The sequence below is a fragment of the bacterium genome (genome assembly GCA_016873475.1).
In the GTDB taxonomy this organism is placed as follows: domain Bacteria; phylum Krumholzibacteriota; class Krumholzibacteriia; order JACNKJ01; family JACNKJ01; genus VGXI01.
Genome location: VGXI01000006.1, coordinates 1 through 47,231 on the forward strand (window position 1 = coordinate 1; position 47,231 = coordinate 47,231).

At 71.7% G+C, this 47,231-nt stretch carries 31 protein-coding genes and 6 pseudogenes; 32 read left to right on the forward strand and 5 right to left on the reverse strand.

All coding sequences use genetic code 11. From position 1 onward, the window contains the following. The first annotated feature begins 211 nt into the window (after window positions 1-211). The 6 genes and pseudogenes from FJ251_01285 (at window position 212) to FJ251_01310 (ending at window position 7,408) form a co-directional block, all read left to right on the forward strand. Window positions 212-598 (forward strand): helix-turn-helix transcriptional regulator, encoded by a 387-nt coding sequence (locus FJ251_01285; protein ID MBM4116368.1) that lies wholly within the window; start codon window positions 212-214, stop codon window positions 596-598. Next, entirely contained in the window at window positions 595-1,455 is an 861-nt protein-coding gene (arsM, locus tag FJ251_01290) for an arsenite methyltransferase (protein MBM4116369.1), read from the forward strand. The genes FJ251_01285 and arsM overlap by 4 nt, the downstream gene beginning before the upstream one ends. 2 nt (window positions 1,456-1,457) lie before the next feature. Beyond that, window positions 1,458-1,820, forward strand: a pseudogene (locus FJ251_01295) (RidA family protein). Window positions 1,821-2,375: 555 nt separating this feature from the next. After that, on the forward strand, window positions 2,376-4,505 hold the full coding sequence (locus FJ251_01300) for a S9 family peptidase (protein ID MBM4116370.1): 2,130 nt from the start codon (window positions 2,376-2,378) through the stop codon (window positions 4,503-4,505). An 83-nt stretch (window positions 4,506-4,588) separates the two neighbouring features. Then, window positions 4,589-5,173: a TetR/AcrR family transcriptional regulator gene (locus FJ251_01305; protein MBM4116371.1), complete on the forward strand. Its 585-nt coding sequence runs from the start codon at window positions 4,589-4,591 to the stop codon at window positions 5,171-5,173. Between the two features lie 99 nt (window positions 5,174-5,272). Next, window positions 5,273-7,408 carry a hypothetical protein gene (locus FJ251_01310; GenBank protein MBM4116372.1) on the forward strand — a complete coding sequence of 712 codons (2,136 nt, stop codon included), beginning with the start codon at window positions 5,273-5,275 and terminating at the stop codon, window positions 7,406-7,408. A 37-nt stretch (window positions 7,409-7,445) separates the two neighbouring features. Here the strand turns inward: FJ251_01310 and FJ251_01315 are convergent. Next, window positions 7,446-7,532, reverse strand: a pseudogene (locus FJ251_01315) (extradiol dioxygenase). A gap of 516 nt (window positions 7,533-8,048) precedes the next feature. Continuing rightward, window positions 8,049-8,541: pseudogene (locus FJ251_01320) on the reverse strand (hypothetical protein). 179 nt (window positions 8,542-8,720) lie between these two features. On the opposite strand from FJ251_01320, the gene FJ251_01325 reads away from it, so the two are divergent. From FJ251_01325 to FJ251_01365, 9 genes and pseudogenes are all read left to right on the forward strand, one after another. Next, complete coding sequence (locus tag FJ251_01325; protein MBM4116373.1) at window positions 8,721-9,323, forward strand: sigma-70 family RNA polymerase sigma factor; 603 nt, start codon at window positions 8,721-8,723, stop codon at window positions 9,321-9,323. A 317-nt stretch (window positions 9,324-9,640) separates the two neighbouring features. Then, window positions 9,641-12,781, forward strand: a complete 3,141-nt coding sequence (locus FJ251_01330; protein MBM4116374.1) for a CHAT domain-containing protein — start codon at window positions 9,641-9,643, stop codon at window positions 12,779-12,781. 54 nt (window positions 12,782-12,835) lie between these two features. Then, window positions 12,836-13,732, forward strand: a pseudogene (locus FJ251_01335) (hypothetical protein). Beyond that, complete coding sequence (locus FJ251_01340; GenBank protein MBM4116375.1) at window positions 13,719-16,991, forward strand: T9SS type A sorting domain-containing protein; 3,273 nt, start codon at window positions 13,719-13,721, stop codon at window positions 16,989-16,991. The pseudogene FJ251_01335 and the gene FJ251_01340 overlap by 14 nt, the downstream one beginning before the upstream one ends. Before the next feature lie 340 nt (window positions 16,992-17,331). Further along, the gene (gene mfd, locus FJ251_01345; protein ID MBM4116376.1) at window positions 17,332-20,769 is read left to right on the forward strand and encodes a transcription-repair coupling factor; all 3,438 of its coding nucleotides are present in this window, start codon (window positions 17,332-17,334) and stop codon (window positions 20,767-20,769) included. Between the two features lie 104 nt (window positions 20,770-20,873). After that, complete coding sequence (locus FJ251_01350) at window positions 20,874-22,625, forward strand: hypothetical protein (protein ID MBM4116377.1); 1,752 nt, start codon at window positions 20,874-20,876, stop codon at window positions 22,623-22,625. A gap of 1 nt (window position 22,626) precedes the next feature. Then, complete coding sequence (locus FJ251_01355; GenBank protein MBM4116378.1) at window positions 22,627-23,553, forward strand: hypothetical protein; 927 nt, start codon at window positions 22,627-22,629, stop codon at window positions 23,551-23,553. Between the two features lie 2 nt (window positions 23,554-23,555). Further along, window positions 23,556-24,917: a hypothetical protein gene (locus tag FJ251_01360; protein ID MBM4116379.1), complete on the forward strand. Its 1,362-nt coding sequence runs from the start codon at window positions 23,556-23,558 to the stop codon at window positions 24,915-24,917. After that, a complete protein-coding gene (locus FJ251_01365) occupies window positions 24,914-25,183 on the forward strand; it encodes an RNA-binding S4 domain-containing protein (GenBank protein MBM4116380.1) in 270 nt (89 codons plus the stop codon). The genes FJ251_01360 and FJ251_01365 overlap by 4 nt, the downstream gene beginning before the upstream one ends. An 82-nt stretch (window positions 25,184-25,265) precedes the next feature. Here FJ251_01365 and FJ251_01370 read toward each other — a convergent pair. Together FJ251_01370 and FJ251_01375 are read right to left on the reverse strand one after the other, a co-directional pair. Then, a pseudogene (locus tag FJ251_01370) lies at window positions 25,266-25,496 on the reverse strand (hypothetical protein). A gap of 236 nt (window positions 25,497-25,732) precedes the next feature. Beyond that, a pseudogene (locus tag FJ251_01375) lies at window positions 25,733-27,226 on the reverse strand (cation:proton antiporter). A 219-nt stretch (window positions 27,227-27,445) separates the two neighbouring features. Between FJ251_01375 and FJ251_01380 the strand changes: the two are divergent. From FJ251_01380 to FJ251_01460, 17 genes are all read left to right on the forward strand, one after another. Then, window positions 27,446-28,546: a hypothetical protein gene (locus FJ251_01380; protein MBM4116381.1), complete on the forward strand. Its 1,101-nt coding sequence runs from the start codon at window positions 27,446-27,448 to the stop codon at window positions 28,544-28,546. Between the two features lie 260 nt (window positions 28,547-28,806). After that, window positions 28,807-29,340, forward strand: coding sequence for a hypothetical protein (locus tag FJ251_01385; GenBank protein ID MBM4116382.1), 534 nt, complete (start codon window positions 28,807-28,809; stop codon window positions 29,338-29,340). 42 nt (window positions 29,341-29,382) lie between these two features. Beyond that, complete coding sequence (locus FJ251_01390) at window positions 29,383-30,519, forward strand: hypothetical protein (protein ID MBM4116383.1); 1,137 nt, start codon at window positions 29,383-29,385, stop codon at window positions 30,517-30,519. After that, window positions 29,961-31,298 carry a TatD family deoxyribonuclease gene (locus tag FJ251_01395; GenBank protein MBM4116384.1) on the forward strand — a complete coding sequence of 446 codons (1,338 nt, stop codon included), beginning with the start codon at window positions 29,961-29,963 and terminating at the stop codon, window positions 31,296-31,298. The genes FJ251_01390 and FJ251_01395 overlap by 559 nt, the downstream gene beginning before the upstream one ends. A gap of 3 nt (window positions 31,299-31,301) precedes the next feature. After that, a complete protein-coding gene (gene rsmA, locus FJ251_01400) occupies window positions 31,302-32,138 on the forward strand; it encodes a ribosomal RNA small subunit methyltransferase A (GenBank protein ID MBM4116385.1) in 837 nt (278 codons plus the stop codon). A 5-nt stretch (window positions 32,139-32,143) separates the two neighbouring features. After that, window positions 32,144-34,201 (forward strand): hypothetical protein, encoded by a 2,058-nt coding sequence (locus FJ251_01405; GenBank protein MBM4116386.1) that lies wholly within the window; start codon window positions 32,144-32,146, stop codon window positions 34,199-34,201. A gap of 32 nt (window positions 34,202-34,233) precedes the next feature. Continuing rightward, entirely contained in the window at window positions 34,234-34,818 is a 585-nt protein-coding gene (locus FJ251_01410; protein MBM4116387.1) for a hypothetical protein, read from the forward strand. A 51-nt stretch (window positions 34,819-34,869) separates the two neighbouring features. Continuing rightward, a complete protein-coding gene (locus FJ251_01415) occupies window positions 34,870-35,547 on the forward strand; it encodes a hypothetical protein (protein ID MBM4116388.1) in 678 nt (225 codons plus the stop codon). A gap of 38 nt (window positions 35,548-35,585) precedes the next feature. Continuing rightward, complete coding sequence (locus FJ251_01420; GenBank protein ID MBM4116389.1) at window positions 35,586-36,893, forward strand: divergent polysaccharide deacetylase family protein; 1,308 nt, start codon at window positions 35,586-35,588, stop codon at window positions 36,891-36,893. 68 nt (window positions 36,894-36,961) lie between these two features. Next, entirely contained in the window at window positions 36,962-38,017 is a 1,056-nt protein-coding gene (locus FJ251_01425) for a hypothetical protein (GenBank protein MBM4116390.1), read from the forward strand. Window positions 38,018-38,101: 84 nt separating this feature from the next. Further along, window positions 38,102-39,763, forward strand: coding sequence for a protein translocase subunit SecD (gene secD / locus FJ251_01430; protein ID MBM4116391.1), 1,662 nt, complete (start codon window positions 38,102-38,104; stop codon window positions 39,761-39,763). Between the two features lie 23 nt (window positions 39,764-39,786). Continuing rightward, entirely contained in the window at window positions 39,787-40,719 is a 933-nt protein-coding gene (secF, locus tag FJ251_01435) for a protein translocase subunit SecF (GenBank protein MBM4116392.1), read from the forward strand. 95 nt (window positions 40,720-40,814) lie between these two features. Further along, entirely contained in the window at window positions 40,815-41,348 is a 534-nt protein-coding gene (locus FJ251_01440) for a hypothetical protein (protein MBM4116393.1), read from the forward strand. Beyond that, window positions 41,339-45,574 carry a HAMP domain-containing protein gene (locus tag FJ251_01445; GenBank protein MBM4116394.1) on the forward strand — a complete coding sequence of 1,412 codons (4,236 nt, stop codon included), beginning with the start codon at window positions 41,339-41,341 and terminating at the stop codon, window positions 45,572-45,574. The genes FJ251_01440 and FJ251_01445 overlap by 10 nt, the downstream gene beginning before the upstream one ends. 72 nt (window positions 45,575-45,646) lie before the next feature. Further along, entirely contained in the window at window positions 45,647-46,018 is a 372-nt protein-coding gene (locus tag FJ251_01450; protein MBM4116395.1) for a phage holin family protein, read from the forward strand. Window positions 46,019-46,053: 35 nt separating this feature from the next. Further along, window positions 46,054-46,479 (forward strand): hypothetical protein, encoded by a 426-nt coding sequence (locus FJ251_01455; protein MBM4116396.1) that lies wholly within the window; start codon window positions 46,054-46,056, stop codon window positions 46,477-46,479. A gap of 53 nt (window positions 46,480-46,532) precedes the next feature. Continuing rightward, window positions 46,533-46,712: a hypothetical protein gene (locus FJ251_01460; protein MBM4116397.1), complete on the forward strand. Its 180-nt coding sequence runs from the start codon at window positions 46,533-46,535 to the stop codon at window positions 46,710-46,712. Window positions 46,713-46,792: 80 nt separating this feature from the next. Here the strand turns inward: FJ251_01460 and FJ251_01465 are convergent, their stop codons facing one another. After that, window positions 46,793-47,038, reverse strand: a complete 246-nt coding sequence (locus FJ251_01465) for a hypothetical protein (GenBank protein ID MBM4116398.1) — start codon at window positions 47,036-47,038, stop codon at window positions 46,793-46,795. Window positions 47,039-47,231: the final 193 nt, after the last annotated feature.

A 47,231-nucleotide genomic window follows, 5' to 3' on the forward strand; every position in this document is an offset into this window, starting at 1 on the left:
CCGACCGCGACTCCACCGACTACAAGCAGGGCTGGGCGGCCTTCCTCTGCCTGCTCAAGCTCTACATCGAGCGCGGCCTGCGCTGGGACTAGCCCGCCCCCGGGGGCGAGTGGCGCCAGAAACGAAACACTGACAATCGCTTGCAGTTCTTGGTGGGCTTCTGCGCCGGCCCCTTGACGGCGCTCTCCCTTCGATCTATATTTGCACAGCTATGCAAGCGAATTTGGAACCTCGCGACACCCTGGACGGCCTGCTCAGCCCGGCACTCTTCAAGGCGCTCGGCGACCCGAACCGTCTCGCCCTGCTGCTGCGCCTCGCCGCGGCCGGCGGGCCGGCCACGGTGAGCGCGCTGCGCGGCTGCTGCGAGCGGGACCTCTCCGTGGTCTCGCGGCACCTCGCGCGCCTGCGCGAGGCGGGCATCGTCGTCGCCGAGCGCCGCGGCCGCGAAGTGCACTACCAGCTCACCAGCGACCTGGCGAGCACCCTGCGCGCCATCGCCGACGCCCTCGACGCCTGCTGTCCGCCCGCCGCCTGCGCGCCGGGAGCCTGCTGCCCGCCGGGCACCTGCGGTATGGACCCCAAAGAAGGAGAGACATGAGCACTCACGACTCCACCCGCGAGCGCATTTCCCGGGACTACGCCGCCGCCATCAAGCAGGGGGGCTCCTGCTGCGGCGACAAGGCCGTGGCGCCCACGGTGGCCGCCCTGGCTGGCTACAGTGCCGAGGACGTCGCCGGCCTGCCGGGCGACATCCTCGCCAGCAGCTTCGGCTGCGGCAACCCCCTGGCCTTCAGCGAGGTGGCCCCCGGCGAGACCGTGCTGGACCTGGGCAGCGGCGCCGGGCTCGACCTCATCCTCGCCGCGCGCAAGGTGGGGCCGACGGGCCGCGTGATCGGCGTCGACATGACCGAGGCCATGCTCGAGGCTGCCCGCGCGAACATCGCCGCCGCAGGCCTGACCAATGTCGAGCTGCGCAAGGGGCTGGTCGAAGCGCTCCCCGTGGCTGACGCCTCCGTGGACTGGGTCATCTCCAACTGCGTGATCAACCTGTCGCCCGAGAAGGAGCGCGTCTTCGCGGAGATCGCGCGGGTCTTGCGGCCCGGCGGCCGCCTGCGCGTGAGCGACATCGTCGCCGAGGATCTGCCCGCGGCCCTGCGCGAGAACGCGCAGGTGAGGAGCGCCTGCCTGGGCGGCGCAATCAGCGAGCCCGAGTACTGCGCGGGCCTGCGTGCGGCGGGACTCGTGGACGTGGAGGTGCCCGAGAGGCTCGTCTACGAGGCGAGCCAGCTCGCGGACATGGTCTGCGAGCTGGGCGAGGAAGGCGCGCCGGCGACCGGCTGCGGCTGCGGCTGCGAGGGCGGCGGTGGCCTGGATCGCAAGGCCGCGGGCCGCGTGGCCGAGGCCCTGGCGGGCAAGGTCTGGAGCGCACGCTTCAGCGCGCGGAAACCGGAGTAGCCGTGCGGCGCGAGAACTTCGGCAGCGGCGCGCCCTGGGAGGCGGTCGTCGGTTACTCGCGCGTGGTGCGCGCCGGCCGGCGGCTCTACGTGACGGGCACCGTGGGCGAAGGCGCGGACGCCTACGCCCAGGCGAAGAGCGCGCTCGAGAGAATCGCCGCCGCGCTGGCGCGAGCGGGCGGCAGCCTGGCCGATGTGGTGCGCACGCGCATCTTCGTCACCGACATCGCGCGGGACTGGGAGGCCGTGGGCCGCGCGCACCGCGAGGCGCTCGGCGACGTGATGCCGGCCACGAGCATGGTGCAGGTGGCCGCGCTCATCGAGCCGCGCTATCTGGTGGAGATCGAGGCCGACGCCGAGCTCGGGCTCCTGCCGGCCGCCGCGGCGACGATCGAGCCTGCAGCCTACAACGACGCCGCCGTGGCAGCGCTGCTCACCGCTGCGGGCCTGCCCGTGCCCGGCCCCGAAGACGCCCCCGTGCAGATGCGCGTGCTCCGCGAGGCCGACCGCGTGCTCGCCTGCGCGGGCACCGAGCGCCACGGCGAGGCGGCGCTGCTGCGCTCGGTGGCCGTCGCCGCCGAAGCCCGCGGGCGGGGGCTGGGCCGCGCGCTCGTGGCGGCGGTGCTCGCGGAGCTGGAGGCGCAGGGGGCGCGGGAGGTCTACCTGCTCACGCTCAGCGCCGCAGGCTTCTTCGCGCGGCTGGGCTTTGTGCCGGTCGCGCGGGGTGAGGTGCCGGCGCCCGTGCTCGCCGCGCGGGAGTTCTCCATCCACTGCTGCGACCGCGCCCAGGTGATGCGGCGGCCGCTCTGAAGCCGGCGCGCAACGCCCTGCCCTTGACTTCGTAGGCGTGCTAGACTGCGGTGCCCGCCCTCGGCGGGTCGATCCGCGGCTTCCCCCCGCCCCGATTCCAGGAGGAACTCCATGCGCGCACAACGCGCCCGACTCGCGCTCGCGCTGCTCGCCGTCGCCGCCCTCGCGACCACGGCCAGCGCCCTGAGCTATCCGCCTTCGCGCACCGTCGACCAGGTCGACGACTATCACGGCACGAAAGTCGCCGATCCCTACCGCTGGCTCGAGGACATCGGCAGCGACGAGGTGAAGGCCTGGGTGGAGGCCCAGAACGCTCTCACCTTCGGCCAGCTCGAGAGAATCGACGGCCGCGACCGCCTCCTCGCCCGCTTCAAGCAGCTCAGCAACTACCCGCGCTACTCGATGCCCTACAAAAAGGCCGGGCGGTATTTCTACGCCAAGAACGACGGCCTTCAAAACCAATGGGTGCACTACTGGTCGGAGAGCCTGGACGGCACGCCCAAGGTGCTCTTCGACCCCAACACCTGGAGCGCGGATGCCACCATCGCGCTGGCGGGCATGGACGTCAGCGAAGACGGCAAGCGCGTCGTCTTCGGCAAGAGCGCCAGCGGCAGCGACTGGTCCGAGTGGCAGGTGATGGACATCGCCAGCGGCAAGGTCCGCAAGGACCTCATCAAGTGGAGCAAGGGCGGCGCGCAGTGGGACGCGGCCGGCGCCGGCTTCTACTACGAGCGCTTCCCCGAGCCCAAGCCCGGCGAGGAGACCCTCGCCACGGCCGAGAACGGCGCCATCTGGTACCACAAGCTGGGCGACCCGCAGAGCAAGGACAAGCTGATCTTCTCGCTGCCCGAGCACCCGGACTGGCTGGTCGGCCTCGCCCTCAACGAGGAGCGCGACCTCGGCCTGCTCTACGCGACGCCCCGCGGCGCCATGCACAGCAAGATCTACCTGCTCGACGTGAAGAAGCCCGGCGCCAAGCCCACGCTCCTCATCGACGACCACGAGAACGAGTACAGCTTCATCAACAACGAGGGCGACCGGCTCTGGTTCAGCACCACGAAGGACTCGCCGCGGGGCCGCATCATCGTCATCGACCGCAAGCGCCCCGAGGAAAGCGCCTGGCAGACCGTGATCCCCGAGGGCCGCTTCGCGCTGCAGTGGGCGAGCTACACGGGCGGGGAGCTTTTCGTCTCCTACCTCAAGGACGCGCGCACGCAGATCCTGCGCTACACGCTGGAGGGCAGGCGCCTCGGCGAGGTGGCGCTGCCGGGCCGCGGCACCGCTTACGGCTTCGGCGGCCGCAAGACCGACACCGAGACCTTCTTCAGCTACGTCGACTTCGTCACCCCGACGACGATGTTCCGCTACGACATCGCCAGCGGCGCGATCAAGCCCTACCGGAAGTACGAGGTGCCGATCGACACCAGCCAGTACGAGTCCAAGCAGGTCTTCTGCCGCAGCGTGGACGGCGCGGCGATCCCCATCTTCCTCGTCTACAAGAAGGGCCTCGAACTCGACGGCACGAACCCGACCGTGCTCTACGGCTACGGCGGCTTCTCCGGCTCCCAGCAGCCCTTCTTCTCGACGACCCAGACGGCCTGGTACGACATGGGCGGCATCTGGGCCACCGCCTGCATCCGCGGCGGCGGCGAGTACGGCGAGGAGTGGCACCTCGCCGGTTCGCGCGAGGGGCGCCTGCTCAGCTTCCAGGACATGATCGCCTGCGCCGAGTGGCTCATCGACGAGGGCTACACGCAGCCCGCGCGGCTCGCCCTGATGGGCGGTAGCCAGGGCGGCATGATGGTGGGGGCGGTCGTCAACGCGCGGCCGAATCTCTTCGGCGTCTCGCTGCCGATGGTCGGCGTCATGGACATGCTGCGCTTCAACCAGTGGGGCTTCGGCGCCTACTGGGAGGGCGACTACGGCAGCCCGCAGGACCCCGAGATGTTCCCCGTGCTCCACAGCTACTCGCCCTACCACAACCTGAAGAAGGGCGTGCGCTACCCGGCCACCCTGATCACCACGGCCGACACGGACGACCGCGTGATGCCGGCCCACAGCTTCAAGTACGCGGCGGCCATCCAGGCAGCCCAGGCCCCGGACAGCCCGCCGGTACTGCTGCGGGTGGAGACCCGGGCCGGCCACGGGGGCGGCAAGCCCCTCGACAAGGCCCTGGCCGAGTATGCGGACATGTACGCCTTCACCGCGAATGCCATGGGCATCGCCGTTCCTCGCTGGTAATGGAGCCATGCAAGTGATTTGTCGACAGGAGCTCTTGACTTTGTCAGGTTGTTCGGTAAAATGAGCGATAACTCACTGAGCGCATGCTCAGTCTGGCGGTCGCTTTGCCGAGCAGGAGGGACGAGAGAAGGGCCCGCAGCCGCGAGGCCATCCTGTCGACCGCCCGCGAGTTGATCGCCGCGGGGGGCCTGGCGGCCACGAGCACCCAGAAGGTGGCTCTGGCCGCCGGGCTCTCCCACGGCGCGCTCTTCGTCCACTTCCCCCGCCGGGAAGACCTGCTTGCCGCTCTTGTCGGCGGTCTTGCCGCCCACTTCGAAGCCGGGCTGGGTCCGCCCCCTTCCAGCCTCGCGACCGAGCTGGCCCTGCAGCTGGAGCGCCTGGCGGCCCAGGAGAAGCTCTACGCCCGCCTGCTCGCCGAGGAGACGGCGCTGCCCGCCTCGGCCCGCGAGTCCCTGCGCGCCCTGGAGCGCGTCCTCAGTGCCCGGGTCGCCGCCGCCTTCGCCGCGGACCGGCCGCGCCTGGGCCTGCGCCCCCTCTCGCCGCGACTCGTCGCCGCGGCCTGGCTGGCCATGCTGCAGCGCGCGCTACTGCGCGGCGAGACCGGTGCCGCCCTGCCCGAGTGGGGCGGGGAGATCCGTCGCTTCCTGCTCGAACTCGTCGCCGCCTAGGCTGGCGGCCGCCGCGCCAGGCGAGCGCGCCGCGGGCACCCGGTCGGCGTTGCCGCGTAGCTGCCTGCCTGCTAGCTTCCCGCTACCCCTCTTCGGACGGTGCCCGTGGGCTTCCTCAACGCCGTGCTGCTCTTCGGCCTCCTGGGCAGCCTCGTGCCGCTCGTCATCCACCTGCTCGAGCGGCGGCGCCTGCCCACCCTGCAGGTGCCGAGCCTGCGCTTCCTGCGCGAGCTGAACCGCCGGCAGATGCGCCGCCTCGAGTTGCGGCGGCTGCTGATTCTCATCGTGCGCATGCTGCTCGTCGCGCTCATCGCCTTCGCGCTCGCCAGGCCCACGCTCACGGGGCCCATTGCCGCCATCTTCCCCGAGGACGCGCCGCGCGCCATCGCACTGCTCATCGACAACAGCGCCAGCATGCAGCTCGAGACCGAGCGCGGCAGCCTCGCACAGCTCGCCCGCACGCGGGCGCGGGACCTGCTCGCCGACCTCGCGCCCAAGGACGAAGTGCTCGTCTATGCCCTGGAAGCCGAGCCGCGCGACCTCGGCGGCGGCCCGCTGAGCCCGGCTCTCGCGGCGGCCCTGCTCGAGGAGTGGCCGCAGGCCGACGGCGGCGCCGCGCTGCGCGCCGGCCTCGCCCGCGCGATGGTCGATCTCGCCCAGCGCCCCCAGCCCCAGCGCGAGCTCTACCTGCTCAGCGACTTCGCGGGCGCCACCCTCGCCGCCGACAGCACGACCCTGCCGCCCGCGGGCGAGCTGCGCCTCTTCGCCCTGCCGCTCTCGCAGAGCCCGCCCCCCAATGCCGGCCTCGTCGGCCTGCGCCTGCCCGTGCGGCCCCTGCTGCCGGGCCAGCCCTTCGAGTTGGGAGTGGCCGCGCGGACGACGGGCGCGCAGCGCGGCGAGGCCTATCCGGTCGAGCTGGAGCTGGCCGGCGAGCACCGCGGCGGCTTCAGCGTCGAACCCGCAACGGCCGGCGAGCTCCAGTGGCGCAGTCTCGCCGTCACGCTGCCGGCCGGCGGCGAGCGCGGCGTGACGGGCCTCTGGCGCAAGCAGCGCGACCGCTTCGCTCCCGACGACGCCCTGCCCTTCACGCTGAGCGTGGCCGCGCGCCTGCGCGTGCTGCTCGTCGCCTCGCCGAGTGCGGCCGGCGAGCGCGGCGCCCGGCTCTCGCCGGCCGATCACCTGGCGCGCGCCCTCGATCCCTACCGGGGACAGCGGCCGGAGGCGATCGCGCTGGATCTCGAGCAGCGTGGCGTCTCGGCCCTCGCCAGCGACTTGCTCGCGGACCGTCATCTCGTCGTGCTCAGCGGCGGCGACGGCCTCGACGCGACTCGCGGCCAGCTCCTCGCCGACTTCGTCGACGCGGGCGGGGGGCTCGTCGTCGCGCCCAGCGCCGCCGGCGCCGGCGACCTCGCCCGCTACCTGCTGCCGCGCCTCGGCGGTCCGGCCGAGCTGGAGGCGGCTCAGGGCGGCCGCGAGACGCTCGCTCAGCTCGAACCGGAGCATCCGCTCTTCGCCGATTTCTCGGCCGAACACCGGCGCGTTCTGGCCGAGCAGCCCCTCTGGACGAGCTTCCGCACGCGCCCGGGCGAGCGCGAGATCCTCGCGCGCTTCGCCTCCGGCGGCCCGGCGCTGCTCGGCTGGGAGCACGGTCGCGGCCGCGTCCGCTTTCTCCTCTTCGAGGTCGGGCCCGAGGGGGGCGAGCTGCCCTACTCCTCGATGTTCCTGCCCCTGCTGCAGGAGCTGGCCCAGGAAGCGGCCGGTGCCGGGCAACCGCAGCTCGTCGAGGCCGGGCAGGCCCTGAGCTGGCCGCTCGCGGGCACCTCCGCTGGAACCGACCCCGGGCAGGCTGCGCAGGGCCTCGAGCTGATCGGCCCCGACGGCAAAGCGCAGCCGCTGCAGCTCGACGAGACCAGCTTCCCGCCCCGCGTGCGCGCCCTCGCGCGGCAGGCCGGGATCTACCGCCTGCAGACGCGTGGCGAAACGGCGGCGCGCACCCTCGGCCTCGCCGCCGTGAGCGCGCCTCCCGCCGAAGGCCTGCTCGCGCCGCTGCCGGTCGACAGCATCCCGATCCGTCTCGGCCTCCCCGGATTGCAGGTCGTCGATGCCGGCCAGCCGCTAGCGACGGCGCTGCACGCCGGTCGCTACGGCAAGGAGCTGGCGCGCAGCCTCCTCATCCTCGCGGCCCTCCTCCTCGCCCTGGAGCTGTGGCTCGCCCAGCGGGCAGAGGCCAGCTGAGGGCTTGACGCGCCTGCGGCTGCCTGCCACGCTGGCCGCATGACGCCGGCCCGCCTCTACCTCTTCTCCCTCCTGGCGCTGGTCCTGGCTGGCATCCTCCTCTTCGGTGGCCGGGACAGCATCGCCACCAACAGCGTCGCCGCCGTGGCGGTCATCCTCGCGCTGGTTGCCTATTTGCTCGGGATCTACCTCGCCCGGGTCGGCCGCCGCGGCGAGGAGGCCCTCAGCGCCCTGCGCTCGCGCATCGCCAGCGTCAGCGAGGAGGCGATCGGCGCCGAGTACCGGACCTACCACCTCGGAGGACTGGACGAGCTGGCCGCCGGCGATCTGCTCGTGCTCTACGCCACCCGCGACGGCTGGCTGCTCGTCCCCCTGCTGGACGAGCTGGCCTGGTTCAAGGTGCCGGGGGACGGCGTCGGGCCCGTGAGTCTGGAGCGCGAAGGGGGGCTCCACCTGCGGGCGGAGCTGAAGAGCGACAACGGGCGCGCGCTGAACCTGCGCCTGGCCTCGACCCTCGCCGATCCGCGCAGCGAGGACTCCGCCGCGCTGCGGGACCTCGAGACCCTGCAGAGCGCCCTGCGCGGCCGCGCCGCGAGCGCCTAGGGACGACCTGCGCCCAGGCTGCCCGCTCCCGGCCTGCTCATCCTACTGGTACTCCCGGCCCAGGATCACGCTGACGATGATCGCGCCCACGGCCAGCGGCGCCGCGAAGCGGATCGCGAAGCGCCAGGCGCCGTAGCTGGCCATTCGCCCGTGCCCCTGCGATGTAGCGCGGGGTCCAGCCCGCGACCACGCTGTAATTAGGAGAGGATCACGAAACCCGTGATGACGCCGAGCACGCCAACGCCCGGCCAGAGACCGGCGCTCCGCTTGCCCGCCGAGAGCGCGCGGAAGCTGCCCACCGGGTCCTTCTCGGCGCGGCGGCCCATGAGGATCTCGGCGACCATGATCGGCGCGCCGACCAGGATGACGGCCGCGAGGTAGATCAGCACGAAGGCGCCGCCGTGGTTCTCCATTGCGATGTAGGGGAACTTCCAGGGATTGCCCAGACCGACGGCGCTGCCCGCCGCCGCCAGGGTGAAGCCCAGGCGGCCCGTCCACTGGCCGCGCTGGCCGCTCGCCGGCTTGCTCATCCGCATCCTCCCGCGTCGTGGCTGGCGCGACCCTAGCGAGGCCGGCGGCGCAGGGTCAAGCAGGGCCTCGCGGCCCCGCGGCCGGCGGCTCCGCTCCCCCGGCTGGCGGCGATTCCGGACGATTTGCTATTCTTTAGCCGGCGGTCGGCCGTCCGGCCTGTGATTTCCCGGGAGGCGAGGTGTCTCTGGCAGCGGAGAGGCGTGCAACAGCGGGGCTCAGCGACGAGCAGCTCTGGGCGCTGACCCAGGGCGAGCCCTCGCCGCTGGCGCGCCGGGCGGCCACCGCTCTGCTCGGTCGCTACCAGGAGCGCGTCTATCGCTGGTGCTACGGGCGGGTTGGCGAACACGAACTGGCCAGGGATCTCGCGCAGGACGTGCTCGTCAACGCCTACCGCGGCCTCGCCGGTTTCGACGGCCGCGCGCGCTTCTCCACCTGGCTCTTCGCGATCGCCAGGAACCGGTGTTTGAATGCGCTCCGGAGCCCGGCGCTCTTTGAGGAGGGCCTCGATCTCGATGCCCTGCCCGCTGCCCAGGGTGGTCAGGACGACGAGTTCTCCGGGCGCGAGGAGGAGGAGCGCCTCCTGGCGCTCATCCGCTCGGCGCTGCCGCCGCTGGACCAGCAGGTGCTGTGGCTGCGCTGCGTCGAGAAGATGCCGGTGGACGGCATCACGCGCCTGCTGGCGATCGAGGAAGCCAGCGGAGCGCGGGCAGTCCTGCAGCGCGCCCGGCGCCGCCTCCGCGCGGCGCTGGCGGCCGAGGAAGGAGACGAGGTCCGTGGTTGACCGCTGCCCATTGCCCGAACTGCTCCCCGAGCTGGCCGAACTACCGGCGACGGACCCGCGGCGCCGGCACCTGGACGCTTGCCCCGCCTGCCAGGCGCGCCTGGCCGACTACCGCGATTTCATGGCCGGGGCGGCGCCCTGTCCGCCCCGGGAGCTGAAGCCGGCGCTCGCCGCACTGGACGCCGGGCTGCGCGCGGCAATCGCGGAGAGCGAGGGGGCGGCAGCGAGGCCGCGGGTTCGCCGGCTGTCTCTCGAGCATCCGGCGGCACGGCTGGGCCTCGCCCTCGCCGCGGTCCTGTTGCTACTGGTCGCGCTGAATGCGCTGCCGCGAGGCACGCGAGAGCGGGAGATCCGGCTGCGCGTCGACGAGGAGCTGCCGGATGCCGGCCAGGGGCTGCGCCTGCGTCCGGCGCGCCTGCTGGCGGACGGCGGCCTCGCGCTCGCCTGGGAGCCGGTGGCGGGCGCGGACGCTTACTCGGTGCGGCTGCTGGCACCGGATCTCTCGCTGCTGGCCGAGCGCTCGAGCGGGGGCGCCACGGAGCTGCGCCTGGAGGCTCGCGAGCTGCGCGCACTGCTGGCCGGTGCGCGCATCCTGGTCTGGCAGGTCCAGGCGCGCGCGGGTGGGGATCCGCTCGTCCAGTCGTCGCCGGCGACCTTCGCCCTGCCCGCGGCGCCCTGAGCCCGGCATGCGTTTTCGCGCCCGGCATGTCGTCCCGCTCGCCGTCCTCTTCGCGCTGCTCGCGGCCCCGCCGGCGCGGCCCGCGCCGGTTGGCGCGACCGGAGCGGCGGCGTGGCCCGCGCTGGCGCGGCTGGACTCGCTGCGCCTCGCCTGGCGCGGTGCCGAGGCGCTCGCCCTCATCGACACCCTCCTGCCCGCCGCGCGCGCAGCGCGCGACAGCGCCCGGCTCGCGGGACTGCTCGTCCGCCAGGGCGAGCTGCTGACGTCGCTGGGCAGCGCGGGCCTCGCCGAGGCGCCGCTGCGCGAAGCGCTCGCGCTGGGCGCGGCGCGAGGGGACACGCGCACCCGGCTCAACGCGCTGCGCTGGCTCGGTCTCGCGCTCGAGGGCCAGGGCCGCGCCGCCGAGGCGACGCAGCGCTACCTCGAGCTGCAGAACCTGGCCGCGGCCGCCGGTGACGCCAGGCACCAGGGCTGGGCGCAGGTGGGGCTGGCCTGGCAGGACTACCAGGCCGGCCAGAGCGCGCGCAGCGCCGAGCGCTACCGCCAGGCGATCGCGCACTTCGCCGCCACCGACGAGCGCCGCGGCGAGATCTGGGCCTGGAACGGTCTCGGCGGCGCGCTCGCCAGTCTCGGCGACTATCGCGCGGCGATGGACTGCTACCGGCGCGCGGCCGCGGGTGCGCGCGCCGGCGGCGATCCGACGGTCGAAGCGATGGCACTCAACAACCTGGGCGGCCTCGCCTTCGACCTCGGCGATCCCGGCGATGCGATCGGGCACTTCGACCGCGCCCGCCAGATCGAGATCGCTGAGCACTACCCCAAGGGCGCCTTCCTGCCCGCGCTCAACATCAGCCGTTGCGAGCAAGAGCTGGGGCGGCTCGCGGCGGCATCAGCGCTCCTCGACTCCCTGCTCGGCGCGAGTCGCGCCGGCGGCTGGCCCGATCTGGAAGCCCGGGCCCAACTCGGCCGCGCCGAGCTGGCGATGCGCCGCGCGCGCCCGCGCCAGGCGGCGGGGATCTACCGCGAGGTGCTGGCCATGGGCGCGCGCCTGCCCGAGCGCAGTGCGCTGGACGCCCGTCTCGGCCTCGCCCGCGCCCTGGCCCGCTGCGAGGGCGATGCGGCCGCGCTCGCCGCGCTCTCCTTCGGCGATGCGCCGCTCGAGGACCGCCAGCTCGCAACGGCGATCGCTGCTGAGACCGGTCGCCGGCTGCTTGCGCTCGGCCGGCCGGCAGAGGCGCTGCCGCGCTACCGCGCCGCCGCCGCCGAGGCCGCCCAGCTGGGCCTGGGCGGCCTGCGCGTGCAGGCGCTGGCCGGCCTCGCCGCTGCACAGCGCGCGCTGGGGCACGCCGACAGCGCCCTCGTTCTCCTGCGCGAGGGCGCACGGATCTGGGAAGCCGAACGCAGCCTGCCGCGCGACCCCGAGTGGCGTGAGCAGCGCGGGGCGGCCGGTCATCTCCTCTACAGCGAACTTGCGCTCGCCCTGCTCGCGCCGCGCGCCGGCCTCAAGGAGGCTGCGCGCACGCGCCCCGCCTTCGACCAGCTCCAGCGCTTCAAGGCGCGCACGCTGCAGGAGCGCATGCTCGGGCCTGGCGCCCCCGCGGGCGAGTCCGCCTGGGCAACGGCCAACCTGGATCGATTGCAGCGCGAGACCCTGCGCGACGGCGAATTGCTGCTCGACCTCTATCTCGGCCCGGAGCGCTCGCTGCTCTTCGCGGTGACGCGCGCGCACTGCTACGCCCTGTTGTTGCCGGCCGAGGAACTGATCAGCGGCCGCCTGCGCGCATTGCATGGTCTGCTCGCCGCGCCGCCGGACCGGGCCGCACCGGCCGCCGCGCGAGAGGCCGAGCAGGCGGTGATCGCGGCGGCGGCCGCCGCCCTGCGCGGCCAGCTCTTCGGGGGGATCGAGGACCTCCTGGTGGCGAGCCGGCGCGTGGTGCTCGTCCCCGACGGCGTGCTCAACCTGTTCGCTCCCGCCCTGCTCGACCTTGCCGGGGGCCGGGAGTGGATCCGCGTCCCCGCCGCCGCCGTGCTCGTCGGACTGCGCGCGGGCGGTGGGGCACCGGCGCCACTGCGGCCGCTGCGCGCGCTCGCCCTTGCGGGCGACGGTGAGCGCGTCGCCCTGCCGGGCGCACGCCGCGAAGCCGCGGCCCTGGCGCGGGGTTATCGGGGCGTCGAGCGCTTGCTCCTGCCGGGGGCGGTCGGCGGCGACATCTCCCTCGAGCGCCTGCGCGGCTACGACCTGCTGCACATCGCCGCCCACGCCGAGCTGAACGACCAGAGCCCCTGGCAGTCCGCGCTGCTGCTCGGCGGCAAGCGGCTCAGCGCGGCCGAGATCGCCCGCGGCCGGCTCGACGCGCGCCTCGCCGTGCTGGCGGCCTGCGCCTCGGCGGACGGCCGCCGGCTCTCGGGCGAGGGCGTCCTCGGCCTGGCGAGCGCCTTCCTCGGCGCCGGCGCGCCGGCCGTGATCGCGACACTCTGGCCCGTCGACGATGCGGCGACCGCCGCGCTGATGGAGCGCTTCTACGCCGAGCTGGCCGCCGGGCGGAGCGCGGCCGCCGCCCTGGCCGGCGCCCAGGCGGCCCTGCGCACCAGGGAGTCCACCGCCCATCCCTTCTTCTGGGCCGGCGTCGTGCTGGTGGGGGACGGGGAGGCCGGTCTGCCCCTGCGCCAGCGGCCCTTCCTCGCCCGTCACGGCCTCCGCCTCCTGGCCGGCCTGGCCGGGCTTCTCCTGCTCTCGGTCGCCCTGCGGCCCGCCCGAAAAATGCGCGCCTCCTTGTGATCCCCGCACGCCTCCCGGTTCTCAGAAGCCGACCACTTCGCCGGGAGGCCGACCATGCCGCGCACCGCCGTCCGCAGCACTTCCATCCTTCGCCTTGCCGCCGCGCTCACCCTCCTCGCTGTCGCCCTCGGCCTGCCGCTCCGCACGGCGGCGCCGCCCCGCGCAGGCGCGCCGGCCGCCGCGCTGCCGGCCGGCATCGATGCGGGCTGGTGGGACGCCGTGCGCCAGGACCTGAGCGCGCGCGAATACGCCTTCGACTTCACGCCAGCGGGCGGCCTCGCCGCCCCCAACCGCGCGCAGGGCCTGCGCCTCGACTTCACGGCGGCGGGCTTGAAGGTCGAGCCGCGCCGCGGCAGCGCCGCGGACTGGAACTGGACCTGGCGCACGGCCGCCTGGGGCCGCCCCGGCGCGCTGCAGGCTCTGCCCGCCGTGGCGCCGCAGGCCGAGGTGCAGCGGGTGGAGTACGCCTACGCCGGCCTGCGCGAGTGGTACGAGAACCGCGAGGCGGGGCTCGAGCAGGGCTTCACCGTCGGCGCGCCGCCCGCCGGCGAGGGTCCGCTCGCGGTGCTGGGCGCGCTGGACGGCACCCTGAGCGCACGCCGTGCGGGCGAGGGCCTGGTCTTCGTCGACGCGCAGGGACGCGAGCGCCTGCGCTATGGCGAGCTGGCGGCCTGGGACGCGACCGGTCGCGACCTGCCCTGCCGGCTCGAAATCGCGGACGGCGGCCTGCGGCTGCTCGTCGACGACATGGGTGCGCAGTATCCGGTGGTCATCGATCCCCTGCTCACCACGCCCGACTGGGAGGTGCACGGCGCCATCGCCAACGCCGCGATGGGCTATCGCGTGGCGACGGCGGGCGACGTCAACGGCGATGGCTACAGCGACGTGATCGCCGGCTCGCCGGACTACACGACGAACGGCGTCACCCATTACGGCCGTGCCTGGGTGTTCCTCGGCGGCGCCGGCGGGCGACGTCAACGGCGATGGCTACAGCGACGTGATCGCCGGCTCGCCGGACTACACGACGAACGGCGTCACCCATTACGGCCGTGCCTGGGTGTTCCTCGGCGGCGCCGGCGGCCTCGCGGCCACGCCGCACTGGGAAGTCACGACCACTCAGGACGACTGCCGCTTCGGCTACAGCGTGGCGACGGCTGGGGACGTCAACGGCGACGGCTACGACGACGTGCTCGTCGGCGCGCCCGACTACACGCTGAGCAGCCAGGAGAACGGCTGCGCCTTTCTCTACCTCGGATCGGCGAGCGGCCTCGACACCAGCGCCGACTGGCGCGAGGACGGCAGCAACACCTACGTCTCCTTCGGCTACAGCGTGTCGACGGCGGGCGACGTCAACGGCGACGGCTACGACGACATCATCATCGGCGATCCCTACTTCGGCACCACGGGGCGCGCGACGATCTACCTGGGCGGCGCCTCCGGCCCCGACCACACCTACGATTGGTTCGTGAACCTGACCGGCCGCACCGGCCACTGCGTGGCGGGCGCGGGCGACGTCAACGGCGACGGCTATGCGGACGTGATCGTCGGCTCGCCCTGGCGCTCGAACGGGCTGGGCGCGGAGGGTGCGTTCTACGTCTTCCACGGCGGATCCGGCGGGCCGGACACCACCGCGGATCGCACGGTCTTCGGGGACGAGGTCGCGCAGTACCTGGGCTACTGCGTGGCGCGCGCCGGGGACACCAACGGCGACGGCTACGGCGACGTGCTCGTGGGCGGCGTGGCGCTGGACGGCTTCTACGCCACGACCTCGAAAGTGCAGCTCTACACGGGCGGCGCGAGCGGCGTGGGCGCCACGCCGGTCTGGGAGAAGGAGCAGGCCGACGACCTGCAGCCGCTGGGCTACGACCTCGCCACGGCGGGAGACGTGAACGGCGACGGCCTGGCCGACGTGCTCGTCGGCTGCCGGCAGAGCGATCTCGGCGGCGCCGACGCGGGCACGGCCTGGCTCTACTTCGGCTCGCTCCAGGGCCTGGCGACCACCGCGGCCTGGACCGTGGACGGCGAGGCGGCCGGCGACCTGCTCGGCCCCGTCGGCACGGCGGGCGACGTGGACGGCGATGGCTTCAGCGACATCCTGCTCGGCGCCACCGGCAGCGACGTCGGCCACGCCGCCGCCGGTGGACTCTACTGCTACTCGGGCGCCGGCGACCTGCCCAAGACGACGAGCGGCTGGTACGCCCAGGGCGACCAGGTCGATGGCACCTTCGCCTACCGCCTGGCCTGCGCGGGCGACGTCAACGGCGACGGCTACGACGACCTCTGGGTCGGCGCGCCCTGGTACGACAACGGCCAGGTCGACGAAGGCGCCGTCTTCCTCTACTTGGGCGGCCAGCTCGGCCTGGCCTACGCGCCGGGCTGGTGGGCCGAGGGCGATCAGACGGATTGCCACTTCGGCTTCGGGCTCGACAGCGCGGGCGATGTGAACGGGGACGGCCTCGCGGACGTCATCGTCGGCGCTTCCTGGTACGACGGCAGCGCCGGCTCCAGTGGCGCTGCCTTCCTCTGGTACGGCACGGCGGGCGGTGCCCCCTCCGGCAATCCCGCGAATGCGGACTGGAGCGCCATCGGCGCCCAGGCCGGGGCAATGCTGGGCGCCGGCGTCTGCGGGGCCGGCGACGTCAACGGCGACGGCTACGGCGACGTGGTGATCGGCGCGCCCTTCTACGACAATCCGACGACCAACGAAGGCGCGGTCTGGGGCTACTACGGCGGTCCGACCGGGCTGCCGGCCGCGCACGACTGGTTCCACGACACGGGCAGCGCGGAATCCGGCTACGGGCTGCGTCTGGCCTCCGCCGGCGACATGAACGGCGACGGCTACAGCGATCTGCTCGTGGCCGCGCCGCTGTACAACCACGGCAGCACGGACGAGGGCCTGATCTTCGTCTACATCGGCGGCGAGGACGGGCTGCAGACCGGCGCACCCTGGTGGTTCGCCGAGAGCAACGAGGCGGACGCCGAGCTCGGCCTGTCCATCGCCTGCGCCGGGGACGTCAACGCCGACGGCTACAGCGACATCATCGCCGGCGCGCCCTACATGGACTCACCGGCCACGGACGTCGGCCACGCGCTGGTCTGGCTGGGCGCGGCCACGGCGCCGCCGACCGGCACGCCGGCCAACGCCGAGCTGAACGTCGGCATCAGCGACAGCTATGCGCACCTCGGCAGCGCGGTGGGCGGCGCCGGCGACGTCGACGGCGACGGCTACAGCGACGTGATCATCGGCGCCCCGCACTACACGACGGCTGCCGGCACCGCCGCCGGCCTCGCCTTCATCTACCGCGGCGGCCCGGACGGCATCGTCCACGGCGCGGCGCCCTGGTTGATCGACGGCATCCAGGAAGAGAGCTGGTTCGGCAACGCCACCTGCAGCGGAGACTTCAACGGCGACGGCTTCAGCGACGTCGTCGTCGGCGCGGAGCAGTACAGCAACGGTCAGAACCAGGAGGGCCTCGCCTTCCTCTTCTATGGCAACGGCGGCCGCGGCCTCGCCCGCACGCCGCGCCAGTGGAAGACGGACACCGTGACCCGTCTTGCGCCCCTGGGCCGCAGCGACGCCCTCGACGCCGTCGCCCTCAGCGCGCGGGGTCGCACGCCGGGCGGCCGCGGCACAGTGCGCTTCGTGGCCGAGGTCGAGCCGCTGGGCACGGACTTCGACGGCGCGGGCACGGTGGCCGGCAATTGGACCGACACCGGCGCTCCCGCGGCGGGTGCGGGCAGCGCGGTCGCGCTCGCGCCGGCGCTCGCCGGCGGCCTCGCCGACGACACGGCGCAGCACTGGCGCCTGCGCCTCGAGACCGGCGATCCTTACTTCCCGCGCACGCCCTGGCTCAGCCTGTCCGCGAACGCGATCACGATGACGGACTTCCGCACGCGCGGCGCAGGCACGGGGGCGGGCGAGACGCCGCCGGCGAGCCTGCTGGCGCTGGAGAGCTACCCGAATCCCTTCAATCCCGCGACCACGCTGAGTTACACGCTGCCCGCCGCCGGACATGTGCAGCTGGATGTCTACGACGCTGCCGGACGCCACCTGCGGCAGCTCGTCTCGACGACACAGGCGGCCGGCCCTCACACGGCGGTGTGGAACGGGTGTGATGGGGAGGGCCGGCCCCTGGTTTCCGGGCTCTACTTCGCCCGCCTGCAGGCGGCGGGTGCCGCAGAGAGCCGGAAGCTCGTGCTCGTGAAATGAGGCGCTAGCGCGACAGGGACGCCGCGCGGCGTTCTCGACCCGGGTCGCCCCCCTGCGGCCCGGGTTTTCATTGCGCCCCTGCGGGTCCCGCCGACCGCCGCTTCACAGGCGTTCGGCAGAACCCGCAGGGGCGCTTCCCTGGCAGCGCGCGAGCCGGACGGGCACGCGCGCGCCGTCGGCACAGGGCGCGCGACCCGGACGAGCGCTCGCTCGCGCGATTGACCACGGAACGCGGCATTGCTACTTTGCGCGCGGCGCCGGCAGCGGCGCCCCCCAACCCAGCGAAAGCCCCCCGGTTGCGGCCGGCCGGGGCTAGGTCTGCTTGCCGCAAGGAGCCCCCATGGCCCTCGTCGACGAGCTGCCCTCCCTGGCCGGCGCCGGAGCCGCGCTGCGCGCCGCCCTGGCGGCGGGGCCGCTGCGCCGCGTGCTCGCCGGCCTCACGGGCTCGAGCCTGCCGCTCCTGCTCGCGCGCCTGGAGCGCGAGTTGCCGCCGGACGGCAGGCCCTGGGTGATCCTGACCGCGCAGAGCGCGGAGGCCGAAGGCATCGCCGAGGACCTGCGCACCTGCGGCGCCCAGGGCGTCGCGCACCTGCCCGAGCTGGAGGTGCTGCCCTTCGACCGCCACGGTGCGGACCGCAATCTCGTCGCGCGGCGGCTGGAGGTGCTCGATGCCCTGGAGCGCAGCCGCGTGCGCTTCCTCTGCACGAGCGTGGGCGCCTGGCTGACCAAGGTGCTGCCGCCGGCCCTGCTCGCCGAGCGGCGCTTCACGCTCCAGCCGGGCATGGAGATCGACCTGGAGACTCTCGCCGAGCAACTCGCCGCGCTCGGTTATCGCCGTGTCGGGCTCGTGAGCGAACCGGGCGACTTCGCGGTCAGGGGCGGCATCGTCGACCTCTTCGCCCCGAGTCCGGACAGCGAGGAGCCGGTGCGCCTCGAGCTGGCCGGCGACACGCTCGAGAGCCTGCGCGGCTTCGATCCGGCGACACAGGTTTCCACGCGCGCGCTCGCGGAGACGAGGGTCCTGCCCTGCGGGCCTGTGCTGCTGGCCGAGAGCGACCGCCTGCGCGCCGTGCGCGAGCTGCAGAAGCTCTACCCGGCCGAGTCGGTGCTGGTCGAGGATCTGGCCGCCAGTTTCCTCGCGGGCCTGCCCTTCGAGGGCATCGACCGTTACAGCGCCTACTTCGTGCCCGAGGTGCCGCTGGACCACTACCTCGCCGGCGGCTATCGGCCCCTGATCGTGGACGCGGAGGCCGTCCTCTCGCGCTGGACACAGCTCGCAGCCGAGGTCGAGAGCCGGCGCGCGAAGGCGGGGGCCAATGACGAGCTGCCGCCGGCCGCGAGCGCGGCCTACCTGGACGCCGCGGCGCTGCAGGCCCTGCTCGACGGCCCCGAGCTGCTCTGCGTGGAGGACGAGCTGGCCGAGGCGATGGCCAGCCCGCGCGCGCCGGTGGTCAAGTTCACGAGCAAGAGCCAGCCCTCCTTCGGCAGCAGCGTCAAGGCCCTGCGCGAGGACCTCGGCGCCCTGGCCGCAGCGGGCTACCGGATCAGCGTCTACTGCGACAACCAGGGCCAGGCCGATCGCCTGGCCGAGATCCTCGCCGAGCACGAGGAGTCCCTGCACCTGCCCGTCGGCGATCTCCAGCACGGGTTCCTGCTGCCGGACGAGAAGCTCGCCGTCTACACCGACCACGAGATCTTCGATCGCTACAAGCGCATCCGGCGTCGGCGCCGGCTCTATCGCGGCACGCCCGTGCGCGATCGCGCCTCCTTGCGGCCGGGCGACTACGTCGTGCACATCGAGCACGGCATTGCCCGCTACCAGGGGATGAAGAAGCTGACCGTGCTCGGCGAAGAGCGGGAGGTGCTTCACCTCAGCTACGCCGAGGAGCAGCAGCTCTACGTCCCGATCGAGCAGATCCACCTCGTCGAGAAGTACAGCAATCAGGAAGACGGCACGCCGCGCCTGAACCGCCTGGGCGAGAAGGCCTGGCTGCGCACGCGGAAGCGGGCCGAGAAGGCCGTGCGCGAGATGGCCACCGACCTGCTCGCGCTCTACGCGCGCCGCCAGGCCAGCCCCGGCTTCGCCTGCGGGTCGGACACGCCGTGGCAGAATGAGTTGGAGGCGAGCTTCCTCTACCAGGACACGCCCGACCAGGCGCGGGCGGCCGCCGAGACCAAGGCCGACATGGAGCGCGCGCGGCCGATGGACCGCCTCGTCTGCGGCGACGTCGGCTTCGGCAAGACGGAGGTCGCCATCCGCGCCGCCTTCAAGGCCGCGCAGGCGGGCAAGCAGGTGGCGGTGCTCGTGCCGACCACCATCCTCGCTCAGCAGCATCTGCAGACCTTCACCGAGCGCCTGCGGGAGTACCCACTGCGCATCGAGATGGTCAGCCGCTTCCGCAGCAGCGCGCAGATCAAGGAGACCCTGAAACGGCTGGCGGCGGGCGAGCTCGACGTCGTCATCGGCACGCACCGCCTGCTCTCGGCGGACGTCGCCTTCAAGGACCTCGGCCTGCTCGTCATCGACGAAGAGCACCGTTTCGGGGTGGCGCACAAGGAGAAGCTCAAGCGGGCGCGCGCAGCCGTGGACGTGCTCACGCTGACGGCGACGCCGATCCCGCGCACCTTGCACATGGCCCTCGGCGGGATTCGCGACGTCTCGCTGATCCGGACACCGCCGCTGGACCGCCTGCCCGTGCACACCGAGATCGCCGCCTTCGACGACGAGATCATGAAGGAGGCCATCCTGCGGGAGATGGACCGCGGCGGGCAGGTCTACTTCGTCCACAACCGCGTGGAGACGATCGACGCGATGGCGACCTACCTCGGCGAACTGCTGCCGGACCTGCGCATCGCCGTTGGCCACGGCCAGATGAGCGAGCACCAGCTCGAACGCGTGATGGTGGACTTCATCGAGGGCGAGTACGACGTGCTCGTGAGCACGCTGATCATCGAGTCGGGCCTGGACATCCCGCGCGTGAACACGATCCTCATCAACCGCGCGGATCGCTTCGGGCTCGCGCAGCTCCACCAGCTGCGGGGGCGTGTCGGCCGCAGCCGTCAACGCGCCTACTGCCTGCTGATGATCCCGCGCGACCGCGACATCAGCGAGGACAGCCGCCGGCGCCTGGAAGCGCTCGTCGAACACGACGAGCTGGGCGCCGGCTACAGGCTGGCCCTGCGCGATCTCGAGATCCGCGGCGCCGGCAACATGCTCGGGGCCGAGCAGCACGGGCACCTCGCCGCGATCGGCTTCGACCTCTACCTGCGCCTCGTCGCCCAGGCCGTGCGCGAGCTCCGCGAGGGCAAGAGCTACGTGCAGGACGTGCGCGTGGAATCCCGCCTGGATGCCCGCCTGCCCGACGACTACGTCCCCGACGCCGAGCAGAAGATGCTCCTCTACCAGAGGATGGGCCACATCGATCGGCTCGAGGAGGCCGCGACGCTGCGGCGGGAGATCCGCGACCGCTTCGGAGCGCTGCCGGGCTCGGTGGAGAACCTCTTCCTGCTCCTCGAGATCAAAGTGCTCGCGATGGCGGCCGGGGTTGCACGCGTGGAGCTGGGCGAGCGCACGCGGCTCGAGCTGCAGCCGGGCGCCGGTCTTGCGCCGGCCGGCGCGGCGGACTTGGCGCGGAACTTCGGACGCGATATACTCTTCATGGGCAAGGACCCTCTGGTCCTGGAGCTGCGCGCCGGTCCCGGCGAGCGTTTCGAGTCCGTGCGAATCCTGTTGAAGTCGATGGAGGGCTGTGCTACTCCCTTAGCTTCTAATGCCTGATAACAACGGGCTTTAGCCGGTCGCGCGCGGCGCGCCGGCGGCGGTGGGCGCCTTCGGCGCCGCCGAGTCGCCCTCAGCTTTTCCGATTCCAAGCGAGGTGAACGATGGCCATGGCGACGCTGCGGGCGGCCTGCGCCCTAGGCTTGCTCCTGACGGTGCTGCTCGGCGGTTGCGGCGGCAAGAAACCAGACAGCGTGGTGGCGACCGTCAACGGCGTGCCCATCACCGTGGGCTATCTCGAGGCGAAGTGGGCGAAGCTCGCCGCCACCAACAAGAGCTTCGTCCCGACGGCGACGAACAAGGACTCCCTGCAGACGGCCGTGCTCGACGTCATCATCAACAAGGAGCTGATGGTGGACAAGGCCAAGCAGGAGAAGATGGTCGAGGATGCCGTCTACAAGGAGGCCTACGAGAACCAGCTGAACTACCGCCTGATCGAGCTGCTGAAGAACAAGGAGGTCGTGGACAAGCTGCCGGAATTCACCGAGGACGACCTGCTCGCCCACTACAAGTACGTAGGCCTGACGGTCAACGCCCGCCACATCGACATGGACACCGAGGAGGCGGCCAAGAAGGTCGTCGGCGAGCTGCGCAAGGGCGAGATCAGCTTCGCCGACGCCGTGGCCAAGTACTCGACCGCCCAGGATAAGGACCGCGGCGGCGATCTCGGCCAGGTCAAGTTCGGCTCGAACATCAAGCCGGTGGAGGACGCCCTCTTCAACATGAAGGAAGGCGAGATCACGGATCCCATCGCCACTCCGTACGGCTGGAGCATCTTCATCGTCGACAAGAGCAAGGAGACGAAGGCCGACGAGTACGCATCCGTGCGCGAAAGCATCAAGCATCGCCTCGAAATGCGGGCCCTGCGCGAGCTGGGCGGCAAACACGCCGAGAACGTGCTCAAGAAGTACGGCTTCAAGTTCCACTGGGATACTGCCGAGGCGATCCTGGCGCGCATGCCGGAAGACATGACACCCGAGCAGGCATCCCAGTCCCGCACGACGACCGCGGAGAAGCCCATCCTCAAGTTCGCGCCGGATGAGCTGGGGATGAAGCTCTACGAGCTGGAGGGCAAGACGTACACGCTGAAGGAGTTCTCCGACGAGTACGATCGCCTGCATCCCTTCGCCCGACCGCAGAAGGGAAACCGCCTGCAGGGCATCTACAACTACGTGCAGAAGGAAGTCGTCGGCATCGTGATGCCGAAGGAGGCGCGCTCGATCGGTCTCGACCAGGATCCGGACCTGATCGTGGCGATGAAGGAGTTCGAGGAGCAGTCCTGCATCGGCGCCGTGCGGCGAGTCTTCATCGAGCGCGACCTGAGCCTCGATTCGACCGAGGTGCGCAAGTTCTACACCGACAACCCACGCTACTACACGCTCAAGCCGCAGCTGCGCTGCAAGCAGCTCATCACGCAGGACGAGGCGAAGATCCAGGAGGCCCAGCGCCGCCTGCAGGCCGGCGAGAGCTTCGACGCCGTGGGCAAGGACATCTCGATCGTTTTCACGCGGCAGTGGATCACCGACTGGTTCACGCCGGACTCGATCGCCAACCCGGAGAACGAAGCGATCCGGCAGATCGCCCGCCTCAAGGCGCCGGGCGAGATGACGCCGCCCTTCAACTACCAGGGCTACTGGGGGATCATGCAGATCTTCGAGACCCGCGGGGAGCGTCTGATGCCCTTCGAAGAGGCGCGGGGCCGCGTCGAGCAGGACGCGCGCGAGGTGAAGGCCAGCGCCAAGCTGGACTCGCTGCTCGTCGTCTGGCGCGGCGAGGCCGACGTCGAGATCAACAAGCGCCTGCTCACGAAGGCGGAGAAGGGACCCGATCCCAATCCCAACCGGGAACGCTTCTAGCATGCCGCGCGTCCGCGCGCTGACGATCCTGCTCGCGCTCGGGGCCGCGCTGGCGCTCCCGGGCTGCGGCGGTGAGCGGGAGACGCCACCGGTCGGCCGTCAGGCCGGCGACGTGGGCACGGTCGCGGGCGAGCGTCTCGACTACCTCGTGCGCGTCGGCAACTCCGCCCTCAGCGAGGACGGTTTCTTCGCCAGCCTGCCGGAGGAGTTCCGCACGCTGTTGAGTGCGGAGGAGAAGCGCGCCTACCTCGACCGCTGGGTGGACACCGAACTGCTCTACCTCGCCGCGCTCGATCGCGGCCTGCTCGAGAACGCCGAGCTCGAGCGGCGCCTGGAGCAGCAGCGCCGCGAGTTCATCGCCAACCAGCTGCTGCAGGCCGTCCTCGCCGAGCGAGTCCAGGTGAGTGAGGGCGAGATCGCCGACTACTACGCCGCGCATCTCGAGGAGTACGGCTCCGAGTACCGCTACCGCGAGCTCGTCGTCGCCAGCCAGGCCGAGGCCGCGGACCTCCATCGTCGGCTGCTCGCCAATCCGGCCGGATTCGCGCGCCTGGCCGAGCAGCACTCGCTGGCCGGGACGGCGCGCCAGGGGGGCGAGCTGGACTGGCTGGCGAAGGGCACGATGCCGCCCGAGGTGGAAGAGCGCCTCGTCAAGCTGGCGCCGCAGGAGATCTCGCAGCCCTTCGAGACGGCCTGGGGTTGGACGATCATCCAGCTGCGTGAGCGCCGGAGCAGCGGCCGGACGGTCGCCCTCCCGGAGGTGCGCGAGGAGATCCTCCGCCGCCTGACGATGGAGCGTCGCCGCGCGGTCTATGCGGAGTTCCTGGAGGAAGTTCAGCAGAGCTACGCCGTCCGCTACCATCCCGACCTCGATCTGCGTCTGCGCAGCGACGAGTTCCGGCCGGGCGGACGCGCACAGGAGGAGTAGGCATGATGCGCAGCGCTCGGCACTGGGTGGCGATCGCCTGCGGTTTCCTCGCGGCAGCCGCAGCAGCGCTCGCGCAGCCGGCGCCAGCCGACACGCCGGTGATGCTCGAGCAGATCGTCGCCGCGGTCGACGACGAGGTCGTCCTGCTCAGCGAGATCGTGGCCGACCTTCAGTTCCACGCGCTCCAGGCCGGCGGCATGCCGCCGGCCGCGGAGCAGCGGACGCTGCTCGAACAGGCTCGGGAAGCCCGGATCCAGGAGAAGCTGCTGGTCGCCAAGGCGCGCCGTGACCAGATCCAGATCGGCGACGAGGAGTTGGAGCAGGCGCTGGACAACCATATCGCGAACCTCCGCAAGCAGGCGGGCAGCGAAAGCCGCTTCCAGGCCGAGCTGGCGCGAGAGGGGTTCAGCGAGCGCGACCTGCGCAAGACCCTGCGCGAGCCGCTGCGCGAGCAGATGCTCGCGCAGCGGGTCGTCGAGCGCGTCGCCCTCGAGCAGGCGGTCAGCGCCGAGGAATTGCGCCGCTACTACGATGAGAGCCGCGACGACCCTGCGCGCATCCCCCTGCGCCCCCGCGCCGTGGAGCTGTCGCACCTCGTGGTGATCCCGCAGGCGGCGCCGGAGCAAGAGGCGGCGCTGCGCGCCAGGCTCGGCGAGGCGCAGCGGCGGCTGGCGGCCGGCGAGGAGTTCGCCGTCGTGGCGACCGCGCTCTCCGAGGATCCGGCCGCGGCCCGCGGCGGCGACCTCGGCTGGTGGGCGCTCAAGGACATCGCGCTGCCCGAGCTGGCGCTCGCCCTCGCCGAGCTGGCGCCCGGGCAGACCGCCGAGGAAGTGCGCAGCGAGCGCGGGTACCACATCCTCAAGATGGAGGAGCGCGACGGCCAGCGCGTGCGCTTCCGCCAGATCTTCTTCGCGCTGCCGCTCAGCGAGGCCGACCGCCAGGCGGCTCGCGATCGCGCGCGCGAGGCCTGGCAGAAGCTCCAGGCCGGCGCGGACTGGCAGGCCGTCGTCGGGGAGTACAGCGACGACGCGCCGACCCGCGATCAGGGTGGCCGTCTGCCGCGCATCCCCGAGGAGCAGCTCGACGATCGCTACCGCACTGTCGTCGAGGCCCTGGAGCCGGGCGAGTACTCCGGGGTCTTCCCTGGCCGTCACGGGTACCAGATTCTGCGCCTGGAGACCCGCGACGCGGCCAGGCCCTACGCGTTCGAGGAGGTGGCCGATCGCCTGCGCGCCGAGCTCGTCGGTCGCAAGCGCAACGAGGCGATCGAGCAGTATCTGGCCACGCTCGAGAAGGAGATCGTCGTCAGCCGCGCCGAACTGCCGCCGGTGGAGGAGATCGCCGGACTCACGGAGGCGGAGTGAGGCTGGACGTCTGGCTGCACAGGGTCTGCCTGCTCAAGAGTCGCAATCAGGCCAAGCAGGGCTGCCAGAGCGGGCACATCCTTCTCGATGGCCAACCGGTGAAGGAGAGCCGGGAACTGCGCGGCGACGAGGAGCTGACACTGCGCTTTCCGCGTCGCGAACTGCGCGTGCGCGTGCTCGCGATCCCGACCGGGAATCTCGCCAAACGCGATGCCGCCGCCTGTTACGCCCTCCTCGAGGAGCGCGCGCTGCGCGACGAGATCTAGCCCCCGCTGGCGCCGGCGCAGCCGCGGGTTGCCCCGCGGCCGCCGCCCTCAGATGCTGTCTGCGTACTTGAGGCCGCGCGGCTCACCGCGCAGGATCGGCAGCTCGCCGGAACTGTCCAGCGAGCGGGGTGCAGAGGGCTCGGCGCCGCCGCGGCCACCTTCGCTCTCGCCGCCGCCCCGCCGCCGCCGGCGAGGCCGGCGACGGCGCTCGCTGGGCTCGCGGCCGGCATCGGCCCCCGCGGCTTCGCCGGGCGCTTCCGCGCTGCGGCGGCGCCCGCCGCTCCGGCCACCGCCGCGGCGCGCGCCCCGGCCTTCCCCACGCCCTTCCCCACCGCGCTTCTCACCGCGGCCCTCGCTGCTGCGATCCTCGCCGCCGCGGCCCCGGCCGCCGCGCCCGTCCCGCCGGCCGCGCTCGCCTTCGCCGCGGCCCTCCTCGCGACCGTCCTCGCGCGCCCGCTGGCGGTAGTACTCCTTCCTCCGCTCGCGCCGCTCGCTGGCGATGCGGCGCATCTCCTCCTCGGTGGCGCCCTCGTAGCCGTGGCTGCGGTTCAGCGACCACTTGAGCAGGGGCGGCGTTACGAGGGTGGTCAGGATCACCATGATGACGACCGCGCCGTAGGTCGCCTCGCTGACGATCGGCCGGCCGCCGGCCGTGAGACCGAGGCCGATGCTCGCGAAGATGAGTCCCACCTCCCCCCGCGGGATCATGCCGAGCCCCACCGAGAGGCGATCCAGCCCGCGCTCGACGACACCGAGCCCGCAGATCTGCTTGCCGATGATCCCGGCGAGGGTCAGGGCGCCCGCGAGCCCGAGCAGCTCGGGCCGCGCGAAGTAGGCGAGGTCCACCTTGTAACCCATGTGCACGAAGAAGATCGGGACGAAGAAGCCGAGCAGCGGCTGGAGCAGCTCCTCGAGACCGTGCTGCTCGCGCTGCTTGAGCTCGCTGTAGTGTAGCTCGTCGAGGATGAGGCCGGCCGCAAAGGCGCCCACGATCGTCGCCAGACCGATCTTGCCCGCGACGATGCTGAGGCCGAACAGCAACAGCAGGCTGGTCGGCAGGAGCAGATGACCGCCCCTCAGCCGGGCCGCCAGCCAGAACAGCCGGGGCGACAGCCACTGGCCCGCGACGAGCGCGACGACCAGGAAGAGCAGCGCCTTGCCGACGATCAGGCTGATCGCCGCCGCGCCGATCCCGGCGCTGCCGGTCTCGGCAGCGACGATGATCCCCGACACGACCGCCAGGATCACGAGCCCGACGATGTCGTCGATCACGGCGGCGCCCAGGATGATCCGGCTCTCGCGCAGGCCCGTCTTGCCGAGGTCCGTGAGCACGCGTGCGGTGATGCCGACGCTGGTGGCCGTGAGGATGGCCCCGAGAAAGACGTGCACGTAGCCCGACTGCTCGGGCAGTAGCCACTTGCCGACGCCCCAGCCGAGCGCGAAAGGCGCGGCGACGCCGAGCAGCGCGACCAGCAGGCTCGAGGTGCCCACGCTCAGCATCTGGCGAAGGTTGCTCTCCAGGCCGACCGCGAAGAGCAGCAGAATGACGCCGATCTCACCCAGAATCTCGATGACGCGTTCGACGGGCAGACCGCCGAAGAGTGGTGCCGCGAAGAGGGACTCGACTCCCTTGAACCCGACGAGGGCCAGGTTGCCGAGCAGGACGCCGGCCAGCAGTTCACCCAGCACGCTGGGCTGGCCAAGTCTCTCCAGGAGGGCGCCGCCGAGCTTGGCGGCGACGATCACGAGGAGCAGGACGGCGAGGACGGGCAGGACCGGACTCGCATGGCCGCCGCCTCCCCCGCCGTGAGCAGGGCTCCCCAGAGCGTCCTGACTGACAGCCGGCGCGCCCGAAGCCCCATGGCCTGCCAGGGCCTCGCCGGTGCTCTCCGCAGACGGCACCAGCGCGACAAGCCCATGATTATCCGCAGTTTGCGCGGATAGCGCGGCCTGTGGCTGGATGGCATCCAGCACACACGAGCCGGCCGCAGCGAGCGCGATCGCGAGGATCAGCGCCCGGCTGCCCAGGCAGAGTGTCCGCATGCCGTCTCCTTTGTCGGAACGGTCTAGGCCGGGCCCGTGGGCCTAAACCCTTTTCGGGTTTTCAGTTGCATTCTCGGGCCTCAGGCACAGCGTAAGCGCGACCCCGGGAGGCGTCAAGGAATGTCGCAAGGGCGCTTGAAACCGCGTTCCGCGGCCTGCCGTAGTGCCCGCAAGCTAGACCCAGCCTCCCGGATCTCGGTTCTGCAAGGGAGTGATGCCATGCGTACGAACACCGGCACCCTCGTGATCGCTCTCGGCCTCCTGACCTGCGCGGCCCTCGCTCGCGCCGAATCCGACTACAGCAAGGACATCGTCCGCCGCTTCGACGAGGGCAGCGTGAGCCACCTGCGCCTCGAGAACCTGGCCGGCCGTCTCCTGCTCGAGCGCGCGGACGGGAAGGCCCTCGAGCTGCGGGCGACCGTGCGCGCGGACGCCTTTGGTGACCTCGAGGCCCGCGACGTCGCGCAGCTGCTCGACCTGCGCATCGAGCGGGAGGGCGAGGGGATCCTCATCAAGGCCTCTTACCCGCTGGCGCGCTACGATCGCTATCGCTACGGCGACGCCGATGGCGGCTTCTTCTCCGGCACCACCCAGACCCGCGTCGACGGCCAGAAGGTGCGCATCAGCATGGGGCGCAAAGGTGATGGGCTGCCGCTGTGGGTGGACTTCCAGCTGCGGGTGCCGGCGGAGGTCGACTGCGACCTGCGGCATCTCGTCGGCAGCGTCAAGGCGCAGGCGCTGCGCGGCGACCTGCGCGTCGACTGCGCGAGCGCCGAGATCGCCATTGCCCGACACGAGGGGGCCGTCCTCGTCGACAGCGGGAGCGGGGACATCCGGGTGGAGGGCCAGCGCGGGACCCTGCGCCTGGACACGGGCAGCGGCGACATCAAGGTGGAGGACCTCGAGGGCGACTTCGCTGCGGACACGGGCAGCGGCGACATCGTCCTCAAGCGGGGCCGCGGCGAGCGCCTCGACGCTGACACGGGCAGCGGCGACGTCCTGCTCAGTGACGCCAGCTACCCGCAGCTCGCCATCGACACGGGTAGCGGCGACGTGCGCGTCGGCTCCATCCTGGGCGCGCTCCGGCGCTGGAAGGTGGACACGGGCAGCGGCGATGTCATCTTCCAGCTCCCCGGCGCGGGGAGTTCCTTCCGCCTGGAGGTCGACACGGCCAGCGGCGAAGTGGAGTGCACCTTCCCGAGCCGGGATCTTCGCCTCGAGCGGGGGCGCATCCGCGGGCTGACCGTGGGCGACGGCGCCGGCCTCATCATCGTGGACACGGGCAGCGGCGACGTCTCCCTGGTGGAGACGCACCCCTAGAGCCCGCCGCCCAGCGGCGCTCCGGTTCCTTTCCGACGCGGCGCTCCGGCGCCGCGTCTGCTTTCGAGGGGAGCTGGGGAAGGCGCCGCGAAGTCCGCGCTTGACAGGATCCCAACCGTCTCTAAGCTATTGTCCGACGGCTTGCAGGATGTTGGAGTCAAGATCCACTTTCGGCCGCCGGGAGAGGCCCGGCCGGCTGCGTGGGCTACGCTGCTGAAAAGGGCAGTCCCAGCATGCTTACGGCAAGCGAGTCGTCCGGCTTGGACGCGCGTCCGGCCCTTATCGAGGTGCGCGGCGAGGTCATCCTCGCCATCCTGGAGAGCACCCGCAGCCTCGGCGACGAGGCGCTGCGCATTCTCGGCCGCCACGGCATCACCGACATCGGCCAGGGCCGCTGGTACCCACTCTCGCGCCTGCTCGCGGCGCTCGGCGAGTTCGAGGCGACGATGACCGACACCACCCTCTACACGATCGGCCACAAGATCCACCGCAATGCGGTCCTGCCAGTGGAGTACGGGGACTTCCTGGAAGCCCTGGCCGGCATCGATGAGGCCTATCACCTGAATCACCAGGGCGGCGACATCGGTCACTACCGCTTCGAGCGGACGGGGCCGCGCCAGGCGCGGATCATCTCGACGAGCCTCTATCCCTGCGAGTTCGACCGCGGCGTCGTGCACGGCTTTGCCGGTCGCGGGCGGCCGGCCGAGTTCCAGCGACTCGGCGCGCGCCACGATCCGGAGGCGCCCTGCCGGCGGCTCGGCGGCGCGAGCTGCACCTACTGGATCGACTGGTAGGCCGCGTTGCGGGGCCCGACGCCCCGTGCTAGTCTGACCGCCATGGCCTGCGCCCTGCATTTCCCCGGCAATCCGCGCCTGCGCGCCCAGCTCGAACAGGCGCTGGCCTCCGGTCGCCTCGCCGGCAGCTACCTCTTCGAGGGAGCGGCGGGCGCCGGCCAAGAGCAGGCGGCCATCGAGGTGGCCGCCGCCGTCATCGCCGGCGACACCGATCTCGAGAACCCCGCGGCGCGCCGCGTGCGCCGCTACGCCCACCCCGATCTGCACTACGTGCTGCCGGTGCTGAAGCCGGGAAGCAAGTCCTGGAACGACATGAAGCCGGAGGAGATCTTCGAGCTGTTTCGCGAGGAGCAGGCGCGCAAGACCGAGGATCCCTACGCGCAGCCCGACTACAGCCGGCAACCGGTGATTCCGAAGAAGGCGCTGCGGGAGCTGCTCGGCATTCTCTGCACGAAGCCCTATGAAGGGCGCAGCAAGGCGCTGATCATCCGCGACGCCGACATCATCGATGGCGATGCCCAGGACACCCTGCTCAAGACCCTCGAGGAGCCGCCGCCGGGCCGCGTGATCATCCTCATCAGCGCCCGCCCGGAAGCGCTGCGCCCGACGATTCTCAGCCGCTGCCAGCGCCTGCCCTTCGACCCGCTGTCCCGGGAGGAGGTCCTCGCCATCCTCGCGCAGCGCGGGTTCAGCAGCCCGCGCGCGCAGTTGCTCGCCACCCTGGCCGACGGCAACATCGAGCGCGCGATTCAGCTCGCGGCCGCCGAACCCGAGGCGGCCGGCGAGGAGAACCCGCTGCTCGCCCGCCGCGAAGCCTGGCTCGAGCTGCTCGAGATCTGCGAACTCGGCAGCGAGCTGGACATGCTCGACGCCCTGCAGGCCTACGTCCGCGGGGGTGGCGAGAACGTCACCCGCGAGCGCGCCGAGTTCCTGGCCCTCGCAGTGAGCTGGTACCACGAGCTGCTCCGGCAGGCGGTGGGCGAGGCGCCGCGCTTGCACGTCGACCAGGGTGCTCGGCTCGCGCGCCAGGCCGGATTGGCGAGCGAGGCGCTCGTCGAGCGCATCCAGCGCTGCGACAAGGCCAGGGCGCAGTTGCTCGGCTACGCGAACGCGCAGCTCACTCTGCTCGCGCTCTTCTTCGGCTTTCGCCAGGGCCGCCTCGCTCGCCGGCCGGCCTGAGCTCACGCGAGGACGCCGCCGTGATCGACAGTCACGCCCATCTTCACCTGGCGGACTTCGACAGCGATCGGGACGAGGTGCTCGCTCGCCTGCGCGCGGCGGGGGTGCGCAAGGTGCTCGAGGTGGGCATCGACCGGCAGGGGGCGGAGCGATCGCTCGCCCTGACCGAGCGCACACCCGAGCTCCGCGTGGCCGTGGGTTGCCACCCCCACGAGGCGGCGAGCTGGAACGCGGAGTTCGCCGCGGCGATCCGCGACTGGGCGGGGCACCCGCGGGTGCTGGCGCTGGGGGAGTTGGGCCTGGATCACTACCGCAACTACGCGCCACGGCCCGTGCAGGCGGAGGTCTTCCGGGCGCAGCTCCGGCTCGCGCACGAGTTGGACATGCCCGTCGTCTTCCACGTGCGGGCCGCCGAGCTGGAGTTTCTGCGAGTGTTGAATGACGAGGGCGACCCCCGCCGCGCGGTCCTGCACGCCTTCAGCCACGGCGCCGACTTCGCCCGCGCCTGCCTGGCGCGCGGCTTCTGGCTGGGCATCGGCGGCATCCTCACCTACCCGCGCAGCACGCTGCCGGCGATCCTCGCCGCCGTTCCGATCGAGCGGGTGCTCCTGGAAACGGACTGCCCCTGGCTCTCGCCCGTTCCGGAGCGCGGCCGGCGCAACGAGCCCGCGCACCTCGTGCACGTCCTCGCGCGCCTGGCCGAGATCTACGGCCTCGCGCCGGCGGCGCTCGAGGCGCGCCTGGACGCCAACTTCGCGGCCTTCAGCGGCGAGGACTGAGGGATGACTCCCGCCGACGAGGAGGGCAGCCGGCCGCTGCGGCCCCGCAAGGCCCTCGGGCAGAACTTCCTGCGCGATCCGAACCTGATCCGCAAGATCGTCGCCGCCGTGGACCCGCAGCCCGGGGAGCTCATCCTCGAGTACGGCTGCGGCACGGGCGCGCTGACGCGGCCGCTGGTGGCCAGCGGCGCGCGCGTCGTCGGCGTCGAGGTGGACCGCGAACTGCTTGCGCGCCTGGCCGCGGATCCCGCCCTCGCCGGGCTCCTGCTGCGCGACGAGGGGCTCGAGCATCTGCCGCCCGCCGCCGTCGCCGCCGCCTACGGCGCCGCGCGCCTGAAGCTCGTGGGCAATCTGCCCTACCAGCTCAGCTCGACGGCGCTCTTCGCGGCCGTCGAGGACTGGCACTGCCTGGAGCGTGTGGTCTTCATGCTCCAGCGCGAGGTCGCGGAGCGCGTTCTCGAAGGACCGGGCAGCCGCCGCTACGGCATCCTGCCGGCCCTGCTCCAGGCCCGCTTCAGTGTCGAGAAGGTGCTGGATGCCGGGCCGCGCGCCTTCTTTCCGCCGCCGGAGGTGAAGAGCCGCGTGCTGCGCCTGACGCCCCTGCCTCGGCCTCAGGTCGCCGCCGCGGCCTGGCCGGCCTACCGCGAGCTGGTGAAGACGCTCTTCCGGGAACGGCGCAAGCAGCTCGGCAGCCTGCTCAGAAAGTACTACGCCGTCGACGAGGGCTTTCTGGTAGAACTGGAGCGCGGGGAGGGCCTCGGCCCGAGCCGCCGCCCCGAAACCCTCAGCATCGAGGAGCTGGTCCGGCTGGCCGGACGCTTGCGCCCGGTCCCGTCCTGACGATGATGAGCACCCGCCGCCTGCCCCATCTCCTGGCCGCCCTGCTGGCGCTCGCCGCCCTCGCCGCGGCCTGGCCCGGGCGCGCCCAGACCGGGGCGGGGGATGCCGCGGGGGGCGCCGTACCCGCCGACAGCCTGCGCGCGGCCATTCTGGCCGCTGCCGAGGCCGCCGGGCAGGTCCTCAGCGAGGCCCAGGTCGACAGTATCCTCGCGGCGAACAGCGGCAATCCCCCAGCCCAGCCGCCGGGAGGGCAGCCGGCGGAGATCCCCCTCGGCCTGCACCCCAGCTTCAAGAGCAGCACTGAGGCCCTGGACAGCCGGGTCGACGTTAAGAACGAACTGCGGATCAGCGCCGGCTTCCCCAGCACCTGGACGGTCGGCGGGCGGATCCTCTACGACCGGACGCTGCCGCGTGAGCTGAGCCGCGAGAGCCTGCGCACGGGCTTCGAGCTGAATACCGGCCGGCGCCTGCTCGGGGCGATCCCGCTGCTCGTGACCGCCGGACGCAACTACACGCTCGACGAGCAGAACAAGGGCGAGGCGACCTACCGCCGCGACGTCAGCGAGAGCGAGCGCGTGGGCGTGACGGCGAGCGGCCGCCGCCAGCTGGCATCCTGGCTGGCGGCCAGCCTGAGCAGCGGCGCCGGCGCCTCCGCGGCCGAGTCCCGCAACAACCAGAGCCTGGACCGCACGAGCCAGGACGTGAACCAGCAGCTCGCCGGCTACCTCGATCTGCAGCCGCTGCGCGGCCTCAGCCTCTCGACCGGCTACTCGGGTTCGGGCGTGCTCTCGGATGCCGAGCTGAACCGGATCAGCGACCAGATCCGCAGCACCCAGGACTCGCTCCAGCTTCGCCTCGAGTACAAGCCGAGCGCGAAGCTGAAGGTGGGCGTCGTGGGCGGGCGGCTCGAGAAGCTGACCGAGTCGCTGGACTTCGAGCGCAACGAGTACAACCTGGTCGAGGACAGCACGCGGGTCATCATCGACGAGACGCGCGAGACCGGTATCGGCGGGCGCGTCACCTTCGACCTGGCGCCCTGGGAGCGCCTCAGTTTCGCCGGCAGCATCAAGTCGCAGCGGGACGAGCGCCGGGTCAAGATCGGCGACAACAAGGACAAGGACGGCGAGCAGAGCGAATTTCAGCTCCAGACGAAGATCAAACCCTGGTCCGGCGCGAGCACCGACATCAGCTACAAGGAGAGCGAGATCCGCAGCGCGGACTTCACGGCGGACAAGCGGCAGCTCAACCAGGAGTTCTTCGTCAAGGGCGCGCAGGCCCTGAGCAAGACCTTCACGCTCGCGGGCGAGGCTTTCTTCCTGCTGACGCAGGAGCTCTACGTCGACGGCAAGCAGGACCGCGACAAGGCGCAGACGCGCCTGTCCGCGGTGGTCAGCGGACAGGCCACGCCCTGGCTGACGGCGAGCAGCACCGTCCAGTGGTTCCAGAACCAGGACGTGCTGATTCCCGCCGCCAACTCCATCGCCAGCAAGGACAAGAACTCCCTCGCCTGGAAGGGCGACCTCGACTACAGCTTCCGCGGCAAGTACAAGGTCTCGCAGCGCTGCGAGGTGAGCGTCATCGAGGAGGACTTCTACTTCACCAAGGACAAGAACTCGCTCAGCCGCGACTACCTGCTGCTCACCGGCTGCCTGATCCCGATCGCCGGCAAGCTGGCCCTCGACTTCGAGCACGAGTTCCGCAAGCGGGAGTCGGGCAGCTACCTGCCGGACCCGACCGAGCCCGGCAGCCCCAAGACCTTCTTCCGCGACTCGCGGACCAAGACCGAGATCCTCCGCCTGGGCGTGAGCTATGGTTTCCGGGAGTACCTCCGCGTGACCTGTGAGGAGGAGATCGGCCGCGACGTGGACTTCGACTACCGGGACCTGAGCCAGGAGATTTCCACGTACGGGACCTTGAATTTCGGGCTCAGCTTCACCCAGAAGTTCGGCCGGGGCGGCAGCATCGACGCCAAGCTGGCGCACCGGTCCCGCTTCGGCAGCTTCGTCCGGGAAAACCAGCGCAGCCTATGGCTTCCGACCCTAACGATCGGCTATACTTTCTGATGTGGTGCACAGCGCATGAGACGGCCCGCAGCGTGGGAGCCAGACGCCGCGTCCTGGCGCTCTTGAGTTGCATCGGCATGATCCTCGCATTCCTCGCCGGAGGCGGCTGTGTCTTCACGCCGCGCAGCCCGGAGACGCCCATCGACTCGGACGTGGAGTGGCTACCGCCGTTCGAGCCGGAGAACGTGCTGGCCAACATGGAGTCGGCCGTCGAGGGCCGCTATCTGACGAACTACAAGGACAGCCTGGGCGAGGAGTTCGTCTTCACGCCCTCGCCGCTGGACGTCGTGGAAGCGCCGCCCAGCTATTTCGACGGCTTCGGCAAGACGCGGGAACTCGCGGCTCTCGAGAAGCTGTTCACGCAGGTTACCAACCTGACGGTGAACTGGAACTACGGCGAGGAAGACATCACCGTCAGCGGCACGGAGGCCACCTTCACGCTGGAGAACTACGAGCTGGTTGTGACCTATGCCAATGGCGACGTCGTCAGCTACGCGGGCTACGCGGTGCTGACCCTGCTCAAGGCGGGCAGCCAGTGGCGCCTGGTGGAATGGGATGAATCGCCGAGTGCTTCGAACCTGTCCTGGGGGCGCCTGCGCGCCAACCTCGATGTCTGACGACCGCAAAGGCCTCTTTCAACCGATGGACCGCACCAGGAGACGAATCCGATGACGATGCGCAGCAAGAGCCTACCCCTGCTGCCTCTGCTCCTGAGCCTGCTGCTGGCAAGCGGCTGCCTCTTCAATACTCCGCCGGAACCGCCGCCGCCGCAGCCGCCGCCCAGCTACAAGCCCTACTACGACGCCGATCCCGTGACGGCGATGAACAACCTGGTCTACAACTTCGTGACCGCCTGGGAGCGCATGCACCTGGCCGAGTACCGCGACAGCATCCTCTACCAGGGCACGGAAGCGGCCACGGATGGCGAGATCTACGCAGCCTTCAAGTTCTACTACGACCGCAGCATCGATCCCTATCTGCCGGAGCTGGACCTCTACGACCGCGAGATCCAGCGGGCCACGAACATGTTCGGCGGGCAGCCGGGCAACAGCGTGCCGGGCATCAGGTCCATCAGTCTCGATCTGATGCCGAACGGGCAGTGGGCGAATCCGACCGATGTCACCGTCGATGGCGACAGCTATCCTCCCGGCACCAAGTGGCGCGCCCTCGAGACGGACATGTTGATCACGCTGAAATCGAACATCGGCAGTACGGACATCAACCAGTGGCTGGTGGAGGATCGCCTGATCTTCCACCTCATCCCGACCCGGGTCGAGAACACCGGTGCCCCCGGCACCTACCACACCCGCTACAAGCTCTGGAAGTGGCGGGACGTCATCCAGTAGCGTCCCGACCACCGCGCTTCTGACCGCGCCCCTCGCGCTTGACAGTGCGGGGGGCGCTTTCTAGTGTAGGCCGCCTGCCGCGGCGCCGCGCCGCGGCCAGTCCAGCGCCTCGCAAACCCCAGGTGCCCGTGCCCCGCAAACGCAGCCGCCCCCAGGTCCGCCGCCGCACGCTGGCCGCGCTCTTCATCCCGCTCAGCGCGCTGATCGTGCTGGTGGCGGTCGGCCTGCTCGCGCGCGAGCGCCTCAGCGAGCTGTGGTTCCGGGCCGCGGAGCCCGCGCTGAGCCCGCCGCGGCGCGGCCTGCGGCCGGCCGCCGAGCTGGAGGAGGCGATCGTCCTCGGCGCGCGCGAGCTGGGCGTGCCGCGCGGGCGCATCGGCCGCCGTCCCGGGCCCGATGGCTTCCCGCGCTTCGAGTTCCGCTGCCCCGACGCCCTGCACCCGATCACGGCCAATCGCTGGCTGAGCCGCATCTTCGCGGACACCGGCATCGAGATCCTCGACTGCAGCGAGGACGGCCCGCTGCCGCGCCCCCGCCTGGAGTACAAGCTCGCCGCCGGCGCCCGGCGCGAGGCGCGCGCCACGCTCACCCTGCTGCCGCCGACGGGCGAGCCGCCGCTCGCGGCGGCGCACCCGCGGCTCGCGATCCTCGTCGACGATCTCGGCAACAACTACGATCGCGTCACGCGCGGCCTCCTCGCCCTCGAGCAGCCCCTGACCGCCTCCATCCTGCCCGGGCTCAACTACAGCAAGCGCGTCGAGAAGGAGGCCCGCCGCCGCGGCCACGCCATCTTTCTCCACCTGCCGATGGAGCCGGCCGAGTATCCGGACAAGGATCCCGGCGACCTCGCCGTGCTGACCAGCATGAGCAGCGACTCGATCGTGGAGCTCCTCGTGGACATCCAGCGCGATTTCGCGCGCCTGGACGGCTTCAACAACCACATGGGCAGCAAGGCCGCCGCCGACGAGCGCGTCGTCGGCGCGGTGCTCGACTGGGCGGCGCGGGACCGCCTGCTGGTCGTCGACTCCTACACGGCTCCCGACAGCCGCATCTACGCGCTGGCCCGCAAGCGCGAGCTGCCCGTCCTGCGCGCGGACCTCTTCCTCGACGGCGCCGAGGAGGACGAGCTGGGGATCATGAGCAACCTGGCCGAGGCGACCGAGCTGGCCCGCAAGCGGGGCTGGGCCCTGGTCATCTGTCACCCGCGGCCGGAGACCCTGGCCGCGCTGACCGCCATGTTGCCCCGCCTCACCGACTACGGCCTGCGCTTCGTCACCGTGCCGCAGCTCTTCGCGGGCCTGTCCGGAAGCGACCCGGCCCCCGCCCCGCGGCAGCCCGGCCCGGGTTGATTTCCGCCGCCGGCTCTGCTATCTTCCTGACTTTCCGGCAGATCTGCCGCTCTCCGTCCAGGAGTCCCATGCGCTGCTCGCCCCTCTTCGCCCGTCGCGCCCTGATCGCGATCCTCCTTGCTGTGCCCGTCCTGCCGGCGCCGTCCGTGGCGCAGGTCGAAAGCTCCGGGCCCAAGGGCTCCGGCGTTCAGGTCGTCCCCAAAGAGGAGATGCTGCGGCCGAAGGAGGAGCTGAAGGTCTTCCCCTACCAGCTCGTCGATTATACCCGCGAGGCGCACGAGACCCGCATCCAGAACGCGCCGGTGATCGCCGTGGGGAAGGTGGAGTCCTACGAGGAGATCGCGGGCACCGAGAAGAACCGCAACTGGTCGATCTGGCTGCGCGTGGAGACGCTGCTGCGCACCGATCGCATGGGCCAGGAGCAGTCCGACCGCCTCTACTTCCGGCTGCTGCCTCCGCTGCCGCCGCACCAGCCGATCAAGGTCGGCGACCGCTGCCTCGTGCTGCTCGACCGCGACCTGCGCTACGACAATGCGCTCATCCTGCCCACGGAGATGAACTACTACCCGGTCTCCGCCGAGGGTGTGGTCAGCAAGTTCTGGAAGGACGCGCCGACGCGCGAGGCGCCGACCATTCGCGAGCAGGCTCTCTCCGCCTTCCTCGAGGAGATCCGCGCGCTCCTGCGCGCCGTCAGCCTCGAGGAGCAGGCGCGCGCCTGCGGCCTCGTGCTGACCGGCACCGTCACGGACAGCCGGCAGGGCGAGGAAGGCGCCAACGACTTCTACTTCGTGCAGGTCAAGCCCGAGAAGGTGTTCAAGGGTCAGCCCGAGGGCGACACCGTCACCTTCATCCAGCGGGGCAATCCCTACCGCTGGGCCGTCCAGGCCATGAACCGCGCGGCCTTCAAGAAGGGCGACCGCGTGCTCTGCTTCGGGAACAAGGACCCGACATTCTCCAAGCCGGGTGCCTGGAATCGCAAGGGAGAGCCGCTGTACGTCTTCCCCTACGAGAAGAACTCCTCGCTCTTCCTCGCCGGCGACACCGCCTGGCGGAGCGGCTTCCAGCCCATCCCCCTCGACGAGCTCTACGCGCAGCTCACGCGCTGGACCAAGGCCGCCCAGTAGCCGAGTCCCCGCGACCTGCGCTGCGCCGATGAAATCCCGCGTTCCCATTCCGGAGCGGGCCCCGGCCCGCTCCCGAGGTGAGGCATGTCTCGAAACCAGAAGATCAAGTTCTACAGCACCTTCGTCGTGCTGGCGCTGAGCCTCTGGCTCCTCTGGCCGAGCTTCTCCTTCTTCTCCAAGAGCAAGGCGGAGCTCAACAGCCTGCGCGTCAACGACGGCAAGGCCTACAATAAACTCCTCGACAAGTCGCTCAGCCTGGGGCTGGACCTCCAGGGCGGCACCTACCTGGTGCTCGAGGTCGACCTCGAGGGTGTCCCTGACGAGAAGCGCGCCGACACGGTGAACCAGGCGATCAAGGTGATCCGCAACCGCGTCGACCAGTTCGGCGTCTCCGAGCCGAGCATCACCAAGCAGGGCGACAGCCGCATCGTGGTCGAGCTGCCGGGCCTGCCGGACGTGGAGCGCGCCACCCGCCTGCTCAACACGACGGCCCTGCTCGAGCTGAAACTCGTCGCCCAGCAGGGGGAGACCTTCTCGGCTCTGCAGAAGCTCGACCAGGTGATCGCGAGCCGCGCGGCGATGCCCGGCGCCCCGGCCGCGGCACCCGCGCCGGTGGCGAGCGCGCCGGCCAGCGGTGACAGTGCCATCTCCTTCCTCGCCGAGACGACGACGCCCAGCGCGGCGGCGCCGGCCGAGGGCGAAGGCCTGCTCACCCTCATGCGCGGCTACGAGGGCGGCGGCATCTTCATCTACAAGGACGACATGGCGAAGGTGAAGGCCTACCTCGACGATCCCCTGGTCGCGGCGGCGGTGCCGCCCGGCTACGAGTTCATCTGGGGCGCCAAGGATATCGCCGACGCCAGCGGCCGGACGGCGCGCTTCCTCTACTACTGCTCGAGCCGCGTCGAGCTGGACGGCAAGAGCCTCACCGGCGCCGTGGCCGAGCCCGACAACGACCGGCCGGGCTTCCACCGCGTCGCCTTCACGCTCGACCGCGCCGGCGCCAACACCTTCGCGCGCACGACCGAGCGCAACGTCGGTCGCCAGCTGGCGACGATCCTCGACGACCAGGTCTTCCTGGCGCCGGTGATCGAGTCCCGCATCGGCGGCGGCTCGGGCGTCATCACCGGCCGCTTCACGGCCGATGAGGCGGCGGACAACGCGATCCTCCTGCGCGCAGGCGCCCTGCCGGCCACCATGCGCATCGAGGAGGAGCGCTCCGTCGGCCCGAGCCTGGGCCGCGACTCGATCACGATGGGCTTCCGCGCCGCGCTGATCGGCTTCATCGGCATCCTCATCTTCGTGCTGGTCATCTACCGCGGCAGCGGCCTGATCGCCATCGGGGCGCTCATCCTCAACCTGATCATCCTGCTCGCGGCGATGGCCTACCTGCACGCGACGCTGACCCTGCCGGGCATCGCGGGCATCATCCTCAGCATCGGCATGGCGGGGGACTCGCACGTGCTCATCTACGAGCGCATCCGCGAGGAACTGCGTGGCGGCAGCAAGGTGCGGCCGGCGATCGCGGCCGGCTTCGACCGCGCCTTCACGACCATCTTCGACTCGAACCTGACGACGCTGATCACGGCGCTCGTGCTCTACATCTTCGGCATCGGCCCGATCAAGGGCTTCGCTGTCACGCTCACGATCGGCATCATCGTGAGCATGTACACCGCGCTGCTGGTGAGCCGGTCCATCTTCGACCTCCTCACCTACAAGCGCCCGATGCAGTCCCTGAGCATCTGAGCGACGGAAAGACGAGGCATACCATGCTGGAACTACTCAAGGACACGAACTACCAGATCATCCCGCGGCGCTGGATCCTGATCTCGATCTCGGCCGTCGTCATCCTGGCCGGGCTGATCAGCCTGGTCGTCAGGGGCGGTCCGAACTACGGCATCGATTTCCAGGGCGGCTACAAGTTCATCGTCAAGTTCTCGGGCCCGGCCGAGCTGGCGCGCGTGCGCGAGGTCGTCAACGGCCTCGGCTACTCGCACAGCCAGGTCCAGGACTTCGGCAGCGAGCACGAGGTGGTGATCGTCCTGCCCTTGGAAGAGGAGATCGCCGCGACGGGCGGCACGGATCCCGTCCAGGCCCGTCTCGGCGAGGCCCTGCGGGCGAACTTCCCGGTGGCGGAGATCAGCCAGGAGAAGGTCGGGCCGAAGATCGGCAGCGAGCTGCGCACGCAGGCGCTCTGGTCGATCTTCTACTCGCTGCTCGGCCTGATCGTCTACATCACCTGGCGCTTCGAGTTCAGGTTCTCGATCGCCGCCATCGTCGCGCTGATCCACAACGTGATCATCATGATCGGCTTCTTCAGCCTCCTGAACAAGCAGATCGACCTCACGGTGCTCGGCGCCTTGCTCACCCTGGTCGGCTACTCGATCAACGACACGATCGTCGTGTTCGACCGCATCCGCGAGAACCTGCGCTCGCATCGGCGCGGCCAGTCCTACGCCGAGCTGGTGAACGCCAGCATCAACCAGACGCTCAGCCGCACGATCGTCACCGGCGGCTCGGTGCTGATCGTGGTGGCGATGCTCTTCCTGTTCGGCGGGGCGGTGATCCACGACTTCGCGTTCACGCTCTTCGTGGGCACGCTCGTGGGCACCTACAGCTCGATCTTCATCGCGAGCCCGATCCTCGTCGAGTGGCAGGCCGCCAGTCAGCGGCGGCGCGAGCGCCGTCTGGCCACGGCCTAGCCGCGCGCAGCGAGCCGCTCGTCTCCCTGGAGGGGGCGCCGCGAGGCGCCCCCTTTTTGCTGGCGCCGCCTGAGCCTGCTCCTTAGGATCGCGCCATGCGCCTGCGCCGCCTCCTGCCGCTCTGCGCGCCGCCGCTCGCCCTCGCGGTCCTCCTCGCGGCGATGGCGGGGGCGGTCACGCCCCCGGCGGCGCCGCCGAGGGCCGGCGCCGGCGAGGCGGGGCCGCGGCGCAGCGAGCTCTGGCGGCACAGCCTTGCCGGGGCCGAGGGCCTCGCGCCCGCCGTCGAGGGGCTGGCCGCCGCGCTGGTGGCGGGGAACGCGCGCGCGATCGTCGCCCAGAGCGGACCCGGGCGCCTGCGCTTGCAATCGCGCGGGCTCGGCCTGCCGCCGACCCTCTGCGGTCCCGCCCAGGCTCGCGTCCTGCTGCATAGCCAGCTCCAGCCGGCCGGGCGCGCCGAACTGCGCCTCGGCCCCGCGGCGCTGGACGGCACGGGTGAGCGAGCGCGCGTGGCCTTCGACCTCCTCGGCGGCGAGCTGGGGTCCGGCTCGCCGGCGCAGCGCCGTTTCATCGCCGTCTACCGGCGGGAGGCTCCGGCGGCCTGGCGGCTGGAGGCACTGCGGTGCCCTTGAGCCGCCGGCACTGGGGCCGAGCGCTGCTCGTCACCTTGCTGCTGGCGGGGCGGAGCGCCGCTGCTCAGACAGAGGCCTGGACCCGCCACAGCGAGAGCGCCCTGGCCGCCGCCGGCGAGGCGCTGACCGCGCAGATCGATCTCGCTCTGGCAGGCCTGGCCAAGCGCGGCGAGCGCCTGAGCCAGGCCGCGCCGGCGGCGTTGCCGGACGCGGCGAGCGCCTTCGCCTTCCTCGAGCGCAGTCTCGGGCCGGCGCCGACGCTGGCCGGCCTACCGCTCGGCGTGCAGCTGCTGCGCGGCGACGAGCCGCTGGCCTGGCTCGGCCATCCGATTCCCCCGGACGAGGAGCGGGCGACCGCGGGGCCGGCGCTCGGCAGCTTCGGGGTCTACCGCTTCCTCAGCCTGCGCGGGCCACTGGGCGGGACTGGGCTCGACTGGCTGCTCGACCTGCCCCTCGCGCCACGCCTGCCCGGCGGCGGCGGCGGTCTGCCGACGCTGCTGGCGGCGCCGGCGGGGCTCGACCTGCGCGTCCTGCCGCCGGAGTCGCCGCCGGCGAGCGCGCCCGGCGCGCCGGGCTGGCGCAGCGGGCCGAGCGAGTCGCCCGGCAGCCTGCAGGGGCCGCTCCAGCGCTGGACGCTCAGCGCGGGCGGCCGCGAGCTGCTCGAGATCCAGTTGCAGGCGCCCGCTGCCCCGAGCTTCGCGCGCGCCACGGCGGCGGCGCGGCGCGCTTGGCTGGGCCTCGTCGCGGCCTTGCTCATCGTCGCCGTGGGGCTGATCCTGCGCTGGCGGGGTCGACGCCTGCGCCCGGGCGGTCTCGACCTGCCGCTGCGCGCGCTCTTCCTCAGCCTCTGGGTGCTGGCGCTGCGGCTCGTCCTGCGCTGGGGAGAGCTGCCCGCCCTCTGGCTCGGAGGACGCTTCTGGAGCGCGCGCGACTTCGCCCTCGACGTCCCCGGCGGCGTCTTCGCAAGCCCGGGCGAGTTCCTGATCAGCGCCCTGGCCGCACTGCTGCTGCTCGTTCTCGTGCTCCGGCCCTACCTGCGGCCCGAGGCGGAGCGCGAGGGCGACGAGCCCGCGCGCACGAGCGCCGACGGCGCCGGTCCTCTCGCCCAGGCCTTCGCCCTGCTCGCGCCGCTGGCCGGCGTGCTCGCGGCCTGGCGCTTCGCGGCCTGGGTCTACGCGAACACGGCCCCGGCGCTGCTCGGCGCCGAGGGCCTGAGCAGCCTCCGGCTCGTCGGCTTCGACGTCGCCCTCTTCCTCGCCGAGGTTTTCCTGCTCTGCCTGTTCCTCGTGCCGGCCCACTTCGCCTGGCGGCGCCTGCCGGAGCGCCGGCTGCTGCGGCTGGGCGGCGGTCTGCTGCTCGTGCTCGCCGTCGGGGCCCTGGCGGGCCTCGCCGTCGCGCTCACCCTCGCGCTCATCCTGCCGGTCGCCTGGGGCTTTCGCCGGGCCGCCGCACGCCTGACGGGCCTGCTCGCGCACGCCGTTCTCGTCATCCTGGCCGCCACGCTCCTGATCGAAGGCGCGCAGGAGACCGCGCGCCGCGAACTGCGCGCCGATCTCGCCGTTCGCGGCGCCGGCGCGGCGGCGGGGCGCGAGTCCCTCTGGCTTCCGCAGCAGGTCGAGGAGACCCTGCTCGGTCTGGGGCGCGAGCCCGGACTGCGGCGCGATCTCCCGCGGGGGCGCGGCGGCGATGCCTGGCTCGCCCTCGCCGCCTGGCAGAGCGCGGACCTCGATGCGCTCGGCGAGCGCGGTGCCCTCGAGCTCTACGACGCGCGCGGCCGCCTGCGCAGCCGCTATCAGCGGGGCATCGAGCTGGCCGAGCCGCCGCGGAGGCCGTCGCTTTCCGGCGAGCGCGCCGACCTCTCGCTCAGCGTGCAGCCGGGGGTAACGGTCGTGGGCGCGGATTCCCTGCGCTTCGTCGAGGGCGAGCTGGCCCTCGTCGCGCCCGACGGTCGGCCCCTGGGCTGGGTCATGCTCCGCCTGCGCGAAGGGTGGCCGGCGGACGCCGCGCTGCTGGCCCCCGCGTCGACCGCCCAGCGTCTGCTGGCCGGGGCGCAGCGCCTCTTCCTGCATCTGCTGCTGCTGCTCGTCCTCGTCGGGCTGGATCTCGCCTTCTCGCGCGTGGAACCGGTGCGGCGGCGGCTGCCGTCGCTGCTGGGGCCGCACGGCCTCGGCTTCCAGCACAAGCTGCTGTTCTACTTCCTCATCGTCGCCATGCTGCCCGTCCTGCTCACCGGGCTGCTGGCCAGCCGGCAGCTGCGCGCGGAGCAGGACGGGGCCAGCCTGCGCACCAGCCTCGAGCGCGTGCGCGCGGCCCAGCGCTCGCTCGAAAACCGCGTGCGCCAGGAGGCGCGCGATCTGGCGGCGAGCGAGTACGTGCGCAACTTCATCGTGCCCGACTTCCCGACCACGGTGCGCGACATCGGCAGCCTCGAGCACAACCGGCTGATGATCTTCAACGGCGCCGGCGAGCTGCTCCTCGACGAGAGCCTGCGCAACTGGCAGCCCGCCCAGGTGGACTCCTTTCTCGCGGTCGTGCCGCCCGGGCGCGTGGTCTACGAGCGCGAGGGTCGCCGCGTGCACGCCGGCATCCTGTTGCCGATGGAGATCTGGCATCGCGAGCGGCGCATCGCCTTCACCGTCTACTATCGGCTCCAGGTGGACGCTTCCCTCCTCGACGGCCTCGGCGAGGTGGTGGGGGGAGGGCTGAACCTCTACAGCGCGGGCTCGCTGCTCTACGCCGATCGCCCGGAGCTCTTCGGCCTCGGCTATCAGTCGCCGATGCTGGATCCGGCCACGGTGCGCGCCCTCGCCGACGGCCGCGCCGGGGCGCGCCAGGATCTCGCGCATGCGGGCGGCCTGCGGCTGGGTCGGGCGACGCTGCCGCTCGCGGACGCCCGCGACCGACCGCTCGCCCTGCTGTCGAGCGTCGAAGTCGCCGGCCTCGCCGGGCCGGCGGTGGGACTCGGCGAGAGCGCATCGCTCATCTTCAGCATGATCGCGCTCCTGATGATCCTCGCCCTGCTGCTGGGCAGCTTCCTGGCCGGGCGGGTCTTCCTGCCCGTTCGCCGCCTGCAGCTCGCCGTGCGGCGACTGAGCGCCGGCGACCTGGCGGCGCGCCTGCCCGCCGGGGGCGCCGACGAGATCGGCGAGCTGATGACGAGCTTTAACCGCATGGCCGAGGGGCTCCAGGCCACGCGGAGCGAGCTTGAGCAGCGCCGGCGCTTCCTGGAGAGCGTGCTCGAGAACGTCGCCAGCGGCGTGCTCGCCCTCGACGGGGCCGGCCGCCTCGTCTCGGCCAATGCCGCCGCGCGGCGCCTGCTCGCGCTGGAGGACGAGCGGCTCGAGGGCCTGTCGCTCGCGGCGTTGGCCGCGCTCGCGCCCGCCGCGGACGGCCTCGACCGCGGCGCGCTCTTTCGGCATCTCGCCGCGCACCCGGGGGGCCTGCGCGGGCTGGCCTGCGAGCTGCGCCTGCAGGCCGCCGAAGGCGCGCGCACGCTGCGCCTGGCCGACGCCGATCCGACCGGCGAGCGCGTGGTGGTCTTCACGGACGTCAGCGAGCTGATCCGCAGCCAGAAGCTCGCCGCCTGGAGCGAGATGGCCCGCCAGGTGGCGCACGAGATCAAGAACCCGCTCACGCCGATCAAGCTCTCCGCGCAGATGATGGAGCGCGCCTGGCGCGATCGGCGCGAGGACTTCGACGGCATTCTCGGCGAGAGCCTGGCCAGCATCGACGAACAGGTGGAGATCTTGAGAAGGATCGCCCAAGAGTTCAGTCAGTTCGGACGCCGCGCCGAGTTGAGTCTGGAACCCGTGGACCTGGGCGGCCTGCTCGCGGAGATCCTCGCGCCCTACCGCGACACCCTGCAGGTGGACTGGCAAGGACCGACGGCGCTCACCGTGCGCGCCGACCGCGAGGCTCTGCGCAAGGTGCTGCTCAACCTGGTCGAGAACGCGCGGGAGGCCATGGAAGGAGCGGGCCGGCTCGAGGTCGCCCTCGCCGGCGATTCCGAAGGCGGTGGCGAACTCGCGCTGCGCGATCACGGCAGCGGCATTCCCGAGGAGGCGCTCGGCCGCCTCTTCGAGCCCTACTTCAGCACGAAGACCCGAGGGACCGGCCTCGGGCTCGCGATCAGCGCGCAGCTGGTCGAGGAGATGGGCGGCCGCCTGCGCCTGGAAAACCACCCGGGCGGCGGGGCTGTCGCCAGGCTCGCGCTGCCACCCGCCTGATCGTCTGGCGGCGCGAGCGGTCGTGCGCTATCATCGGGCTGACCACTGAGAACCTCAGCCGGGAGGGACGGCGTGCAGTTCATCCTGCGCCTTCTGATCACGGCCTGCACGATCTTCGGCGTTGCCTACCTGTCCGAGGGCCGGCTCGTCGCCGTCGACAGCTTCTGGCCGACGGCGGTGCTCGCCGCGCTCGTGCTGGGCCTGGCCAACGCGGTCGTCAAGCCCGTCGTCAAGTTGCTGACGCTGCCGATCACCTGTCTCACGCTCGGGCTCTTCCTGCTGGTGATCAATGCCGGCATGCTCTACCTGGTCGACTGGGTCGTGCCTGGCTTTCGGACCGTGGGCTTCCTGCCGACCGTGCTGGCCTCGCTGGTGATCGCGTTCATCAGCGGCATCGGCGGCAAGCTCGTCGACCGCGATGACAAGCGACGCGATCGCGACTAGAGCGGCGGCCGGTCCGCCGGCCGCACTGGGGGGGCATGAATCCGGTCCTCGCGACAGTTCTCGGGAGCCTCGCCGGCGCCGCCGTCCTGGTGGCCGCGGCGCTGCTGGTGCGGGTGCTGCTGCAGCTCCAGGCGCTGATCCGGCGCCTCGAGCGCAGCGCCGAGTACATCGAGGCGCGACAGCCGCAGGTCGATCGCCTTCTGGACGGACTGGAAGCGGAGCTTGCCGAGTTGCGCGGCGTCACCGAGAAGGCGAACCGCATTGCGAGCACCGTCGACGGCGTGACCGGCGAGCTGGGCGCCGCGCTGCAGCCGGCCGTCCGTCAGGTCGGCAATCTCGCCCAAGGACTGCGCGCCCTGCGCGCGGCGAGCGACAAGGCCCTCGGCCAGGGCAAGGATGCTCTCGCCAAGGCGGCCGCCGAGGCGCGCGACGCCTTCCGCCGCGAGCAGGACCGGGGGTAGTCGTCACGCGGCCCTCTCGCCACTCGCGCCGCGCGCATGCTACACTGGAGATCATGGCCAGCAACGACAGCGGGAATCTCGTCGTCGTCGACCTGGGCTACAACGAGGTACCCTGCGAGCCAGGGCACTGGTTCACCTTCAACTGCACCGGCAGTCTCCCCGGCGGTTGCGACTGCATGTACTCCAACGCCGTCGAGGACGCCACCTGGGGTCAGATCAAGGCGCTGTACTGAGACACCCCGCAGCTTACGAGCGAACGCCCGTCGGCTCCCGCCGGCGGGCGTTTGCGTTGTGCGCCAGCTTGCTGTGCAGACTAGTCCGGAGAGGGTGGCAGAAGCGCCGCCAAGATGCGCTCGCGCTGGGCGGGGTCCGGGAAGTCATGGCCGTAGAAACGCAGGAAGAGCGCACGGCGCGGCTCCTCGCCGGGCGGGAGGCCGGCGAGCACGAGTGCGCGCGCCGTGTCGAAGAGACTGCTCGCCATGCGCAGGCGCTCCTCGGGGGTCAGCGCCATGATTTGGCGCCGGTAGATTTCCTGGACGTGGCGAGGCGTGTCGTCCATCTCAACCCCGCAGGTGCTCGAGATCCGCGAGCACACCAAGGTCGGCGGCCCACTGGCGCAGGTACGCCCAATCGAGTTCGGGCTGGGACGCCAGGATCTGCTCAATGTCCCTGAGTTGCAGCTCTGATCGCGAGTCGCGCCGCCAGCAGAGCTTCGAGAGCAACAAGTCCTCGGGGGCTACGACGGAGTAAGA

Excerpts from the sequence above, each read along its gene's own strand:
- FJ251_01285 (MBM4116368.1), top strand. The coding sequence starts at position 212 with ATGCAAGCGAATTTGGAACCTCGCGACACCCTGGACGGCCTGCTCAGC.
- arsM (MBM4116369.1), top strand. The coding sequence starts at position 595 with ATGAGCACTCACGACTCCACCCGCGAGCGCATTTCCCGGGACTACGCC.
- FJ251_01300 (MBM4116370.1), top strand. The coding sequence starts at position 2,376 with ATGCGCGCACAACGCGCCCGACTCGCGCTCGCGCTGCTCGCCGTCGCC.
- FJ251_01305 (MBM4116371.1), top strand. The coding sequence starts at position 4,589 with ATGCTCAGTCTGGCGGTCGCTTTGCCGAGCAGGAGGGACGAGAGAAGG.
- FJ251_01330 (MBM4116374.1), top strand. The coding sequence starts at position 9,641 with ATGCGCTGCCGCGAGGCACGCGAGAGCGGGAGATCCGGCTGCGCGTCG.
- mfd (MBM4116376.1), top strand. The coding sequence starts at position 17,332 with ATGGCCCTCGTCGACGAGCTGCCCTCCCTGGCCGGCGCCGGAGCCGCG.
- FJ251_01350 (MBM4116377.1), top strand. The coding sequence starts at position 20,874 with ATGGCCATGGCGACGCTGCGGGCGGCCTGCGCCCTAGGCTTGCTCCTG.
- FJ251_01355 (MBM4116378.1), top strand. The coding sequence starts at position 22,627 with ATGCCGCGCGTCCGCGCGCTGACGATCCTGCTCGCGCTCGGGGCCGCG.
- FJ251_01360 (MBM4116379.1), top strand. The coding sequence starts at position 23,556 with ATGATGCGCAGCGCTCGGCACTGGGTGGCGATCGCCTGCGGTTTCCTC.
- FJ251_01380 (MBM4116381.1), top strand. The coding sequence starts at position 27,446 with ATGCGTACGAACACCGGCACCCTCGTGATCGCTCTCGGCCTCCTGACC.
- FJ251_01390 (MBM4116383.1), top strand. The coding sequence starts at position 29,383 with ATGGCCTGCGCCCTGCATTTCCCCGGCAATCCGCGCCTGCGCGCCCAG.
- rsmA (MBM4116385.1), top strand. The coding sequence starts at position 31,302 with ATGACTCCCGCCGACGAGGAGGGCAGCCGGCCGCTGCGGCCCCGCAAG.
- FJ251_01405 (MBM4116386.1), top strand. The coding sequence starts at position 32,144 with ATGAGCACCCGCCGCCTGCCCCATCTCCTGGCCGCCCTGCTGGCGCTC.
- FJ251_01415 (MBM4116388.1), top strand. The coding sequence starts at position 34,870 with ATGACGATGCGCAGCAAGAGCCTACCCCTGCTGCCTCTGCTCCTGAGC.
- FJ251_01425 (MBM4116390.1), top strand. The coding sequence starts at position 36,962 with ATGCGCTGCTCGCCCCTCTTCGCCCGTCGCGCCCTGATCGCGATCCTC.
- secD (MBM4116391.1), top strand. The coding sequence starts at position 38,102 with ATGTCTCGAAACCAGAAGATCAAGTTCTACAGCACCTTCGTCGTGCTG.
- secF (MBM4116392.1), top strand. The coding sequence starts at position 39,787 with ATGCTGGAACTACTCAAGGACACGAACTACCAGATCATCCCGCGGCGC.
- FJ251_01440 (MBM4116393.1), top strand. The coding sequence starts at position 40,815 with ATGCGCCTGCGCCGCCTCCTGCCGCTCTGCGCGCCGCCGCTCGCCCTC.
- FJ251_01455 (MBM4116396.1), top strand. The coding sequence starts at position 46,054 with ATGAATCCGGTCCTCGCGACAGTTCTCGGGAGCCTCGCCGGCGCCGCC.
- FJ251_01460 (MBM4116397.1), top strand. The coding sequence starts at position 46,533 with ATGGCCAGCAACGACAGCGGGAATCTCGTCGTCGTCGACCTGGGCTAC.
- FJ251_01465 (MBM4116398.1), bottom strand. The coding sequence starts at position 47,038 with ATGGACGACACGCCTCGCCACGTCCAGGAAATCTACCGGCGCCAAATC.